Below are 57,671 nucleotides of genomic sequence, written 5' to 3'. Positions count from 1 at the left end.
GTAGCACACCCCCGACCACCGCCGTAGCGACCGCCGGGGCAATCTGACTGAAACCGAGCAGGAGCAGTGACGGTAGTACGCCCCATAACAGAATCAGCAGACCGTTGTTTCTCCCCACGCGCAAGGTGACCAGAGCCACGGTGGCGGGGGTCAGCAGGGGCACCCAATTACCAATCAGGGCCACCGCTGTGGCTTGCAAGCGACCGCGCAAAATAAATTCAGCCAGCGCTCGCAATGCTGCACTCCTTCAACCGGTTGACGGCCTCGACTTACTCGTGGCTGTCGGTGTACGGAATCAGGGCCAGGTAGCGGGCGCGCTTGATCGCTGAGGACAGCTGGCGCTGATACTTGGCTTTGGTTCCGGTGATACGGCTGGGTACAATCTTACCGGTTTCGGTGATGTACGCCTTCAGCGTTTCCAGATCCTTGTAATCAATACGCTTCACGCCTTCGGCGGTGAAACGGCAAAACTTACGACGACGGAAAAAACGTGCCATCTCTTATTCCCCCTGCTTTTCGGTTTCGGCTTCTGACTCTTCGTCCGAGCTGTTGTCGTCGGAGTTGTCATTGCCCTCTTCACGGCGCGGCGGGCGGCTGCCCTGCTTTGCAGTGCGCTCGCGGGCATCTTTATCAGCCTTGAGGATCGGAGACTCTTCGGTGATGGCTTCGTCTTCGCGAATCACGAGGTTACGCAGGACGGCATCGTTGTAGCGGAAGTTGGTGGTCAACTCTTCCAGGGCTTCCTCGGTGCACTCAACGTTCATGAGTACATAGTGAGCCTTGTGGATTTTGTTGATGGAGTAAGCCATTTGACGGCGACCCCAGTCTTCCAGACGGTGAACCTGGCCACCGCTGTTTTTGACGCTGGCAGTATAGCGCTCGATCATGCCGGGCACTTGCTCGCTCTGGTCGGGATGGACCATAAAGACGATTTCGTAATGACGCATTGTAGCTCCTTACGGGTTAAAGCTTCCCCGGACCAAAAGGGCCTGAGTGAAGCAAGGAGTGACCCGGGCAAAAGGCCCGGGCCGGTTAGGGGCGGGTATTCTAGGGAGTTTACCGTGGGGTTGCAAGCCAAGTTGCATACTTTTTGCACAGCATGAGGCGTTAACGGCGGGTGCGCCTTCGGCTTACCCGCCCTACGGATGGCTCGGAGGTTGCGTAGGGCGGATAAGCGAAGCGCATCCGCCGTAAAGCAGCTCTCCCGCTTATCAATTACCGTAAACCGGGAACTTGCCGCATACGTCCAATACCTTGCCTTTCACCTCTTCGATCACGGCGTCGGCATTGCCGGCTTCCAGGCCGTCCAGAATATCGCACATCCAGCCCGCCAACTGCTTGCACTCTTCCTCGCGGAAGCCGCGGGTGGTGATCGCCGGCGTACCGACCCGGAGGCCTGAGGTGATGAACGGCGAGCGCGGGTCGTTCGGTACCGCATTCTTGTTCACGGTGATGTTGGCCCGACCCAGCGCTTCGTCCGCGTCCTTACCGGTGTACTCTTTACCGATCAGGTCCACCAGCATCAGGTGGTTTTCGGTGCCGCCGGAGACAATCTTGATACCGCGCTCAAGAAAGGTCGCCGCCATGGCCTTGGCATTTTTGACCACTTGCTGCTGGTACTCTTTATAGGCGGGGCTCATCGCCTCCTTGAAGCTGATGGCCTTGGCGGCGATCACGTGCATCAGCGGGCCGCCCTGACCACCGGGGAATACGGCGGAGTTGAGCTTTTTCTCGATCTCTTCATTGGCCTTGGCCAGGATGATCCCACCACGGGGGCCGCGCAGGGTTTTGTGGGTGGTGGAGGTGGTCACGTCGGCGATCTGCACCGGGTTGGGATATACGCCCGCGGCTACCAGACCCGCCACGTGGGCCATATCAACCAGTAAGTAAGCGCCCACTTCGTCGGCGATATCCCGGAACTTCTGCCAATCCACGACCTGGGAGTAAGCCGAGAAACCCGCCACGATCATGCGCGGCTTGTGCTCGCGGGCCAGGCGAGCAATTTCTTCGTAGTCCAGCTCGCCAGTCTCCGGGTTCAGACCGTACTGCACCGCATTGTAGATCTTGCCGGAGAAGTTCGGCTTGGCACCGTGGGTCAGGTGGCCACCGGCGTCCAGGCTCATACCCAGAACGGTGTCGCCGGGCTTGCACAGGGCGGCATAAACGGCGGAGTTCGCCTGGGAGCCGGAGTGCGGTTGAACGTTGGCGTAATCGGCACCGAACAGCTCCTTGGCGCGCTCGATCGCCAGCTGTTCACTCTGGTCAACGTACTCGCAGCCACCGTAGTAGCGTTTGCCGGGATAGCCCTCAGCGTATTTGTTGGTCAGCTTGGTGCCCTGGGCTGCCATCACCAGCGGACTGGTGTAGTTTTCCGAGGCAATCAGCTCGATATGCTCCTCCTGGCGACGGCTTTCCTTCTGGATGGAATCCCAGATTTCGGGGTCAAAATCGGCAATCGTCTGAGTTTTGTCAAACATGAACACATCCTGAGCAGGGCGACAGGCCAGGCAACAGCCCGCCGGGGTTAAAATTGGACGCGAATTGTACACCAATCAACCAGCTCGCTTCCAAGAAAAATACTCAACCAGCGCCATAGTCTCGCTCATAAAGCGCATCCGTCTTCTGGCGGCAAAGCCCGCATGGCGTTTGACCGGCCAACGGGCCGGTGCAACAATGCCTGACAGGCCGTCGGCCTAGGCCATACCGGATATTCAGTTTCGGTTAAGCCGCCCGGCGGTATAACAGAGGCAATGCTCTATATACGAGCGAAACCTCTGGGAGGACACCCCATGAAGACATCCTGGACTACCCTGGCCACCGCCGCCCTGCTGCTTGTGCTCAGCCTGGGCGCCTGGGCCGACGACGACTACAGTCAGGCCGAACTGAATCAGATGCTGGCCCCCGTCGCCCTCTACCCGGACACCGTGCTGTCCCACATCCTCATCGCCAGCACTTATCCCCTTGAAGTGGTACAGGCGAACCGGTGGGCTCAGCGCCACCGCAATATGGAAGGCGCCGCCGCGGTGTCCGCCGCCGAGCGCGAAGGCTGGGATCCGAGTGTGACCGCCCTGGTGGCCTTTCCCGACATTCTCGAACGCATGGCGGATGATCTGGAATGGACCCAGGATCTCGGCGAGGCCTTTCTGTGGGACGAGGGCGAGGTCCTCGCCAGCGTGCAGGACCTGCGCCAACGGGCCTACGAGGCGGGCACACTGCGCACCACCGAACATCAGGAGGTGGTCATAGAGCAGAAAACCATCATTGTCGAACCCCGGGTATCCGAGGTCATCTACATTCCTTATTACGACACCCGGGTGGTGTACGGCCCCTGGCGCTGGCACCACCACCCGCCCCACCGCTGGCATCGCCCCAGTCGGGGCTACTGGAATGCGGGTATCTTCTGGAGCTTCGGCACCCGGATTGACCACCGCAGCTTCTATTTCAGCAGCTTTCACTGGCACAACCGGCACACCGTGGTGATTGACATTGACCTGCACAACCATCACCGCTTCCACTCCGGCCGCAGTGTGGTTCGCTATAAAGAAGCGCGCCGCTGGAAACACAACCCGAGCCATCGCCGCGGCGTCGAGTACCGTCGCAGCACGGTGCGTCAACGGTATGCCGCCCCGTCGCGCACCGCACGCCATTCCGGGACACGAGTGGAACGCGCCCAGCGTGTAGAGCGCATCGAACAGCGCCTGCAGAACCCCCGCAGCAGCGCCCGGAGTGAACCCCGTCGTTCGCGGGACGCTCAGGCTCGAAATGATCGGCAACAACCCCGGCTTGACCGCAGCGATACCTACCAGACCCGTCGGGAAACTCCGAACCGGATGGAACAGCGTTCTGGCGAGCGCCTGCGCGCCAATGAGCCAAACCGCGACCGTGCACAGGTGCAGCGTCAAGCCCGCGAAGAGCGTACCCGCACCACTCGCACCGAGCGCCCCTCCCGGGAGGAACGAGCCAACGCCCGCAACCTTCGGCAACCAGAACGGAGCCAGCAGAACTTTCAACGCAGCACCCGGGATCGGGTGGATGCGGCCCGCAACCGCTCATCTATCAGTGAGCGAGCTCGCCAGAGCCGAAATGAGAATGGACGCGCCGAGCGGCGGTGATCAAGTGATGGGTTAAAGTGGCTGCTACAGGGAAGCGCAGCCACTTGAAACAGAGCGGGTCACGGGAATTGGTCAATTCACAATCGTTCAGGCTGGCAGAAGTCCAGCGACGCACCCAGGAAACTGACCGCACCAGACTAAACATTAATAGCGAATAAAAGGCACTATAGCCTATTAGTATATTGACTCCCCAGGCTTCAGGTATCGCTTCAAATCCTCCTCATCGATTGGCCCTGTGATTCGCTCATTAAGGATTTCATCGTCTCGCCAGTATTCAGACAAAGTATCCATAATATTGGTCGCCCGTTTTTTTGCTTTTACCAAGCTGGATTGGAAGTCCTCTCGGTAGTGGTCAGAGACTCGGCCCCACCAGCCCCAACTAAAATTATCGAGATTCCTGAAAATACTGTGAACCTCACTAGCTACACCTTCCATGTAGCCGTTATCACCTTCGATCGCCTTTTGAATAGCTTCATCAATTCCCTTTTGCGTACCTACCAAGTTTCTTAGGACTCTATCCCGCCAAGTCTCTGGCCAATCTGAAGCGGGCCATTGATGCCAGTCACCTTGCTCAGACGATCTCTCGAAAAATGCGTCCAATGAATTCTCCAGAACTTCAATCGCTCTTCTATGCCATACAGACATTTCTTGCATGTACTCAATGCTAGAAAATTTTCTTCTCAGTAATGTCCTTTTTAAATTATCATCCATCGTAAACTACCGACCAATCCATCAAAGCGTGAATTGACATTTTCCAATCAACACCAGCCTACCAATATGGCATACCAGCCACACCAGGGAAAATAGCTAATAGGCGCTCTCTCCAGGCTTCAAGTATCGCTTTAGATCCTCCTCATCAATAGGGCCAGTGATTTCCGGAGTAAGAATTGAATCTTTGGTTTTCCATGCTCCCATCAGTTGCCGCATGATATTCGAAGCGCACTTTTTTGCCTTAACAAGATTTTTAGTGAACTCGTCTCTGTGGTGACTGGGTATGCGCTCCCACCACCCCCAACTAAAGTTGTCAAGATTCCGAAAAATCCCGTGCAAACTTCCAGAGACGCTTCTAATCGTGGAGACTTGACCTTTTCTGTAGTTCTCTATACCTCGATCAATACTCTCTTGCGTCCCCAACAAATTTTTGAGTACCCGATCTCGCCAAGTTTCTGGCCAATCCGACGGCGGCCACTGATGCCAGTCTCCATGTTCAGAAGAACGCTCGAAGAACGCACTCAACGCTTCCTTTAAACTGTCAATCGCTCGCTGATGCCACTCAGACATTTCAAGCATGTAATCAACACTTGAGAACTTTCTCGCCAGCAACTCACGTTTCATCTCTTTATCCATAGCTATGGCTCCGGCCAGTTGGTAAGGTTTGGCGATGACGCTTCGATACTGTTCGGGGAAACGAACAATTGTGTGCTACCACCTTGGAGATAGAACTCGTTTCCCGAAAATTCTTCGTAGGGCTGACCTGCAGCCGGCCCTTCCCAAGCTTTCAGTCCACCTTCTCCCACAAAATGCTCGACATAGTACCCATTATCATTCCAATCATCTTTTACAGCGTAGCCTCTGCGCCATTCAGTCTTATTGGCTGGAAGATCATAAGCCCAAAAGCCACCTGCATCGTTGTTCTTTTCATCGACTATACGATAAATCTTAGTACCTTCGGGTATATCGACTGGTTTCGCATCCACAAAGGTATCGTAGGTTTCGTAGCCATCATAGTTCAAGTTTGGCCAGCCCTGAGCGACCAAATCATCATGACCTGCAGGGGGAGCCTCAAGCCCGGTCAAGTGGTTCGGCATAGGGCCGGTTTCCGCACCCATCGGCTTCCCATCAGCCTGAAGAGTATAGGGATCGTCCGGGTTTCCGTCACGGTGATAGCGCTTATGTACTCGGTCACCAGTTTTGGGCGCCTTGACATCGGAATGCGGTTCGTAGGGCAGCTCGGCCCTGGCTGTCAGTTGAGGCGCTTGGGGCTGGTCGGTAGAAAGGCTGGTTTTCTGATCAACCGGCGCGTCGAATTCTTTCCGGAGCTTCTTTCGACGCAGCTGTCGGGCCAGATTGCGAAACAGGTGGCCCAGGCCGCGCAGCCGGCTGGCGTGGCGGAGCTGTGAGGCGGCCTGGGCGGCGTTGCCTGCGCCGGCGGTGAAGATGGCCAGCAGGGCCGCCAGGACGATTTCAAATACGCCGGCGCCGGCAAACTCGGCCCACTCAACGCTGGATTGATTGTCCGCCATCGCCTGGGCAAATTCCAGCAACATTTCCCTGGTGGGTGCATCGTCGGCGATAAAGGCGGCGATGTCGTAGGCCTCGGCGATCAGCCCCATCAATTCCCGCAGGCGCTCCTCGCAGATATCGTCCGGCTCCACGCCGAACAGGCGGGCGAGGTCTTTCTTTTGTTCGTCCTGCAGGTTCTGGTTGACGCTGTCATACCATTCCGACCAGGTCAGCTCGCCGTCCTGATAGCTTTGATAGCTGGCCCTTAGCGTATCGCCCAGGAGGTTGGCCGGACTGAGGTAATAGGAGAATTCCGCGACTTTGTAGGCCGTTTTTCCCACAAACTCAACGAACCCCACAGCGCCATTCCACGCACCACGCCCCACGGCCTGAATGTGTTCAAAAACGCGCTGCGGGCCGCCCATCTGTTCGAGTTCACGCTCGTAGGCTTCGGCTTCCAGGCGTTGATCTTCGATGATCTGGTCAAGGACTTCCTTGATCGACGCTCGGGTCGCTTCGATGCGCGCGTCCAGATCGGGTTCGGGTAATAACGTTACGCGTACATTGCCTGGCGGCAGTCCGGCCAGACACACCTGGCCCTGGTCGTTGAGTCGTCCCACCCAGACCATACCGTCGCTGTCGGTCGCCCGGAAATAGCCATACACGGCACGCCCGCTCTGAAAGCGGTACTCCAGTTCCAGCCAGTGGTTATCATCGAGGTCATCGATGTCGGGGTCCCGGCCGCCACCGACCGCAACACCTTCGCCGACTTGCGTCATGCAGCCACTCCTTCAGCCTGTAAGCAGATCGCTCCCCGATAGCTCTGGTCGGCGGAGCCATAGATGAGGTGGGTATCGTCTCCCGGCAGACTGAGCGCTGTCTGGCCCGCGAGAGCCACCAGTACGGCGCCTGTCGCGGCGCCGATATCACCGTAATACTCGGCGGGGTGATGCACCTTGGGATCGTCGAACAGGTGGTGGTTGCGGGTCAGTGCCACACCCAACTCTTTGCCCCAGTAACGTTCGCCGTTCGCACTGCTGTAGATGTTCTTGATGGTCCGCTGCGTTGGACGCCCCGCCAGGGCCTGCTTGAACGCCTGATCCAGGCCCTCGCCCCGGTAAGGTTTGTCACTGAACCAGTGCCCGGACTCGTAGCCAAAACCCGGCTCAGTCAGGGCGACGCGGCGGCCATTCTGAATCAGCGCCTTTTCCGGATCCGGCGTCAGGCAGAGATAACCGGCGGCTTCTCCCGGTGCAAAGGCGTCGCTTCCGGGGTGCGGGCGCAGGTGCTGAGCCGCCAAGCGCTTCTGCCCGTCGAGCATCGCCAGCAAGGGGCTGAACTGGTAGCTGTCGGCTCCACCGACCAGAACAGCGCTGTGGCCAATGTCGTAGGCATAGTGAAAGGCCAACTTGATCGCCTCAATGACTCCCGGACGGCCGACACTGACCGCGCGGGAGCGCCGGGCGTCAATGGCGCCGGGCGCCAATTGTTCGTACAGCGCGGGAAGAAAGCCGTCGCTCAGCCCGGTGGCGACACCGGGGTATACCTCGGGACCGGCATAAAGCAGGGGAATCGGCGAGCCCGCTGAGACGGGCTGGAGCGCCTGGGCGGCGGCCACCGTCGACATTGCCAACATCCGTTGCTCTCGCAGCGTCAGCTCCGGGTACTGCTCCAACAAGGTCGGCAAGAGCGGCAGGGCTTCGTCGGGCACCAATGCCTGAACGATCAACCGGCGCTTTCCGGTAAAATAGCTGCTGGTAGCGTAGCGACTGATCTGTGCGCCAGCGGCGGCCCACACCATTTCAGTAGAGCCGCCAATGGCGGTAATCATGCCGCTGCCGGCCAGATACAACACTCGGTTCTGGGTCATGGCGATTCCTGCCTTCGTTCCATGGAGTACCAGGACTGTTGCGGATCGAGCAACGCCAACTCCAACGCGGCCGCGGCGCGCTGGCGTTGGGGGCCCTCCGACAGAACCCGCTGTAGATTGGCCTCGGTGACCGGCTCACCCAGCAGGAGCCGTTCACCCGGCGGATAACGGTGCTTGATCGTCTCCCAGAATACGGTCAACTTTTCGGTGTTGGGCCAGGGCAAGTGCTCATCGTCATCCATCGGGGGTACCGGTGTGTCCGGGTGATCCTGTGCTTCAGCGTCATTGAGTTGGGGGAGCTGATGGTGCAGGTCATGAGCTTGCAGATCGACGCCCGTGATCTGGTAGAACGCCTCGCCCGCCACACGAGCCAGCGACAATTGCTTCATACAGCGAAGCAACCAGGGAACCGCTTCCGGGTCGCCCAGAGCCGCGGTGGCGATCACGGATAGTCGGGCCGCGTCCGGCGAGGTTTGGCCGAATAGTTGCGCGACCCACTGCTTGGCATCGGTACTCGGCAACACACGCATGGCCAAGATCAACGCGTCGCACTGCCGGGGGCCCGACTGCAAGGCAAACGGCATGAGCATTCTCGCTGCTGACCGATCGCCCAACAGAATGGCCGAGCGGCAGGCCTCAAACGTGACCCCCGGCTCGCCACCCTCGCGCCCTTCCGCCAGGAACGGTGAGAGGTCACGACGCTTGAAAACGCCGACGCAGTGCAACGCTTCACCGTGCAGCAAACTGTCAGCACGACAGTCGTTCCGGCGCAGGATCCGGGTCAGAAAGTCGCAGGGGTCCTCGCCACGGGCCCGGCAGGTTGCCAGTGCCAGACGCTTGTGAATGTGCTCCTTACTGATGAAAAATTTACGCACCCAGTCGTGGCAGTAACGGCCGGGCAGCCAGGTCAGCGCCGACACCAGCGCGGCGAATCCCGCCCCATCCTGTAACCCCGCTTCTACCGCTTGCTGAATACACCCCACTTCCAGTGTACGAAACGCCACGGCGGCCGCCGCAAACACCTCACCTGGCCCCGCATGAGCCAGGGCGCTCTGACAGGCGGCCCAGGCTCGCTCTGGGGCCTGCGCCAGGGCGAACAGCTGGGCGTCAATACGGCTTTCGAGTTCGGCCAGGTCGGAGGTTTGGTAGTGCGGTTGAATCAACGCCCGCGAGCGCAACAACCAGAGAAAGGCAACCTCTTCAACGCAGTCGTCAAACTGTGACTCAAACCCCGAAAGCGGATTGGGGAAAGCGGTAATAGCAGCGGTCATCCCTGATCTACCCCATGATGTTTTTCTTGTTATGGTAGAGGGGATCACCCATGCGGCAGACGTTTTTACCCTCAATTTTGACGTCAAAGGAGTACATCATGTACTCGCATTCGGCCTTGTGCTTACCACTGATAATTCCCTTTTTGACTCCGGCTTCATCGCCCGCGCTCTTGCTATAAATGGCGCCTTTGACCATCGGCATCTGACCGTCCAGCGTGACGGATTTGGGGCCCTTTGCGGTATCCGACGAGCGGCCGATATTCGGGTAGGGAATCGGTACGACGGAAGACCCCACTGGGGTTTTGCAGACATCGGGAAATACCGTGCTCATGCCGCCACTGCCCTTATGGGCAATACCGCGGCCATTGGCAAAGGTCGTTTGTGCCATCATTCAATTCCTTTGTTTACCGGGGTTGTCGGGTCATTGAGACCGTCACTGACTCCACGCTCAGCACGTCGCGCGGACAACTCAAACTGGCCCGCCAGGTTAAACTCACTGTGCGCTTGAACGGCTGAAAATAGAGTGTTTCCAATCGGGCCGACAGAGGCTCCTGACGCCCCCCGTGGTGAGCGCTGACCGAAAGAGGAACCTCAGGTAACTGTCCGGTCCATGCCCCATCGGGATGCATGCCGGTCAGTTCGAACGGCTCACCGCCGCGCATCCAGCCCGGGTACACCAGGCCGGGAGCGGCCACATTAAAAAAGCGCCGGGAAAAATCCTCCGGCGCAAAGGGCGCGCGGCGAAGACGCCACTGTTGATCGTAGGTACCAACGAACCGGGTGCGCGGTTGCCAGTGCGGCGCCACCGGGCCCAAACNGACNGGCTCGGGNCTATCGTCCCGGTTTCNAAGCAGCGCCTGCGGGTGCTCAATATTCGGNATCAGCTCCCCATCCACTGAGCGATCNGTGCACTGCGCACTGGCGAATCGTCCAACCGGATTTCGTTCGCTGTAAACCCGCCGNCGATCGCCTTCGGCGACCGAGCCGCCNTANGCCCGCTCCCATGTCAGNGGCATTCGCTCAAACGGGTCGGNCACGGANATCTGGCCTTGATCCCATCTCCGGTCACCGAACACCATGAGNGACTGGCTCACCCNCCCCACCGATACCGTCACTGGCAACTGCCTTACCGGACGCCCGCCGGGCGCCCANGCGTCACCTTCCACCAGGATATCCGTAGCGGTTTTCCCCAGGTGAATTTCACTGGGGTAACGCAAACTGGACTCATGCGGCTCNCCGTAATACTCGTCTGCTCGCCACACCGGAACGGGNTCATCGGCGAGCATCCAGCCCTCCGTAAAGCTCGCTTTGACAATGACGTACAAGGTCTCNACGCCGGTTTCATCGTTAAGGGCCGTCAGCTCCGCCTCAAAGGGTGTGCGGTTATTCAGCTGCAACATGATCGAAGCACTCAGTTCATCTGGATGGAGGCACCGAGAATGCGATTCACNCCCTCGGAACGACTCACCAGATGNCGGCCACGCAGGATGATTTTCCCCGCCTCCGTCAANGTGATGCTGGCAGAACCGCATCGCAACACCAGCTTCTCCTGCCCTTCCATTACCAGGTCGCGCGCCGGTGCNTCATCCACTTCCACAGACATCGCTTGCGCTTGCCGGGAACGGGGCTCCGATCTATCGCCCTGCCCGGCCTCCAGAGTCAGTTCNAACGGTGTGTGTACAAACCCCATCAGCAAAGGAGTAGTGACTTCACCAGTGGCGTTCTTGACCACGGCCTGACGACCAAGATCCGCGCGCGAGACCGGCAAGGCCGGCAAGGTNACAAGACTGCACCGCTGCCCGTCGACAACGACGCTTACCTCGGGCGCCCCCTGCTCCGTAAACCCCGCCAGAGTACCCACCAACCAGGCCCCCTCTGGGGCAGAAAACTGTGGCGCATCGGCCGGCGCGTCCTCGGTGCACCGCACCGGATCTGCCAACTGTTCGTATTCACTCGCCACACTGCGNCTCCAAAAAACAAAGGGTTAATTGCTGGTCACTTTGCTGCCCTTGAGCACGACGTTGCCGGAACCCTTGACATTGATATTGGCCCCACTGATCGTGATATCACCGTTGCTTTTCAGCTGGATCATGGCCGAACCGGTTTTCAAGGTAATTTCATCATCAGCCTGNAGACTGATGGACTTGGCGCTCAAACCATACTGTTTGGTCACCGACTCCCGGTATTCACCCTCAACGCTTTCNGTCAGGTTATTCTTGACCGAAATCACCATGTTGTTCCCGATGGTTTCGGTGTGGTCTTTCTTGACTTCCANCTGNTTACTGGCGCCAATGGTTTCCCGGTGATTCTCCCCGACGTCTATCGACTTATCCTTGCCGANGGTNTCGCTCTGATTATTGTTGACGGTTTTTGTCCGATCGTTCTCAATCAGACTCGTTTCATCATTACGGACCGTTTTCGTTCGGTCATTGTCGACAGTGAGTGTCTGATTGTTTTCGACCTCGACGTCGTAGTCTTTTTCGGCATGTAGCAGGATCTGCTCCGCCCCTTTCTTATCCTCNAAGCGAAGCTCGTTNTAATTGTCCGAGGTACCCTTTTGNGTAGAGCGGGTTTTAATCCCGCTTTGGGTCTTCGAGGTATATACCGGGCGATTCTTCGAGTTGTAGACTGAGCCGGTGACCAGNGGTCGNTCCGGGTCGCCATTGAGGAANTCNACCACCACCTCCTGACCAATACGCGGGATAAACGAGGNNCCCCACTGATTACCCGCCCAGGANTGGGCGACACGAAGGAAACAGGANCTCTTCTCGTGGCGNTCATCATCACGGTCCCAGTGAAATTTGACCTTGATGCGNCCCAGCTCATCAATNTAGATTTCCTCTCCCTCNGGCCCCACGACCCAGGCCGTTTCCGGCCCCTTCATTACCGGGCGTTGGTGTACGACCTTCGGACGAATAGCGGTGTCTGCCGGAACACAGATAAAATCATTGGTATAAGACTGNGCCTGGCCTTCCCCGGTGGTCTGNGTGTCCTCCACCACNTCGTGGTGCACCTCCAGGAGAATATAAGCACCTTTCTCCAGNCTCGACTCGTGTTTGGCCAAGGTGAACTTNCCGCCGGCAACCATCTGAGGGNAATCCGAAGANCCGGAGACGACACTGCGATCGAGNTCTTCTGCCTGCATCCGCATCCNCGGCACAGATTCCGCGTCACCGGTGTGGTAGAAGCCGGGGTATTCATAGTGCTCAAACTGACCATTGTGGGCAAAGCCGTTCTGCCCCTGGCTGTTGTTCAGCAGGGATTTTTCCGGTGTGCTGAAATCAAAGTCGTTCAATGTCCATTGGCCGGTNCGGTACTGATACCGGTGTTGCCAGCGATGAATTCGAGCGCCCGGATTGGAACCCGGGGAATACTCAAGTTGGCTCTCGNCCAAGGCAGGAAAGGCGCTGGCCTGATCTACCAGAATCAGTTTATGCTTNCCTCCGGCATGTTCGAAAAAATACGAAATGCCATCTTCTTCCAGCAGCCGGCATACGAAATGGAGGTCACTTTCGTTGCGCTGCACACAGTATTCACGGGTGCTTCCCGGCTGCGCACGAAAGTCAAAATCCTGCAACCCCTGCTCGGAGAANATCTGTGAAACGATATCTTTCGTTGTTTTGTTCTGAAAAATTCGATTGTTGACCGTGTGGCGAAGAAACGAAAACCATGGGCGAAGCACAATTTCATAGGTTCTGAGATTATTTCCCTGAACCTCTCCGGCCACAAAACGGGCAATATGTCCGGAAAACTCCCGCCCATTCTCGCTTTTAAGCGNTACGTGNCCCAACTTNCCCATGACATCATCAGCTCTGATGTCGAGCTTTTCCGACATCAAAGTGACATNAAACTCAAACAACCCGGACACACTCTCTTTTCCGGANAGTCGCTTGACGAGAAAGGTATCGGNCCCCAATGAAAAGTCGCTGATGGCGACCTGGCGGTTTTCCTGAGTAAGCTGCCCCATAGACTTAGCAACCTGTTAGCCGCGCACCAAACGGCACGGTATCGTTCCTTGTATCCCNCCCTTTGCANGCGGGACGATNTTCGCTGAGTGGGCCCTGCGNNCTGGCCGCAAGGCCCGACCTGACTTACAGCGGCTTCGCAGTGGTCAAGTCGTAACCCACGCGCTGTGGACTAGAGGACTTGTTCGTNTTATCGAAGTCGTTGTAGTTGACCATGATCTTCGAGAAGCTCAAAGAAATGGTTTCNACCGGGTCGCCATCNTCNGCGCCTGCAATCTGATAACCACTGACCAGGCAGTCTTCCAGNACGTAATCCATATACTCGACGACTTTNTCAGCGCCGGTCTGGACGAACTTGATGGTGACTTTCTTGCCTGCGGANCCGGTAACGGCTTCTTTGAAAAGNGCCGTGGCCGANTTGTCCGCCACCTTGGTCAAGGTGATTTCACTGACNGTAGGACGAGTGGCTTCGCGGTTGGACAGGTTGCCGGGCTCCATGGAGATGCCGCGACCAACACCGAAAGAAAGGGACTGAACAGCAATGTGGTCCTTATAACCCTCCGCTGTTACGTTTCCTTTGATGCCTTCATACTCAAGATAAATTGCCATTTTTAGTCTCCTTGCGTTTGCTGTTTATGGACATCAGGCCTGGAAGCCNTCAGACCCGAGCAACTTTCCCTGCCGCTTTACACGCGATAAAAAAAGTACTCGGAATAAACTTCGCATTCCTGGTACCCGGGACGAATGATAGCCAATTCACTGACCACCAACAACCTGTCTCGCAAAAACAGAATGTTTTTTTTCGATAGCGAGAATCGCATCACTTAAATCCTTTAAATACGGGATTTTTATGTGAACTGGTTCTCCACTTTTNCCGTACAAAAAATAGTCTTAAGACCATTACCACGCCAAAATAAAATCTGCNNACCGCAGTGTCGTAAAAATCAGCTTCATCACGACGGAAGAAATTCGATCGGATAGATGATGGTAATGGTCTGTGCGCTTCGTTCTTCGAAACGAAATTGTAAAACGCGGGCCCTGATTCTCTGCTCCAGACGATGATCGTCCAGCTCGCTGGAAACAATCGCCACTTCGGTCACCTCACCGGAAGGCTCAATGGTTATTTCCAGCACCAGACGCCCCTGCAANCCGGGCGTCTGCCGACGTGCACGGTTGTAGAGTGAGTACAGGAGGCCTTTATTGCGATCGAAAACCAGGCTGACCTCTTCGTNCGTTCGCCCNGTCNGCGCGAAACTGTCCCGGCGCTCCGGATTTTCCGCCNGGTCCTCGNCGAGCGGAGTCTCNAGGNTGGCAAGATCGCGTCGCGCCAATACACTGCCACCCTCTCCGGCCGATACNGCGGCAACATCANGTGCGCCCGTTCGCTCAGCGGCTGATGCCAGATCACCGTCGCCATAACCCGTGNCCGTCTGCCCGGCATCGGCGCCACCTTTGCCTTCGGTGTCNACCCAGTCATCCACCTCAGAGGTATCCATNAGGCTGTCCAATTGATTTCCGAGCGCCAACAGGCCACTGCGCTGCGCNTGCTNNCGGGCNTCNCGCTGCGCTTCGNTGGCAGGTTCCTGCACNNCGGGTCGCTCNCGNTCNCGCTCNACCAGGGGCTTNGGCTCNGCCACNGGNAANGGCTTGGGNNNCACCTCCTCCNGNNCNTNNACCGGNGGATNNCTGGGTTGNTCNANCATAAANCGNGCCACCCGNTCNGGAATATCCGNNCGGGTCATGCGTNGNTTTTCCGGAACNTCNACCAGNGANAACGTCANCGCNATTGCCAGCGCCAACCCGNCACAGCCGGTCAGCCACCAGCGATAGTGATTGGCCGAAGATCGACCGGGCTGCCACTGGATGACCAGGTCCTGATAACGGGGGGCGGTCTGCATCATGATGCTCACAACTGACTCGCCTCCTCCGCAGGGTCGGAGATCTGACTGGCGGCGAAGGCGACCTGGCGAAATTCCAGAACCCGACTGGTTTCCACCACCCGCCTGATGATTTCGTAGGGGACAGACTGATCGGCCAACACCGTCAGGGTGTCGTTTTCACCACCGGCAGACAGCGACAGTCNGTAGGCCAGCTCTTCCCGCAGAGGCTCAATGACACCNTCGCCCTCTTTGGTCANNTCCTCCAGTTTCGCCACCGACTGGCCATGCACCAGTATGGCTTCTNGCGAGATCAATACCCGTAAAGTTTCCTCGGGCGGTTGCCCGGCGGTGGAATCCGGCAGTTTCATCACTTTCTGACTGGGCAGCTCACTGTCACTNGATGCATTGACNAGCAGGAANAACACCAGAATGGTAAAGATATCCATCAGTGACACGAGATTCAGCCCCGGCGACTTGCGCAACTTCTGGTTGCGCTGAATACGGCGGGCCCGTCGACTCANAGATTTCATGCCGAACCCTCCCTGTCNGTCGGCGCATCACCCAGCGATATGTCCGGAAACAGCTCGACCCGNTNGAGCGTACCAAGCTGTACCTGCTGCGTGCTCCCGACCCGATCCATCACCTGTATCAGNGTGTTGTAGGAAACGCCCGGCGCNAGNCGCAAGGCAATCNCGGTTTCATCGGGGAANCGCTGCTTGATTTCAATCAGNGCCTCCCGAAGCTGGCGCCACTGGTCCTCATCATCCGTNCGTTCCAGACGCGTAATCACGCCGATGTTGGCATCCCNCAATACCAGGTCATCNTCCGACACCACCAACTGGAGCTGAAGATCCAGCGGCTGTTCCGAGGATTCCTGCTCCGTCTGCGGCCCCGGAAGATTCAACTCCAGAACGGTCATCCGGGAGAAAACCGCCGTAATCAACAAGAACGGGACCAGTATGACCATCAGATTCATGAACGCTGTGATGTTCAGCTCAGCGGCCTCCTGAACCTGACGCTTGCGACGAAAGCGCATGCCTTTACTCCCTGATCATCAAGTTCAGACATTTGACNGCGGCGGTTTCAATACTGTCGACCACTCGCGCCGCTTTGGTGGAAAGATAGGAATGCAACAGCAACAGCGGAATGGCGGCGCAGAGCCCAAAGGCCGTGGTATTCATNGCCACCGAAATACTGGCCGACAGCATCTCCGCCTTNTCCGCCGGNTTNGCCTCGGCNACNGCGGTAAATGCCTGAATCAGGCCNATGATGGTGCCCAGCAGCCCAAGCAGCGTGGCCACATTGGCCAGCGTTGCCAGGTAATGGGTNCGCTGTTCAACCTCCGGCAGCACTTCCATTACGCCNTCNTCCATCGCGGATTCGACCGTCTCGCGCCTGGGGTTCCCTTTGAAACGGGAAAAGCCGTAACTCAGAATCCGTCCCAGNGGGTCTTTCAGGTCNGTCAGNGACTGTGAGGCCCGCTCGTAATCCTGGGCNTTGAGCATCGGCGCCAACTTGAGCCAGACCCGNTTGACCGACTTCTGGGTTTTNGACAGGTAAAAGAAGCGATCNAGGGTAATCGCCAGCCCCGCCGCCATGATGAACAGGATCGCCCACATGAACGGGCCACCCACTTGNAAAAAACGGACAAATTCCATAACAAGCCTCTGTGGTTAATGATGTTTCCGTTGAGTTACAAGATCGTNGGTCGCGCTTTCTGGTGNNGTCCGACCGTTGACATTTGAATCGATGGCCAGCAANAGGTGGCGGCGCTTCAGCCGATACTCCGCCAACGACACCGATCGCTGGTTGTAGTCGTCTACCAACTGGTGCAGCTGCTGTATCAGAGTCGTTACATCCACGGTCATATCGCTCGAGTCTCTTAGCGGTTTTTAAGCTGTCTGACCAAGCGCAGACCGGTATAGGTGTCCGGGTGGCCATCGTGTGATTTCTGCCAGCTCACCTGGCATTCATCCATCGGCGTATCGTAGTGCCCCCCGGCAACCGATAACGCTCCCCCGCTGAGCACCCATTCCTGAGCGTTGCCCAGATGATTCACCAGGCCCCAGCGGTTCTGCCCACCCACGCTGGCTTTGACCATGGAGCCGCCACGTTGAATACCCCGGGAGGAGAACAGACAGTTGCGGTTCGGGTCCGGCTCTGCGCCGTCCGCTCGGGCAGCATGGCGCCACTCCTCGTAGGTTGGCAGCCGATAACGGTAACCGGTCTGTTCACTGAGCCAGCGGGCGTAGGCCTTCGCCTGCTCAATACTGATGTCAGTGACGGGTCTGTCCCGGGATTGCTCTTGCTGTACCTCACACGTTGATGCGCGACAGAAGCGATTGAAGTCCCCAACGGTCACCTCCTCACGACCAATGGCGTAAGCAGGCCGGCCCGCAAACCCGGGGACCACCACCATGTCCGGACCGAGCCCCGCGCCCGGCAAGGTATCCCGACACCCCGCGCGCGGGCCTCGGCCTCCCATTCCGGCCAGAGAGGCGTCACAGGGGTCTTTGGGTTCGATGGCAATGCCGGCAATGGCGGCACTGCGCGGAAAAATCTGCATGGCATGCTGCTTGAATGTCTGGGCCCGGTCGGGAAAGCGAGCGCCAATGGTTTCGATGCAGGATGCCAGCGCGCCGATCATCCGGCTTTGCTCGCGCTGATATCGACCCGGGTCCAACTCCTGCAACTTGTTGACGGCAATGGCCAGGTCATCCATATTCAGCTGTTGTCGGCAGGCAAGCTGTCGATCAACGTTGGCCAGTGCGTTATCGAACTCGCGATTGACTTTTTCCTGAACCGCCTGCTTGCGTGCCTGTTCCTGCGCCAGAGCCTGCGCCGCTCGGCGCGCCTCGGCCTGCTGCTTCGCTTCGAGCCGGGCCCGCTCAAGTGCGCTGTCTATCTGTGCGGACAGCCGGTCGAGCGCGGCTTCATCATCGCTGTAGCGCCGGGCATTGGTCAGCCGGGCACGGGCCTGCTCCAGAGCGCCTGCTTCAATTTCCTCATCAATTTTTTCCAGATACGCCTTGTAAATGGACGCACGCTGACCCTCCAGCCACTGATCACTCTCCCCCAAAAGATCCCGCAAGTCGGTATAGCTCTGCCAGAGCTGACGCTCCCATTGGGAAGAAAATGTCAGTGTGGTCAACAGTTCGGTCAGCTCGTTCTGCTTCATTTCCAGCCTGAGTCGCTGCTCGATCTCCATCCGCACATCCTGCTCGGAAAACTGTGGAATCCACTGATCCCGATACTGATAGGCGGCGGTCGCCATTGACGTCACCACAATCAGCGCGCCGATCGCGTATTTGGCAATCGCCACCTTCCGATGCACGAAGGCATTCCAGAACGCCTGAACCGACGCCACCCGATCCTCGCGACGAAACGCCAGACAGTGTTCAATGGCTCGCCACTGGCTTTTGGGAATACCCACCAGGCGTTTCGGTTTCAGCTTCTGACGGGCCGCCTCGTCGGCATGCACCCGGTTGAACGGGTGCTCGCCGGCAAAAAGCTCATAGGCAATGCACCCGAGCGCGTAGAGGTCATCACGCGCATCGGGCGGAGCGCCCTCAAGCATCTCCAGGCTCGCGTAAGCGGGGGTCAGAGCGCCAAGGTTTCCCGCATCAAAAACCGTTTTATCGTCTTCCGAATCGTCGGACCGCTCGGCTTTGGCCACCGCGCGGGCAATACCAAAGTCAAACACCTTGGGAATGCCTCGGTGGGTGACAAAGATGTTGCCCGGCTTCAGATCCGAGTGAATGATGTTTTCCGCATGGGCATAGATCAATGCCGAACACACGCCTTCAAGAATCTTCAGACAATCTTCGTGGGGCAATCCGGTGGAACGATACTGGGATAACAACTTGTCCAGCGGCTTGCCATCGAGAAACTCCATGGTCATGAAAACCGTGTCGCCATCCCGGTCGAAATCGTGCACGTTAACGATATTCGGGTGCGCGATACGTTGGGTTTTGCGCGACTCTCTCTGCAGGGCGATGAACGCTTCCGGGTGGGCCTTGAACTCGTCGCTCAACACCTTGATCGCGACATAGGGGTCACGATCCTGGGCCTCGATTTTCAGCCGNTCCTTGGCTTTGTAGACCACCCCCATNCCACCGGCCCCCAGAATGTCCTCCAGCAAAAACCGGCGCTTCAGTAAACCATGATGACCCGAGGGGCGCTTCGGGGAAGCGGCCGCTTTGGGTTTGGTCGGTCTGGCGACGACGGTGGGCGGATTCGGATCCACCAGCGTGGCATCCGATCCACNACGACGCGGCGGCGCCTGATAGCGGGTTCTGTCACTCGCCGCAGGCGTTTCCTCCGATCGGCTCCTCGGGGTATACACGGTGGCATCGGGTGGGGTTTTTGCGCGCGGCGCAATCCGCGTTTTAGTGTCCCTGGTTTCAGTCATATCCCTTCATCTTCCTGACTCAACGTTCTCATTGAGCGCATTGCCGTCCATTGGAACTGTCTACTTTTCCGGGCTCGCCTTTGATCACCACCACCGAGACGTTATCCGGCGCCCCCGCGCGCAAGGCGACATCAATCAGTGCCTGAGCGCAGAGGTCAGGATCCCGGTCGGCCATGATTCGTGCGATGGTCTCGGTTTCAATCACGCCATGAAGTCCATCGCTGCACAAGAGAAACAGGTCACCGAGCCGCACATCAAACAGGCGCATATCCAGTTGCAGATGCTCTTCCACTCCGACCGCACGCGTAATCACGTTGCTACACTGATGCACTCGGGCCTGCTCGCGATTGATCAGGCCCATGGCCACCATGTCTTCTACCTGGCTATGATCCCGGCTCAATTGCGTGAGGGTTCCGTTGCGAAAACGGTACAACCGGGAGTCCCCCGCCCAGAGCACCACCCCGATACGACCGCGGATCATCAGGTGCACCAGTGTGCTCCCGATCGTGGCGCCGTCGAGCTCCATTCGGGCATAGTTCTGCAACCCCTGATTTACCCCCTGCAGACANTCTTCAACCCGATCCACCGATTCAGCCAACGCTTCGGGCAAGTGCAATTGGGCGAGACCCTGAACGATTTCCCGGCTGGCCAGGTCGCCCACCTCGTGACCGCCCATGCCATCGGCCACCGCCCAGTGGTTATGATCAGCGCACGCAAACACCGCNTCTTCATTCAACTTGCGCACCGCGCCGGCATGGGTCGCATGCTGGCAGCGCCAGTGAATGGGGCGCCGATACGTGGTATCAACCGGTTGCGGCCGGGTCTGGGTATCAAGCATCCCTGAGCTCCCTGGGGCACGGTGCGAACGGCTGCTCCCACTGNCAGTCCCGCCACTGCCCCGTATACATGGCGGCCACCCCTGAAACCGCCGGCAAACCCCGCGCCGTAACGACACAGGGTTCGACCCGATCAGATCCCGCGGTGGACCAGATGCTGTAGCTCGGCATGGTCGCCGACAGGGCCGCATCCAACAGGTAGGGATAGACCTGCTCGGGCCGGGCCTGCTCTTCATGAAGTGTGACGATACGATCACCGCCCGAGNCGGACGCTAGTCGGGTGTACTCCGCATTGACCCGCAGGGGACTGGACTGAATACGGGCCGCCAGTGAATCGATCTGAATCTGNCCGTCGAGCGCNGCCAGGGCAGCAGACTCCAGCGATTCGTACCAGNCATCGGCGGCGGTCAACGCCACCGTGGCCGGGGTATTGGCCGGCGCCGAGCCCAGGATGGTGAACGGAAAATAACGACCGACCCGNTCCACGCTGGGCAGNGAAATTCCGGCCCAAAGCTGGCCGTCTATCACGCCNGGAGAGAGCGCAAATCGCCAGATGGGACTGGTGAGATACACATCCAGCCAGTGCTCGCCCAACTGCTCCTGNGTCGCAGCGATNACAGACTGTAACCAGTCATCCCAGATATTCACGCACTGCGATGGTAGCCCCCGGTGAATGAAATCACCGTGGGCGGGCAGCTTACCGAAAAAACCAACGACGCCATTGGCACTCATCACAGCACCTCCGGACACTGNTATCGGCGCAGGGGATTATTGGTCAACAGATTGTCGACGCTTTGGGTGCGCACTTCATACACCATCGTGTTCCGATCCGCACGGGTNTCCGCGGCGGCGCTGGAGAACGTCAGGTGNAAGACNTCCGAGCGAGACGTTTTCTGCACCTGAGCATCATCCAGCGCTCGGAACCAGGCCCAGGGCCCCTGNTACACCCGATCACTGGCGCCCCCGTTGACCTTCTCGAACACCAGACGCAGCCGGCGTTCCGCCTGATCACCCGACCAGTCAACCCGACGCCAGAACTTGGGCCCGTGACTGTACGACAGGGTCTGGTCGCCCATATCNAGNATAAAGCGGGCATTGTCTTTGGCCAGGTCTTGCGGNTTGAACTCCAGACTCAGTCGCGGGGAGGACTCCCCCGAGCGGAACATCAGTTCGGTGATCGCCTGCCCGTGGCGGATCTGAGCNAAGGCACTGGCCGAAAGCCCCAGGCCGTAACCATCCACCTGCCGGTTGTGCCACNGCCCCCGGGTCTGAACAAACGGCTCGATATACTGCTGTACAAAACGCTCGTGCAGCCCGCCCGGCNTGAAGAATTCACNGAAGTCGTACAGTGACATTTCNGCATCCACNCCGCCCACCAGNGGGTAACGGCCCGCCGCCATNCGCTGATACGGCTGATACNCCTGGGCCTGCCACTCGTTGACGACATGCCCTCGAGCTTCAATCAGAATACTCCGCCAGGTTTCCCGTGACAGGCCGTTGAGCCACTGCTCCAGGGGCTGGGGCAGGTTGCGCGCATAGCTTCGCAATTGACTGGCCGGATTACCCTCGCCATCGGCAAAGCGCGCGCGGGCGATTTCGAACGCNCGTCGTTGGGGGTCCGGCGACATCCGGATGTCCTGCACGAAATCACTCAGCTTGCGCACCTCCCCAAGCACCGCGTGAATGGGTGCCTGNCCGGCATCNCCCGCCATCAACCGATGCAGCTCACTGAAATGNCGATCCACTTCGGTGGAGTCCATTTGCGAGGCAATCAAACCGGCCGCAATACTGGTTCGTTGNCTACGACCCGCTCCGGCCACCTTTTCCTTGAGCTCGGGGTTGGTCAACTGCGTCTGCGCGGCGCTGACCTCCAGNACCCGCAAGAGGGGCGAGTACAGTGGGTCNGCCGCACGCGCCAACCGCTCGCTGCCCTGATTGAGGCTGGCGAANGAATCAATGGAAAGTGCCTGCTGNACTCCCACCCAGGTGCGAATNTAGTCGCGNANATACAGTTCGNTCACCCGCTCNCTCAGNTCNCCGAGNTCGTCCTCNGTCATGGTCTGGGCNCTCTGNTCCAGGCTCTCAAATATCCAGCGGTCATTGACCAGCTCACGCAGTACCGGCGATCGTGGTGAGAGGTCGATGGACTTGTAGCCNTCGCGGGTGAACATCCAGGGCACCTGAATCGCATCCCGGGCGTTCGCCGGCAATTCAAATACCGCGGTCAACTGATTGCCGTATTGAGCCCGCAGNTCAACCGGACGTTGANATTCCGGCTCGCTCTGAATCCGGTTATAGACTCGCTGNGCGACCGGAACCTGCAGTAGGCGTTGGGCCACCGTTCGGGCCAGAGGCTGGTTAAGCGCCTGATCCGTCAACTCCAGGGCCAGCAACCCCTCCAGGTGGTGCCGCAACGAGGTCTGAGNCTCGCGCTCCACCGTAGCGGCCCACCGACGGGTAAACCACTCGACCACCTGCGGGGCTTCCATGCGCGAAGTATCCCCGAACATCTGGTACACCCGGAACTGGTTGTACAACTGCAGATCATCTTCGGTATNCAGCAGCGCCTGCTCCAGCTCCCGCAACAATGCCTGAGTGAANGGGCCGCGCAGATAACGCTGATACGCCTGATCGGCGCGTTCATCGATGCGTCCGTCGTAGAGGCCGACGCCGGTCAATACCGGGTGTGCGTCCCGGTCGTANACAGANCTGGCCTGAGCCAGGGCGGTCAGCGCNGGCAGGTGCGCTCGGGGGGCNGCCGGACCGTAACCATCCCCTTGTCGCNGCTCGAAGCGGGACAGGTGCGAGCGNACNTCTTCCATATCAGAGGCGTGGCGACTGACACTGCCTGTCCACACCATCANCAGACCCACGACACTGGCCGCCANNGCCGCGTAAGCCGAGCGCCGCCCCCACTGCCGCCAGCGTTCATAGCGTGGATTGGTGCCCACCAGCTCAGACTCCGGAAAAATCACATCCTGAAAGAGCCGTCCCAGGAAAAAGCCTTTACCCCGATTCACCCCCGGTGCGGCCGGTTCGCGCCCAAACCCGAANTGTGCCGACACGGTACTGACCAGGCGATCAATCGGCGTGCCATCCTGGGTGCCGCTCGANTAATAGACGCCGCGCAACAACGGCTGGTAACGATANCGATTCGGGGCAAAGGTCTGCTCGACAAACCCNTTGACCAGGCGGTTGAGTTGTTCAAATTGAGTCGGAAAATGCTCGATCGCCGCCCGACGCTGGGGATCGCGTTCCTGATGAAGTCGCCAGATCAGACGCTCGTACAGTCGGGCTTCGAGTTGACGAAGCTCGGCGTCAATAAACTCAAAGTCCGGGGCCGACTCCACCGAACCGGCGCGGGGCAGGCTGAGGCCCCACACCTGCTCACGCTCGTCTTTCCCCAGGTCTTCGAAAAACTCATTGAAGCCCGCGATCAGGTCCGACTTGGTGAACATGAGATAGACGGGAAAGCGCACCTCCAGCTTACTCATCAAATCATCAATGCGGGTGCGAATGGTGCGGGCATGACGGGCGCGCTCTTCTTCGGTCTGGGTGAGCAGATCCTGCACGCTGATCGAGACAATCACGCCGTTGATCGGCCGGCGACGGCGGTGCTTTTTCAGAAGCCCCAGAAACCCCTCCCAGGCCGAACTGTCCACCACCCGGTGACTGTCCTGAGTCGTGTAACGTCCCGCGGTGTCCACCAGCACGGCATCATTGGTGAACCACCAATCGCAGTGTCGGGTTCCGCCAACGCCCTGCAGCGCTCCGGCGCCAAACTTTTCGGCCAGGGGAAACTCCAGCCCGGAGTTCACCAGCGCGGTGGTTTTGCCCGCACCCGGCGGGCCCACCATGATGTACCAGGGCAGCTCATACAGGGCCCGACTCTTGTTGGCACGGCCCCGAAAACGACGCTGCCGAAGCACGGCCAGCGCTTCGAAAAAGCGCTGCTGAATCTGCTGGACATCCTCGGCCGCCTGACTACTGACATAGTCCGTTGCGTTGGTCTGGCTCTGCTGAATGTCGTCCACCATCGCCTGATTCTGCTGGCGATCCCGCCATTGCAGGCGCAGGTTATTCAGCCCCCACAGCACCAGCAACACCAGAATGACCAACAGTCGGGTGATGCTGCTGGCCAGGGGCGCCGCGTTTTCATCGCCAAACTTGATCAGGGGTCCGCCAAACCAGACCAGCAGCGCCAGAATTAAGACACCCACCAGCGATAAGGTGACCGGGTGGAGCAAGGTATTTTTAATCCGCTTCATCATTACCATCGGTTCCCTGTTGGTCTACTCAAACGAATCCCTGGAAAAGGTTTCAATCTGCTCATTGACAGTATCGAGCTGCTCCACAACGGGGTTGGAATTGGTGTAAAGCCAGTACCGGAAACCGGAAAAGATCAACACCAGAAGCAACGCCACGGCAGCGCTCCAGATCCACAACGGAATGGATTCTCCCAGGGTTGAGGAGGTCCGGCCGAGTCCCTGCCAACGTGGCGACAGCGCGCGTTCGTGCTCGCCGCGATACCGGCGGATGGTCCGGTAGAGCTCGTCTTTGATCTGCTCCAGGGCATCGCGTCCGCGGTTGGCCAGACGGTAGCGCCCTTCGAACCCCAGGCTCAGGCACAAATACATCAACTCCAACATGTCCAGGTTCTGGGATGGGGACTGGTTCATGCGCTGCAGGATCTGAAAAAATTTCTCACCCCCTGAGGTTTCATTGTGAAACGCACTGAGCAGAGTCCGCTGCGCCCAGGGACTGTCGCTACCCCAGGGGGTATTGAGTACCGCCTCATCCAGAACCGAACAGAGAACATAACGGGCCGCCAGCACAATCTCCGGCGGATAGCCCCGGTCCCGGGCCTCCACTTCGAACTCCCGGATCGACTGGGTCAACTGACGGTACAGACCGCGCACATCAGTGTGGCGTGCCGACTGGCGGACTTTGCCAAATACCAGCAGTAGCGTATTCGCGCAGCTGACCAATGGATTGAGCCCCCGACCGGCAACCAGAGGCTCAGGAGGCAGGTCCATCGCTGATGGTGGCGCGGGTGAATCAACCGGTGAAGGCNCACGCGGCTCTGGTGTTCCGGCCGCAGCGCGCGGGGTGTTCACGTCTGGTTTCATTCGGGTGCGATCGCCACCGGGGCGAGGCTGGCGAAAGACCGTTTTGTCCGGAGAATCCATGGGTGCTCCTCAATATCGAGAGGCGATCGCTATTGGCGAATCGCCCAGAACTCCATTTCCAGGCCGGGGAAGTCTCCGCCCACGTGCAACGCAAAGCCACCCGAGCTGGCCATTTCCCGCCAGAAGGCGCTGTGCTGATCCAACTCAAAGTAGGCGTATCCCGACCGGTAGGGAATCTGCCGCGGCGCCACGGGCAAAGGTTTGATGGCAATACCCGGCATGGCGGCGTTGACCAACTGCCGGATACGCTCCACCGGNCCCACNTTNATNTGCGCCGGCAGGCGCGAGCGCAGGGTTTCCTCGGCGATATCGGCGCGCACNGCCAACACAAACGNCGCCGAAGAAAGCAGCGAGCGATCGGGAATGGTACCCACGCGGATACCNTATTTCTTTTCCTCAAGNGGCAGNCCGATGGCGGTCTGCTCNTACACCATCGACAGGTAGCTGCGCAGGGTGGTCATCAGGGGCAAAAACGTGGCCTGCAATTGATCGTGCCGNTACGGCGCNAACTCCGGTGGCCGCTTCTCCCTGGCGACAAAGGTGGACAACTCTCCGGCCATCAGCAGCAGTTGCTGAAACAGCGCNAGAGGNTGCAGATTGCGCACCGTGGCCAGATGGGCGATCAGGGGTTCATAGCGGTTGATCATCTGCANCATCATGTAGTCGGCGATTTCCGCGGTTCCGCCCCGGCGGGCATCCGCCAGACGGCCCGCAATNGCNTCGCCCCGATGATGCAGCATCCCCGANAACTCGGGCAGAAAGCCCGCGAGTCTGGGGGCGGCCGTACAATCGAGACAGGTGGCCAANTACTGCTCATCGAGCAGCACGTTGTGGTCATCGCGCACCTCCGCNATGCGCAGCACGCCAATNCAGGCATACCCGCTGAGATCCTCGGACTCGAGCATCAGGCGTAACCGGAGCTTACCCACATCCACGGGACGGGTATCTCCGCCATCCGAGGTGACATCCCGCGCACTGACTTCCGACACGTAATAGCGGGCCAGGGCCTGTGCATCATCTTCCCGGGAGACGTCCACCGCGCCCGGCCGACGAACCGGTACCGCAAGATACACCAGCGTATTGTGGGCGCCTTCGGGAACCTCGAGCACCCCGGGCGCATCATCCACTTCGGGGAAATTGAAGGGAGTACCATCGGGGAACACGCCCCGCCCCCGGGACACGGACAGCTTGCCCAGTTTGAGCAACTCCTGATCCAGCTCCAATGCCTGTAATCCCCAGGCATAGGCGCCCAGGGCACTGCACTTGGCATCGATGTAGCGTTCGACGTAGCGGTCGTACTGCTGAAAGTGCTGAGGGTTCAGAAACATCCCCTCGGACCAGATGACTTTGCTGCTCAACGACATGNTCTATCTTCCCTATTGTTGCCGGTTCATTGTGGGTTCCAATCAGTTCAGCACTGACAACTGNTTACCCGAGATCTGCAGTTTGATGACATCCCTGAACACGTTGCGCGCGGTAACGGGAATGACGACTTTGTAGGCGGCGCGCTGGTACTGATAGAACTCGGCCATGATGCCGACATAGCGCGTGTTCGCNTCGAGTACCAGCTCATGGTCCCGAATCTCGCCGGGGACCACACCNGGTAGCTGGCGTCGACGTACCAACGTATCACCGAGCACGGCCGAGTCACGTTCATACAGNCGCACAAAGTCAGCGTCAGCAAACGCCTGTTCGGCGGTCAGCTCGTAAAACCTCAGCACCACNGGCGCGGGCTCGTTGCTGTGATCGGGATTGATGTCCGCGCGCGCGTCAATGGACAGCCTGACATCGGTCTGTAACTTGAGCATNCCCCCGACGCGGCTTTCCTGATTCGCGCAGGCGGTCAACCAACACACCAGCAGAACCGGNAAAAGCCTACGAAGTAAATCAAACCGTTCCATAATTCNTNTCTCCTATCGTTACCGGTCGATNATCGCGACGCCGCTCANGGACGCAGGGCAGACAGGCGACGCAACTGATCCTGATACGCCTGGACAAACTCGTCACCGAAAATCTGCTGAAAAGAGCGCTCCATATTGTCACTCAGNCCCCGGTAGTGCGCTCGGTAGTTGTCCCAATAGCGCGCCTTGCGTANGGGCGNTATGACGCTGGGTTTNTGTTGGCTGTTCGCATTGGCCTCGAAACGATCCGGGTCGAACTCNTTGAGCATATGCTCAAACGCTCGACGCATACCGGAGATCATTGCCAACTGGTGTTCCGCAATTTCCTGGAATCCCTCGCGAATGGCCTGCAAAGGCTCCTTGTACGCCTGGCTTCGACGCACAAAAATATTCTCTAGCGCTTCATCGACNTCGGCAGAGAACTTGAGTGGATTGTTCTCCACGGGCTGAATGGTGGTGACATTCATCCGAAACTCGTTTTTTATGCTGGCCCGAGAGCGCAACACCTGCATCAACCCNTCAATCACCTCCCGCATCATGGTGCCGATCAGCGGCTCCAGCTCCACTCGCGCCTCCGGGCTCAGCCGGTCCAGATCCACTCCCATGGCGGAAAATAGCGTTTCCGATGTCCGGGGTGGCATGGAGTCTGCGGACGGCTGGGTGGACGTAACCTCTACAGGTTCAGCGCGGCTGACCGGAGTCGGGCGATCCAGGCTCGGGCGCTTGCCAGGCTGAGGCGTGACGACAGGCCCTGGTATTTCCTGTGCCGCGTTATCGTCATGCCCAGCGGGTTCATCCCGGAGTTGTGCATCCGTTGGCTGGGGGGCGGCCGCCCACTCGGGCTCGCGGTCGAGCTGCGGGGAGGCGGAGTCGGGCTCGCGCTCCAAAGGCTCCAGCCAGTCGGTGGGAATCAGTTGTTCCTGATGGGCCTCTGGCCAGTGGATCGCGTCGACGGACGGATCCTGCCACTTCGATTCGGAATCGGAGAAGGCCCCTTCGCCAGGGCCGGGATACAGTGCTGTGGACTCATTGTGCCAGGGTTCGCGCTCGGCACCGGATGCGCCATCCAGCATCTGCAGAGGATCCAGGGAATCTCGNGACGGGTCGGCGACCGGACCGGCATCAAAGGGATCACAGGCAAAGGGATCATCGACGGAAAAAGGCGTGGCGGGATGTTCCTCTGGCGCGGGCTCTGTCGCAAAAGGCGACGCATCGAGCGAGCCGGCCTCGACATTCAACAGGTCGATCGCGAACGTGTAGTCGCCTATCTCAACCTGATCACCGTGATTGATCGTCGTCACCACGCCTTTGCCCAAAGGCTCTGACGAACCGTTGATAAAAGTGCCGTTGGTGCTGTGGTCGATCAACTGGAAGCGTCCCTGCTCGACCGTAAACTCGCAGTGCCGAGCCGACAGGATCCGGTCGGGATCCGGCAGAACCCAGTGATTATCGGGACCGCGCCCGATCGTTCCGCCGTGCTGATCGAATGAAAATTGCTGTTGGGGAAGAGAGGCNCCTTCTGGCGTTTTGATCATCCTTAGCTGTAAGTTCATTCCGTTATCATCCCGAAAGTGTCCGTTTTCTTTACGCTCNATTNGCTGNGCCGTCTGGGCGTCGAGCCAGGAGACTGTATGCGGCGTTCGCCCTTCGTTGCCCGAAGGACATTCCCTGGCGCAGATCACAAAATNTTTTGAGCCACGCCATTGCGATGCGCCGGCCATTCTGTGATGGAAACGGATTGTACACCATATTTTTTTTGAAACAGAATCAAAAATATTGCACTCGGTCACATTTTTCGACGCNGAACAAAAAAATATTTGGCATTCGATTCGTAAACAGTTAATTTTTTANTCGCGCTGTGGTAGCTTTCTCCANCTCCAGCNAATAGCCAACAACGGATTGTTATGTTTATTTATGTGACGGACTACCTTCATTCCTTNGCGGAATGTCTGCATCAGACCNGAAAAAAAGCCGTTAAAGTCGATGTGACTCAAGGCCGGCAGTGACAGGAATCAGCAGAACACCATAGGGAAAGACAGGCAATGGCTTCACCCCATATCATTGANCTCGACGATTTACTCGCCCCTATCGCTGAGGANACACCCTCGGGTGCAGACCCTCGCGCCAGTGCGTCTCCGAACTCAACCTACCAGACACTCAANCGCGAACGATCCAGCGCCCGAGCGGCGGANCGCAAGTCCGTACACGACGGTGACAGCCAGGAGGCCGACCACCATTGGCGTGAAGTGCTGAACCTGGCCCCCAAANTTCTCANGGAAGAAGCCAAGGATCTCGAAGTCGCCAGTTGGTACACCGAAGCCCTGGTACGCAAACAGGGCTTTCAGGGCTTGCGCGATGCGTTCGCACTGATTCGCGGGTTGGTCGAACAATACTGGGAGAACCTCTACCCGACACCGGACGAAGACGGCCTGGAAACTCGCGTGGCCCCTCTCTCCGGACTNAACGGTGAGGGGGCAGAGGGCGTATTGATCGCACCGATTCGCCGTGTCCCCATCACGGAAGGACAACCCCCCGCCCCNTTCAGCTACTGGCACTACCAGCAGGCACTCGACATTCAGAAGCTGGCCGATGAAGACGCCCGTCAGGCAAAAGAAGCCAAACTCGGTTATGGGCTGGGGGATATCGAGAAAGCCGTCCGGGAATCAGACGACACATTCTTTCAGAACCAGCGGGAAGATCTGGATCAGGCCATTGAGCATTTTCGTGCCTGCCAGAGCCTACTGGATCAACACTGNGGTATTGAGCTGGCNCCCCCNTCCCGCAATATTCTNGAAGTTCTGGAAGAGTGTCGNGGNGCCGTCAATCATCTGGGGCGCGACAAGCTATCGCCCGCGAACGAATCCGAAGNCAGTNCNNCCGAGGCGGTTGAANCNACCGGAACGGAAGACGCTCCCGCGAANACGCCCGCTNCCCGAAAAGCGCTGGATCGCGACGAGGCCTTCCGTCAACTTCGGGAGATTGCCGAATTTTTCCGCACCACCGAACCCCACTCCCCGGTGTCCTACCTGCTTCAGAAAGCCGTCAAGTGGGGCAATATGCGTCTGGACGAACTGATTCAGGAGCTGATACCAGACGAGAGTTCTCGCACGCATTACAGCGAGCTGACGGGCGTAGAAATCACCGAGGATTAACCCCGTANANGGCAGTAGTGACGACCAACCAAACCAATGACAGAGGATTAGGGATTATGTCCGACAGTATCCACGACAANCTCAAGCGCGTGCGCAANCCTCGCGTTCATATCACCTACGATGTTGAAACCAACGGCACGATCGCCGAGAAGGAANTGCCCTTTGTCATGGGCGTGATGGGGGACTACTCGGGTGATAACANCGAGGCCAAGAAGTCCCTGAAAGACCGGAAGTTCTCCCAGATTGANCGGGANAACTTCAACGACATCATGGGCAAGGTCAACCCCAANCTGGGATTCCAGGTGGCCAACAANCTGGAAGANGANGACAGCGAAATGAANGTCGAGCTCGACTTCAACCGCATGGAAGACTTTGAACCNCATCGGATCGTGCANCAGGTCGAACCGCTGCGCAAGCTGATGGACACCCGCAANAAACTGCGTGATCTGTTGACCAAAGCAGACCGNTCCGAGGATCTNGAAAACCTGCTGGAAAGTGTACTGAGTGATACCGAAGCGCTGGCCGCCCTGTCCGGNGAGCTGGGTGTGGGTGCAGAGCAAAAGGAGGAAGNGAAAGATGGCGAATAACGAAGAACAGGTAATGGAGCAGGCNGAAGCCGANGTACAGGAAGTCAGCTTTCTCGAGCAGGCCATTACNGCGACCCGACAGACTCCGGCGGACGAGACTCAGGATCTGCTCAAGACCCTGACNCAGGAAGCCATGAACGGNACGGTCAAATGGGACAAAAACCTGACCGTCACCATCAATCGCGCCATTGCGGCNGTCGANCAGTTGATGTCCCAGCANCTGTCGGAAATCATGCACCATGAAAAATTCCAGAAGCTTGAAGGCTCNTGGCGTGGACTGAACCACNTGGTGATGAANTCCGAGACCGGCTCCCAGCTCAAGATCCGCATGCTCAACCTGAGCAAGAAAGANCTGACCAAGGATCTCGAGAAAGCGGTGGAGTTTGACCAGAGNCAGATTTTCAAGAAAATTTACGAAAGCGAATTCGGCACCGCTGGCGGTCAACCCTACTCCGCNCTGATTGGNGACTATGAGTTNTCCTCTCACCCNGACGATATCTCGCTGCTCAGNCAGATGTCCAACGTGGCCGCCGCCGGCTTCTGCCCCTTTCTGACCGCTGCGGCGCCGCAGATGTTCGGCTTTGAGGATTATACCGAGCTGTCCAAACCGCGCGATCTGGAAAAGATTTTTGATTCNGCNGAGTACATTCANTGGCGCAGCTTCCGCGANAGTGANGATGCCCGCTTTGTGACCCTGACCATGCCNCGNGTACTGGCNCGCCTGCCGTACGGCCAGTCGACNAAACCCATNGAGGCGTTCAACTACGAAGAAGTACCGGTGGGTGAGGACGGCAAACATCGNGCCACCGAGCACGATGATTATTGCTGGATGAACGCNGCNTACGCNCTGGGNACCACCCTGACCAAAGCCTTCGCCGAGTACGGCTGGTGCACCAGCATTCGCGGTGCCGAAGGGGGCGGTCGTGTCGATGGGCTGCCCAGCCATACCTTTGTCAGTGACGATGGTGACGTGGATCAGAAATGCCCGACNGAAATCGGCATTACCGACCGCCGTGAAGCAGANCTNAGCAAGCTGGGCTTTCTGCCGCTGTGCCACTACAAAAATACCGACTACGCGGTATTTTTCGGGGCCCAGACCGCACAGAAGCCGCCCAAGTTTGATGATCCCGAGGCGAGCGCCAACGCGGCGATTTCCGCCCGTCTGCCGTACATCATGGCAACCTCCCGCATCGCCCACTTCCTGAAAGTGATGGCGCGCGACAAGGTCGGCTCGTTCATGGAAGCGGGGGAAGCCGAAGAGTGGCTCAACCGNTGGATCGGCAACTACGTGAATGGCAGCCCCGGCGCCAGCGCCGAAATGAAAGCCCGCTTCCCATTGGCCGANGCTCACGTCGAGGTCAAGGAAGTCCCGGGCCAACCCGGCGTATTCAATGCGGTCGCCTGGATGCGCCCCTGGTTGCAGATGGAAGAGCTGACCGCCTCNCTNCGCCTGGTAGCCAACATCCCCAAGGCGGGCTAAAGCCAGCGCCCAAATAGGGCGGCGGAGGGATCCGCGCCCTATTGTTTTTTTCTTCTTAACGGATTCTCTGGCACGCAATGTCAAATCACCTTGCCACCCCATCGGTGTCCTCAACCCCGGATGTCCCGGCCGCNGCTCGGCTGGATGCCGTGTGTGAACGGCCCCCGAAGCTGACCGGACTGGATGACTTTCTGACCGAAAAGAATCCACAGCGGGCGCTGGCCTACTTTCTGTCAGAGCTGGCGCCAGACGGCCCTCTGCGTAGCGTACTGGACATTGAAATCGCNGTGCATCGGACCGTTGCCCGCATCGATCGACTGATCAGCCANCAGATCAACGCCATCATNCACCATCCGCGTTTTCAGNCGTTGGAAGCGGCATGGCGCGGTGTCTGGTATCTGACNTTGCAGGCCGAGGGCGCACGCAACATCAAGATCAAGCTGCTTGATATTGCCTGGNCAGAGGTGGCCCGGGATATNGATCGTGCCCTGGACTTTGACCAGAGCCAACTGTTCCAGAAAATTTACAGNAACGAATACGGTCACCCGGGAGGCGAGCCTTTTGGCGTGTTGATCGGCGANTATCAGGTNGCGCACCGCCCGTCGTCGCGCCACCCACAGGATGACATCGCCACCTTGGANGGCCTGGCTCAAATCGCNGCGGCGGCGTTCGCCCCCTTCATTGCCAGCGCCTCACCCGAGCTGTTTGGCCTGGACGATTTTGCCAANCTTGGCGAACCNATCAATCTNGANGCCATTTTTTCCCAACAGGAGTANGTCCGTTGGCGGGCGCTGCGCGAAAAATCCGACGCCCGCTTCATTGGNCTGACACTCCCGAGAACCCTGATGCGCCGTCCCTATCGGACCACCGCGGGCAGTTACAAAGGGGTGCCGTTTCGAGAAGAAAAAGGCGGCCGCCAGGGAGATGGATACCTGTGGGGCAGTGCGAGCTTCGCCTTTGCCGGTGTGTTGATTCGCGAGTTTGCCAATGTCGGCTGGTTTGGCCACATACGTGGCGTTCCGCGCAATCAGATCGGGGGCGGACTGGTGACCACCCTGCCGGTGGATCACTTCGACGCGGACCCTGCGGCTCTGGCCCCCAAGCCGCTAACCGAAGTGATCATCACNGANCGGCGTGAACGGGANCTGGCCGAGTTGGGATTGATCCCGCTGTGCCAGAGTTACCAGACGCCGTTTGCCGCTTTCTACAGCAATGCCTCGATTCAGAGGCCNGNTCGGGACACAGACCAGGGNGTNAACGCCCGGCTNTCCGCCATGCTGCANCACGTCTTGTGTGGCTCACGGGTAGCCCATTACATCAAGGTNATGATCCGGGACAANATCGGGGCGTTTATCAGCGCCGATGAATGCGAGCNGTTTCTGCGNCAGTGGTTGTTCCGCTATACCACCGGACGGGAAGATCTGGAGTGGGAGGAGCAGGCCCGTTACCCCTTGCGCGAAGCCGCCGTGAACGTCGAAGAACACCCGGAGCGGCCCGGACAATACCTGTGCAAAATTCATCTGGTGCCTCACTACCAGATCGACCAGATGGTCTCGGAANTGGAACTGGTCACCGAACTGGTACAGACCGGCTGACGGCCCTGAAGGAGAGAGGGAATCATGAGTCATATCGCAAAAACCCGCGAGCTGCGCCCATCCATCCTGGATCGCCTGCTTGATCACGACCCACAGGCTGTGCGCGAGCCCGCGCCGGCACGCCACCAGTACCTGAGCGAACTACGCCAGAGCGTGCGGCGAGATCTGGAGAATCTGCTCAACAGCCGTTTCTGCATGATCGAGCCCCCGCAGGAGTGTCCGGAAGCTACCCACTCCCTGCTCAANTACGGCCTACCGGACCTGGCAACCGTGAACATTTCCGACGCCGAAAAAAAGCAGCGCTTTGTGCAACAGCTCGAACGCATACTGCGGGAGTATGAACCCCGGTTCAAAAGCGTGCGGGTGACTCACCTCGAGAACCGGGAGCGCACCGACCGAACGCTGCGCTTTCGTATTGATGCGGTGCTATGGGCCGACCCAGCGCCGCAAAGCGTGGTGTTCGACTCGATTCTCGAGCCGGTCTCACGCAGCGTGAACGTCAAGGAGTCGCTCCATGGCTGATGAACTGCTGCCTTACTATGAGCGCGAGCTGGCTTACATTCGGCAAATGGGCGCCGAGTTCGCCAAAGAGAACCCGAAAATCGCCAGTCGCCTGGGTATCTCCACCGAAACTATCGAGGACCCCCATGTGTCCCGGTTGGTGGAAAGCTTTGCCTATCTCAATGCGCGCATTCAGCATCGCCTTGACGATGACTTCCCCGAATTCAGCGACGCATTGCTCGGCACCCTGTTTCCCCACTATCAGCGGCCAATTCCGGCCATGAGCATTGTGCGCTTCGAGCCCGACCCGGAACAGCTTGAACGGCCCTTTGTGGTTCCCAAGGGCACCGAGCTCGACACCCGTTCCTTCAAGGGCGAAAAGTGTCGCTTCAGCACCTGCTATGACACCACCCTGACACCGGTCGAAGTGGCCGAGGCACAACTGATGGGTCGCCCCTTCAACACTCCCGGGGCGGATCGAATGCGCGGCGCGGCCAGCGTGCTCAAGATTCGCCTGACGCCGCTCCTGGAGGGCGCCAAACTGGCCGAGAGTCTGCCCCGGTCGCTGCGGTTTTATCTAAAGGGCCAACCCCAATACATCCACCCGCTGTACGAGTTGTTGATCAATCGGTGTGAGAACCTGGTGTTGAGCGATGGCACCAACCGTCCCGTCTTTCTCGGTGGTGACCAGGTGCAACCGGTCGGCTTCGGCAAAAACGAAGGACTCCTGCCCTACCCCGACAATGCGTTCCTCGGGTACCGACTGCTGACCGAGTATTTTGCTTTTCCCGAAAAGTTTCTCTTCGTGGACATACAGGGACTGGACCTGTCCCGCCTGTCACCGACCCTCGACTCCCTGGAATTGTACCTTTACCTCGCTGATGCGGATGTGGAGCTGGAGCATCACATCAACGCGGCGCACTTTGTCACCGGTTGCACACCNGTGGTCAATCTGTTCGAACATCAGGCCGACCCGATTGATCTGGATCACCGTCAGTACGAGTACCAGATTCAGCCCGACATCCGTCGGCCCTCGGGCTACGAAGTGTTTTCGGTAGACCGCGTGATCGCCGCAGACGCCTACGGTAAAAGCGCCGAGTACCGACCGTTTTACGGGCTCAATCACGACCGGCACTACCATCAGGATCAGACCTTCTGGCACGCCCAGAGGCGTCACGCGAAACTCAAACCGGATAACCGGGATGAGGGCACCGATGTGTTTCTCAGTCTGGTGGATCTGGAGTTTTCCCCCAGTTCCGCCCGGGAAAAGACACTACTGATCGACACCACCTGCAGCAACCGGGACCAACCGGCACGACTTCCGTTCAATAACCGGGAGCCTCAACTGCAATGCGTTGACGGCAGTCCTCCCACCCGACAGATCCGGTGCCTGACTCAACCCACGGAAACTATTCGTCCGGCATTGGGTAACGCCGCTCGCTGGCAGTTGCTCTCTCACCTGCAACTGAACCAGCGTTCACTGACGGCTGGCGAAAGCGGTGAAGCCTTGCGGGAAATTCTGCGCCTGTACGATTACCGGCAGACCTCGGCGCATCGCTCCCTGATCGAGGCAATCACCGACCTGAAGGTCCGGCCGGTAAACGCACCGATTCAGGTCGCCGGTCGACCCACGCTGTGCCGGGGAATGGAAGTGACCCTGACGCTTGACGATCGCTTGTTGTCCGGCGTCAGTCTGTGTCTGTTCACTCGGGTGTTAGAGCATTTCTTTGCGCTCTACTGCTCCATCAACTCATTCAGTCAGCTTCGGGTCAAGCGCAAAGGCTACGACGGTTTTTACCGGNTCGGGCCNATTCGANCCGGGGGTAAAGTATGTCTGTGATCGCNCAGCTTCAGGCCGAACCGGAAGCCTTCAGCGCCCTGCAGATACTGCGTCTGCTCGAGTTTCACGGCTCCGAGCCATCCCTTTCGGAGCAGTCCCCGCACCGCCGGCCACTGCGCTTTGCCCCCGGCGTCGATGTGCGCCCTCTTTCTCAGGAAGCCATCCGGTTCNGCGGCCAGCACCGCCTGACGTTTCCCGCCGCGGAGATTGAACAGGTTGAGCCACGCGGTGAGCAGTGGTCGGTTCAGTCCAANCTNCTCAGTCTGGATGGCGCGCTGGGCCCNCTGCCCNACCACTATACCGAGCTCCTGCTTGAGCGGCAGAAGGCCAAAGACCCGGCCCTGACCCGCTTTCTCGATCTGTTCAATCATCGCAGCATGAACCTGTTGTGGCAGGCGGCGAGTAAATATCGCCTGCCCCTGGAATACGAGCGCGCTCGACGCCACCGTGGCTCGGCCACCACCATAGACCGACACACCGAGATGCTCCTGTCACTGTTGGGGCTGTCGCCGCGTCTGCTTCCGGACAANCCGGATCTTCCCGCCGAGGCACTGATNTATTACGGCGGACTGCTTTCACAGCCGGTGAAAACCGTCGACAATTTCGAGCAGATTCTCCAGGGCTATTTCCAGGTTCCCATCAGCCTTTCGACCTTCTCCGGCGCCTGGTGCGAGGTGCTGCCGGACATGCGCTGCCAGCTTCCGTCTCTGACCCAGCCCCGCGGACAGAATAACTGTCTCGGTCGTTCGACATTGCTCGGGCAAAAATCCTGGCTGGCCCAGAACCAGGTGGACGTGACCATTGGCCCGCTCGACCGGGCCCAGACCGAACGGTTTGCACCGGGCAGTCCGGCACTGAAAGCCATGGACCAGCTCAGTGCGCTGTACCTCGGTTGCGAGCATCAGTTCAACCTGCAACTGAAGGTTCGCTCCGAGGCTCTGCCCAAACAACTGCCGATCGGCACTGGCACGCCGGGGCAGCTCGGCTGGAATTCCCGGCTGCCCCGGTCAGCCTCTCGCCCGGACAGCGCCAACGCCACCCAGAATATTCCCGTGTCCACCCGGACGCCGGAGTCTCAAACATCTCATACAATCCGTCCCAAAGGACCCGGCCGTGCCGCCGCCTGAACGGTGACGCAGCGGTCATACTACAAGGAGTCGACATGATTACTCTGGATCTGAAATCTCTCGTCAACAAGCTGAACAACACCACGCGCAATGCGCTCGAAGGGGCGGCGGGCATCTGCCTGTCCCGCGGTCACTACAACGTGGAAGTCGAACACTGGTGGGTCAAACTGCTCGAGGTCGACGACACCGACGCGCAGGCCATTCTGGAGAAATTCGAGCTGTCGCCGGACACCCTGAGTCGCGCTTTCAATCGCGAACTGGATCAACTCAAAAATGGCAGCACTCGTCCACCCGCACTATCGCCCAACGTGGTAGAGCTGGCCAAGCAGGCCTGGGTACTGGCNTCNGTGGANTACGCTCACAGCCAGGTCACCAGTGCTCACCTGCTGGCCGCTCTGCTCCTGGATGACAGCTTGCGTCGATCGGCCGTGGCCAGTTGCCCCGCGCTGGAGTCACTCGCTCCGGAATCCGTCCGGGAGCTGGTCAAGGCACTGGTGGGCACTACGGCCGAGTCGCNGGAGCTACCGCCCGAACACGGGGTGGACGAAGTTCCTTCCAATACCGCCCAGGCCAGCAACACACCCTGTCTGGACAAGTACACGGTCAACCTCACCCAGGCGGCCAAAGATGGGAAAATTGATCCAGTCTGGGGTCGGGACCAGGAGGTCCGTCAGATTGTCGATATCCTGATCCGTCGCCGACAGAACAACCCCATCCTGACCGGCGAAGCCGGTGTCGGGAAAACCGCCGTGGTAGAGGGGTTTGCGCTGCGGATCGCCAAGGGTGATGTCCCCGAGCCGCTGAAGAATGTAGTGCTGCGCAGCCTGGACTTGGGACTGCTGCAGGCCGGAGCCAGCGTAAAAGGCGAGTTTGAAAATCGTCTGAAGTCTGTCATCGCCGAAGTCAAAGCCTCGCCCCAGCCGATCATCCTCTTTATCGACGAGGCGCACACCATGATCGGTGCCGGCGGTAAAGAGGGACAGGGCGATGCCGCCAACCTGCTCAAGCCCGCTCTGGCCCGGGGCGAACTGCGCACCATTGCCGCCACCACCTGGGCCGAGTACAAAAAGTACTTCGAACGCGATCCGGCTTTGACCCGGCGCTTTCAGGTAGTGAAAGTGGAGGAACCGAATGAAACCAAGGCCATTGATATGATGCGGGCCATCGCTGGCATGCTCCAGGCACACCACAAGGTGCGGATCATGGACGAGGCGATTGTCGAATCGGTGCGCCTGTCCAGCCGCTACATGCCCGGTCGCCAGTTGCCAGACAAATCCGTCAGCCTGCTCGACACCGCCTGTGCCCGGGTGGCCCTGAGCCAGAGCGCCACCCCCGCCCCCATCGAAGACACCGAGCGGGAGCTGGACCAGATCGCCGCAAACCTGGCCACTCTCGCCCGGGAAAATGCAGCACTGGATAACTGCCAGGACCGCATCGATGAACTCACGCAACGACAGGCTGAGCTGGAACAACGCCTGGAACAACAACGGCAACAATGGCACATAGAACGGGAGTTGGTGACCGCCGTCAATCAACACCAGGACACAATTGAAGCCGACCACGAGGCGGAGGGTGATTCCGGAGAGGCTGCCAATGCACGAGCGGAGCTGAAAACTCTGCTCGAAGAGTTGACCCGCCTGCAGGGCGATACGCCCATGATCAAGGTTCATGTCGACGGCCAGGCCATTGCCGAAGTGGTATCCAACTGGACCGGCATTCCGCTGGGCAAAATGCTGTCCGATGAGATTCAATCCGTGCTCAACCTGGGCGACACGCTGAACCAACGCGTCATCGGCCAACGCCACGCCCTGGACGCCATTGCCCAGAGCATTCGCACCGCCCGTGCCGGCTTGACCGATCCGCGCAAACCCATCGGGGTTTTCTTTATGGTCGGCCCCAGCGGTGTGGGGAAAACCGAAACCGCTCTGGCCCTGGCCGACACCCTCTACGGTGGTGAGCACAACCTGACCGTCATCAACATGTCCGAGTTCAAGGAAGAACACAAAGTCTCCATGCTGCTCGGCTCCCCGCCCGGCTACGTCGGTTATGGCGAGGGCGGTGTGCTCACCGAGGCGGTACGACGCAAACCCTACAGTGTGATTCTGTTGGATGAAATGGAAAAAGCCCACCCCGGCGTACAGGATGTGTTTTACAACCTGTTCGACAAAGGCACGATCAAGGATGGCGAAGGGCGCGATATCGACTTCCGTAACACCGTGATCATCATGACCTCCAACGCCGGCGAGGAACACATTCGCGCCCTGTGTCAGTCCCAGGAGGACACCATTGCGCCCGATGTGCTATTGGATAACTTCCGCCCGCAGTTGCTTCGACACTTCAAGCCCGCGTTCCTCGGGCGCACCACCATCGTGCCCTACTACCCGCTGGGCGATGAAGACCTGATGAAAATCGGCGCTATCAACATGGAAAANATCCGTCGCCGNGTGGCGGAGCATTANGGGGCCGAGTTCNGTTTTGAGGAAGATGTCTTNCTGCACATTATNGCCCGCAGCCAGGAAGTGGACACCGGNGCNCGGAATATCGAAAACATCCTGACCCGCACNCTGCTTCCGATGATCGCCTCGGAGTGCCTCGGCCGAATGGTGTCCGGCGAGCCGATTCAGCGGGTGCGTATCGGCGTGGATGAACAGGATCAGTTCANGTGCCAGTTGGATGCGTGACGGGTCTGACAGCATGATGCCAACAGCGACAAGGAAACGGCTCTTCATTATGCTGGGTCTGTTGTGTCTGCCGGCCGTGGCCTTGAGCCAATCGTTCGATCAGGGCATTGAGCGACAGTTCAGCGACCTGCGTGATGCCGTCCGGCAGGCACAGTGGCACAGGGTGGAAGAACAACTGCCGTCGCTTCAACACCACTATTCCTTGAGCCCGCCTCAAAGAAGCTATCTGCACCTGGCGGAGGCGCTGCTGTGGCAATCTCGGGGCGAGCACCGTCGGGCCATTCCGTTATACGAACGCATCGAACCGGACAGTGATGTCTACCTCGAGGCCCGCACCAACCTGGCCATCGCATTTTTGAAACAGGGGTGGTGGTCGGATGCCCATCGGGAGTTGGAACAACTGCTGGCACGCGCCGAACCGGAGGCCGAGCTGAAAAACCGCTGGCGCATGATGCTGGGGATGTCCCAGTTGCAACAGGGGTTCTACCGCGATGCCCGAACCACCTTCGGCACCATCGATCAGAACAGTCGTCACCGCGCTCACGCCTGGCGGGGCATCGGCCTGACGGCGCTGCACCTGGGAGACCACGGCGGCGCGCTCAATGCCTTCCGACGGCTCAAGGAGAAGCATGCGGAAGAGATTCCCGAGGGCGCTTTTCTGGTGGCTTTTACTTATGACCGGATGAACCGGCTCAAGCTGGCCGAAGCCAATTACCGGGAAGCCCTGCTGCACTATCAACACCAGTTACAGCAGACACAAAAAGCGCTGGCGCAGCGTTCGCCCGACGCAGCGGACACCCAGTCGCTGGAAGCTCAACAGAACCGGCTGAACACGCTGATCAGTCAAAGCCAATACGGACTGGCCACCATCTATGATCGCCGTTAACTCGTCTTTTCGCCCGCGCACACTGTGGCACGCCATCGCACCGGCTACCCTGGTACTGGCCGGTTGCGCTTCCCAACCGCCTGAGCGGGCCACGCTCGCGCAGCTCGACCGCTCCCCCTCAACTTACCACAGTGCCCCGGTCATCGGGCAGATCTCGGACGCCGACGCCAAGAGCGCTTACTATGAATTCCTGAACAACGCACCGGAGCACGATCACAGCCGTAACCAGGCCCTGGCCCGCCTGGCCGAGCTGGAACTGAAGGAGAGCGAGCGCTGGACCCAACAGGACGACTATCAGGAAGACCAGCGCTATCGCGCCACCCTGGAACGCACCGTCGAGCTGCTGACTCTGGCGCTGGCCGATTTCCCGGAGGCGCCCGGCAACGACCGCAAGCTCTATCAACTCGCTAAAAGTCACGACCTGTTGGGCAATCACGATGCGTCCTTGCAGGCCCTGGAGGCCCTGGCGCGACGCCACCCCGAATCTGAGTTGTATCCTGAAACGCAGTTCCGGCTTGCCGAGGCGGCGTTCAGCGCCGGTGACTACCTGGCGGCGGAAATTGCCTACACCGCGGCACTGCACAGCAGCCAGGACACCGGATTTCACGAGCGGGCGCTGTTCAAGCGCGGCTGGTCGCGCTACAAACAGTCCCTGTATGAACCCGCTCTGGAAGATTACATCGCGGTCATACACGCGCAGGATTTTCCGGACCTGGCCGAGCAATTCGAGAACCCACTGAACGCCGACCAGCAGGTCATCTATAACGAATATTACCGCTCCCTGGCGTTGGCCATGCAGCGCTACCCCCAATCGACACCGGTCGTTGATCTGTTCCGGAAACACGGTTTGACGGACCTCTACGCCCCCTACCACGCCAGCGCCACTCAGCTTGAAGACCAGGAGCGTATCAGCGATGCCGTGGCCGAGTGGCAGGCACTGATCGCCGCCGGGCCGGAGCCTCTGCTGAGCCTGCGGGCCCGGGCGCACATCGTCTCTCTCTGGCAGGAGCACGGGTTCACTGAGGCGGCTCTGCAAGCCAGTGAAACCGCTTACCGGGACTACCAACGCTATCGAACGCTCACCGCCGGAAACAAGAGCAATCCGGCGCTGGAAAAGAACACCACGGAAGCCCTTCGCCATCAGTGGACGCAAGTGGCCCGCCATTATCACAGTCGCTACCAACAGCAACCCGAAGACGCGCATTTGAGGCAGGCGCAGCAATGGTACCAACGGTATCTCGAGCACTTTGCCAGCTATGCCCAGCAGGACGGGATTACGCTGCTCTACGGCGATCTGTTGGCAGAAGCCGGACAAATCGAACCGGCCTTTCTGCAGTACGAGCGGGCGGCGTTCGATGGCTCGGTCATTCTCAACCAGGACGCGGCCTATGCGGCCTTGGCGCTGCTTGATGAATTGACCGGTCAACAACCGGAGCGCTGGCTCGCCCGCAACCTGCGCTACGCACAGGCCTTCGCCCGGCTCTACCCCAGCGACCCGCGCACGCCTTCCGTTGCCTGGCAGGCCGCCCGCCACGCGTTCAGGGCCAATGCCTACGATGAGGCGATTGAACTGGCGCGCTTTGCCCAGAATCACCCGCCCCTTCAACAGGAGGCTTACTCGCTCATTTTGCAGAGTCATCTCGATCAGCAGCGTTACGCCGAGGCGGAACAGGTCGCCCGGCAGTTACTCAGTCTCCCGGCACTGTCGGACGAAACCCGCTCGCTGACCGAAGCGCGCTGGTCGTTGAGCGTGTACCGGCAGGCGGAACAAGCGGAGCGTCGACAGGAATGGGACGCCGCCATTGATCATTTCCGACGCATTCACGAAGCTTACCCCGACAGCGACAACGCCGCGCGCGGACTGTACAACGCCCTGTCACTGGCGGGCGAATACGAAAACTGGGGCCTGGCCATCGCCCTGATTCAGCGCTTTCAGACCGTATACCCGGAACACGAATTGCGGGTCGATGCAGGACGTCAGTTGAGTACCGCCTATCTGGCCAGCGGTCAGACCGACCGGGCCGCTCGTCAGTATGAACGCCTGGCGGGCACCGAACAGGACGGTCGCGCTCAACGGGCCGCGCAGTGGAAGGCCGCTCAACTCTATCTTGAACAGGGCGATCGGGACGCCGCGATCAATGCCTTCCGCCGTTACGCCCATCGCTACCCGAACCCCTATCCGGAGAACGCCGAGGCCATGAACCACCTGGTGACGCTGTACACTGAATCCGGCGAACCGGAGAAGCGGGCGTACTGGCAACAACAAATCCTGACCCGGGACCGACAGCAACCGGATCANGCCANNACCGACCGGACGCGACGCCTGGCCGCCACCGCCGCACTCGGCCTGGGGCGCGATCACCACGAACACTTCAAGGCGACCCGTTTGAGCCTGCCGCTGGACCGAAGCCTCTCGGAGAAAACCGGACACATGCAGAACGCCATCCAGCACTATGCCCGCGCAGCTTCNTACGGCCTGACGGACATTGCATCGGAATCCACCCATCAGATTGGCCGCATCTACGAAACCCTGGCGCGGGACTTACTGGAGTCAGACCGGCCCACGGAACTGAGCGACGAGGCACTGATGCAATACAACATTCTTCTGGAGGATCGCGCCTTCCCGTTTGAAGACAAGGCGATTGAATTCTACGAGCGCAACTTGCGGCGTGTCGCGTCGGTTTCCTTCAATGACTGGTTGGCAAAAAGTNGGGAGCGCCTGGCCGTCCTGTTTCCGGTTCGCTATGACCGACCGGCCAAGATGAGCATTCGATTTCCAAAGATGGCGGAGTCAGAAAAACCAAACCACACCTCAGAACCAATCACCAACGCACGCCTGGAGGCGGACCAGCCGTGAGTACAAAGACACGATGGCCAGTGTGTGTATTGCTCTTCACCAGTGCACTGCTCGGTGCCTGTACCCAGACCACGAGTGGACCAGAACCCGGACCCGTGCGCGACCATGCACGCCAATCTCTGAGCGAGGAGCAACAGCGCCAGGCCGACNGGGCCGCAACACGGGCGGCCACTGGAGGCTACGATGCGGCGGCGAACATNCTGGANCAACTGATCGAACAGCGNCCTCACCANCCGGAGCTCTGGGCCAACCTGNCCACGCTGTATCACCGTTTAGAGAAATCGGAATTACGGGATCAGGCGCTGGCACGGGCCCGNGAACTGAACCCNGACAGCATTCCAGCGTTGAATCTGTCCGGCATTCTGGCGCTGAATGCCGATCAACCACAATCGGCTGAGCGGCTGTTCAAAAGGATAGTGGCTCTGGAGNCCGACTATCCCGACGCGCACTACAACCTGGCGCTTATNTACGANACTTACTACCAGGACCTTGAGCGAGCCATTNATCACTANCAGAACTATCTCGCGTTGATCGAGGAGCCGGACGACGCCACNACCGCCTGGCTCGAACAGTTGAAAAATGCGCTCAAACGTCAACAACATCGGGAGCACGCCGGATGAAGTACCGCCTGTTCACTCTCCTGANCGGCTTNCTGCCACTCCTGGTGGTCAGCTCGCCGGTTCCGGCCCAGGACAGCCCACGCATCGAAATCGAAATGGAGGCGACGCGCATCCGTTCCAATCGGGAGCTACCCAAGCTNCTGTACATTATTCCCTGGCNCGATACCGAGCTGAGCGACAGATCCGNCGANCGAAAAATCCTGATTCCCGATTTGTTNGCGGATTANTACGANCCGCTTTNACCCCGTGAGACGAAANAACAATCGNACGACAGTGAAGATCGCGACGCCCAACACAACGATTAATATTCTTGCGNCATAANTGNTTNAAAAGGCGTTCGCTTNTTTCGNAAAATTTAAATCATCACAACAAATATTTGAACGACAACGGATTGCAATTCCTAATAACAGTCTCGTTCATTAAGCGCTAAGGATAATAAAAAAAAGTAATACGTCATAAACCGNNCAGACAGTCATTTGTNNCTTTTNATTTTGNGNTACCATCTCCTGCNCCTTATGGTCATNNNGACNAAAGGCAATCAAGGCGACAGGTGNGTGNGCGATATAACAATAACGNGCACNCNNCCTGCTTTCCGTTCAGCAACACCAGGAGAAAACTACAAATGATAAGCACAACACAAAAGCGTAATGGCATTTACGCCGCCATGCTGGGCCTTGGCCTNGCGATGGCGGGACANNGTGCCATGGCTCAATCGGCAAATTGCGAATACGTTGTCAGCAACGAGTGGGGCAGCGGTGCCACNGCCACCGTTGAGATCACCAATAACGGCACCACCGCCGTCAATGGCTGGGACGTCAGTTGGACCTACGACAACAACCGGGTCACCAACAGCTGGAACGCGCAGGTATCGGGCAGCAACCCCTATACNGCGACCGACCTGGGTTGGAATGGCACGATTCAACCGGGTCAGACCGTNGAGTTCGGCATGCAGATTGATGCCAACGGCGGCGCCATTGAGCGTCCGGAACTGTCGGGTGACGTCTGCACCGGTGNGGGNTCTTCCAGCTCGTCCAGTTCCTCCAGCAGTGAGAGCTCCAGCAGTGANAGNTCCAGNTCTTCATCCAGTGNCGACGGCGCCACGGGTCAACAGTGTGATTGGTATGGCACGCTCTACCCGCTCTGTGACAGTCAGGACAACGGCTGGGGCTGGGANGACAACCAGAGCTGTATCGGCCTGANCACCTGTAGCGACCAGCCCGATCCCTACGGCCCGGTCGANGGCGGAAGCAGCAGCTCCTCTTCCAGTTCCAGCAGTGAGAGTTCGTCCAGTAGTGAGAGCTCATCCAGCAGCGAAAGCTCCTCCTCATCCAGCTCGTCCAGCAGCACGCCGGATGCGGGCGGTGTGTTCCGTGTTGACGAAACCGGTCAGATCACCCAGAACGGTGACGCCTTCCCGGTGCAGTGTTCTGCNTGGTTTGGTCTTGAAGGCCAACACGAGCCTGCCGATGCCGAAAACAACGCCGACGGTGCTCCCATGGAGCTGTATGTCGGCAACATGTGGTGGGTCGATTCCGGCCGGACCATCCAGCAGACCATGGACGAGATTACCGCNCAAGGGATCAATACCATNCGTCTGCCCATTGCGCCGCAGACCCTGGATCCGAACGATCCCCAGGGTATCGGTGACATTCGCGANGGNGGCGTNNTGAAAAACCACGAGTCGGTCCGTCAGGAAAATGCCCGTCAGGCGCTGGAAGATTTCATTGTCCAGGCCGACGANAACGGCATCAACGTAATCATCGACATTCACTCCTGCTCCAATTACGTGGGCTGGCGCGCGGGCCGGCTGGATGCCACACCNCCTTACGCCGANGCGGAACGCGAGAACTATGAGTTCAAGCGCGAAGGTTATTCCTGCGGCCCGGTAGACGACCCGAACGTACAGGTCGATCTTTACAACGAAGAGCTGTGGCTTGAAGATCTCCGGGAAATCGCCGGTCTGTCCGAGCAGTTGGGTGTCGATAACATCATGGCCATCGACATTTTCAATGAGCCNTGGGATTACACCTGGGCCGAGTGGAAGCGTCTGTCAGAAAATGCCTACCAGGCCATTGCCGAGGTNAACGACGATGTTCTGATCATGGTTGAAGGCATCGCNACCTCAACCAGTGCCGGTGACGAAGTGCCTCACGGCGATGAAGACTCCAACCCCAATTGGGGTGAAAACTTCTTCCCCTTCGCGGACGCACCGCTGGATATTCCCAAGGAGCGCCTGATTCTNTCTCCGCACACCTACGGTCCGTCGGTATTTGTCCAGCGTCAGTTCATGGATCCGGCGCAACCCGAGTGTGAAGGCCTTGAAGATATCGAAGCGGCCGAAGCCGGTTGTAACATTGTTATTGACCCNCAGCGNCTGGAGGCCGGTTGGGATGAACACTTCGGGTATCTGCGTGACCAGGGTTACGCGATGATCATCGGTGAGTTCGGCGGTCATAGAAACTGGCCCGCCGATGCGCCACCGCGCCATCGTGAAGCCTGGAGTCACGTCGAGCCCGGTATCGACATGCAGTGGCAGAATACCCTGGTCGACTACATGATCGAGAAGGACATTCAGGGCTGCTACTGGTCCACCAACCCCGAATCGGAAGATACCGGTGGTCTGTACGAGCACGCGTACGACCCGGTCTCCAATGAAAGTGGTTGGGGTCAGTGGGAAGGCTTCGAACAGGAGAAGTGGGACATGTTGCGCCGCCTGTGGGGCATCTGATTCCGGTTTTTCTGAAGCCTTGAAAAAATCCCCGGGCGGCTCACCACCCGGGGATTTTTTTGCGCTTAAGGAGCCAAAGATCCGATGGGTATTCGGGTGATTTCGATATCTTCCTTGTTGGTCGCGTAGGCGACATAAACAAACTCTTCGTCTACGTAGCTTTTCGGATAGCTGTAACCCGCCCGTTTATACTTTCCCTCGTACCGCCANGGCTGCAGGTCCGCTCCGCCGGCGCGCACCAGCCAGGCCCGATCAAAACGCTGCCCTTCTTTGCTCACCGCTATTGTCAGCGGAATCCGGGTTTTGTTTCCGCTGGGATTATTGACAATAAACGCCGAACCGTCCGGTAAGTTACCAGCGCTCTGCTTGGCCCTTGAATCGGGAAAGTTGGTGATCACCGGTTGCGTCCAGCTCGCCCCCCGGTCACGACTTTCTGCTGCCAGAATTCGGAAGCTGCTCTGTTGATCGCGGAAAGTCATCACAATGCGGCCATCGCCACGGCGATACCAGCTGGGCTCGAGCTCCCGGGTGATATCCGGCTCGTGCGCCAGATTGGGCAACTCACCCCGCTGCCAGCCCGACACGCCACTGGGATCATCGGTGAACCAGGGCGTGGCAATCAGCCCGGGCTGTTCGTGTACNGTGGTGAGGATACGCCCCCCAGGGAGTGCTCGAAGGTCCTGCTCCAGGATGCCGTTCAATGGTTTGCCCGCGCGGGTCATCACTCGCCGGGGTTCACTCCAGTGNTCACCGTCAGCGCTGGAAACGTACTCCACAAAGCCACCGCGTGGCTCAGCATCATGAGGCCATACGTTGATGTAGGCCACCAATTGATCGCCACTCACCCACCAGCCACCGTTGGTGATGGTGGCGTCTTTTCGGGGCAATGCCAGCGTCTTTGGGCGACTCCAGCTCGCGCCCTGATCCGGACTGATCGCATAGCGGATCTCGGTTTCCGGTGCNTCTTCATCCCGTCGAGAGCTTTGCCACTGAGCNTANAGCNTNCCCTGNAAGCTCATGACCACCGCGCCGTGGTTGTAACGGTAGTCCTCCGGGCCAGGACGATACACCGTAAAGGTTTGTCGGCCGGAGGCGAACGACAGTCCCAGGGTATCGGGTTGTTCAGCATCAAAAACACCCGGTGCCAATACCAGCGGCGCGCTCCGCCTGTCTTCCGACGGTACCGATTCCGGCCCGGCACAACCCGTTATTGCCAACAGCCACACCACGCCAGCCACAAGCGTCTTGATCCTATATTGTTGCATTACCGGTCGCTCTCCCTACGCCATCCTGATCCGAACTCGCGGGCGACGACGCCAGACCAGAAGCGACAACATCACCAGCCCGGTCAAAGAAACGCTACCACCGCCGCCACTGGTTGTATCGTTACTCATATCGACACCGTCATCACCGCCGTCGGGGGCCGGTTGTTCATCGCTTTGTCCATCCGCCGGTCCCGCCGGCGTATGANCGTCATCATACTCGGGACTGCGCTCACACTCGCCGGCGGGATCGGTGTCCACAAACACATGGACGGTTCGAGTCATGGNGTGACCGTCGGCGTCCTCCACGCTCAACGCAATCTCCGCCAGACCGCACGCCTCGGTGGTAAAAAAGGCCGTGCCATTTTCAAGCGCCACCGAGCCATTGCTGACTGAGATGATCGAATAGGCCGGCTCGTCGGTATAGCCACGGAACAGATCGGNAAGATTTAACTCGGCGGTTTCNCCCTCGCGGATCATTGTGTGAGGTTGAGCCATCCAGTCCAGGTACTCATCCAACATGGTGTACCCATCCCGNTCGGGATCCGCATTGGCATCGGCAAAGTCGTCGCCNCCGGAGAGCGGGTTCAGGCCATGAAGTTTTTCCCACCAGTCGGGCAGGCCGTCATCGTCGCTATCCCAATNGGGATCACGCTGCAGGTAGGGATAATCTTCATAGCCGCCCACGTCGTCTTCGTGATCGGGCANNCCCGGCTCNCCGGTGTAACTGCCNTCGTAGNTGGNCGTNCCGGNNAGCGTTTCCTGAATGACCCGAAGATCCTGATCGTCCTGCATCAAGCCCCCGGCCCCCACATCGGACAANACCCGTTTGTAGGCTTCGNCGGCACTGTGCACTTCGGCACGGGAGGGGAANAACGGNTCATNCACCCAGGTNTCATAACCGTTGGNGCTGCCNCTTTTCACCCGGCAGANGGCGGTCTGGTTGCTCTCGTCCGCNCGGCCGGGAATCACNTTACCGGAGCAGTAGTAACGCTGGGTTCCGGGGAAATTATCGTACTCCACATTGAGCGCGTACATTTCTTCGGTGGCCGGGCCCGGCTTGTAATAATTGTTGACGAAGTTCACNTCNTGAGCGCCACCATCGGTGGTCCGGCTGCGCCAGTTGTAAACCACGTTATTGAAAATATCCAACCGNCCGGCGTAGTNCCCGTTGCCATCCAGCCCGCCGGCCAACGACCAGTTNCGGCCTTCATTNTGGGCCAGCAGGTTATGGTGGAAGCTGCCAATATCGCCACTGATACTGGCNGCGTAACCGTGCCGCGTGCCCGAGGGGTAATTGTCATGCNCCGCCACATTCAATGCTTCGGCAATCAGAGTGCGCTGCAACGTGATGTTGCGCGCGCTGCGGGAAGAGAAGGCTTCATCGATGGTCCAACTGATCGAGCTGTGATCGACAATNGCGTGATCNGCACCCTGCAGACCGATGCCATCGTANGTGGTGCCGGCCCCCAGNCGNACCCGGATATGACGCATCACCACGTCACTGGCACCACTGACCCCNAAGGGTGCGCCCCGTACCACAATGCCTTTGCCGGGCGCGGTCTGTCCCGCCACAGTCACATATGAATCACTGATGGTCAGNCGCGATTCCAGATGAATNATGCCAGACACGTCGAACACAATNGTGCGCGGNCCNATATCGTTTTCCACCGCCGCGCGCAAACTGCCCGGGCCGCTGTCGTTCAGGTTGGTGACTTTCACTACCTGACCGCCACGACCACCCAGTGCAAAGCGACCATAGCCNTCGGCGTCGGGAAAGGCGAGCTGACGNGGCTGAAANGACCAGACATTNCCGCGNGTGATCCGGTCCTNCTGGTCNACCTGATCCACCCGCCAGAAATACTCTTCGCGACTGTACAGCCCCTGCAGTGCAAACTCACTGNTCGTNTGNCGCCCNCNATAAACCGAGCTGTCGCCGTCACTCACCAGAGCCTCATCGGTCCCGAANTACACCTCATGGGCNACCGCGTCCGGACCCGGNGTCCAGNTCANTGTCAGGTGGCCGTCGGTTGTTTCGACATGTCGATCACCGTCGGNCGGGAGGGGTTGTCGGGCNTGNTGGGCCACATTGGGCGTNTTCAANTCAAAGCCATTGATCACCACGGNTTCAATGTCCGCGCCNGCGNCAGTNTCGGCCTCGAACCGAACTTCAACATCGTCACCCNTGCTGTCGAACGTCAGGTACGCCGTCTGCGCCGCGGTGTTNTCCTCGACGCGNTTGGTCATGGCCAGGTCGTTCTCGACCTGAACACCATCCACATAAATATCCAGNGGCGCCACTGTGGTGTCGGCCCAGCCNTCAACCGANTTCAGATANACCAGCAGGCTGTGCTCACCGGCGGGCAAANCCGACAGCGTCATGGTGATGGCNCCNTNTTTCTGTGGTTCNCCGTCACCGAAATCCACCAGAAGGCCNTCGCTCACCAATCGGGCGANATAGGGNGNTNGAATATGGGTTTTGAACCAGTTCGAGCGCAGGCCGACACCACCGCTTTGGGTAAACNTCACGCTCACACCGTCGAAGGTTTCGCTNGCGGTGCTGACACTACCGATGGACCAGGGCGTATAACCCGGTTCATTGACTTCCGANGTCTGNCGNCCGGCAAAGTCCAGGTCCACTTTCACAACGGGATCTTGAGCCAGCACCTCGGAGGCGAGACTGGCNCACAGGAGCACACCCAGCCACCGGCCGGGANGAGGGTTGATTGTCATANTATCCACCAGATGTTTTTTATAGGGGTGGTTTGCCCTGCTATGGTGCAGGATCTCTCACAGTTCTCTCGGGCAGTATATTATGAGNNTTNTCGNCTTGTCACGGACTTGCCGCGCGGGGACCAGAAGGCACGTCCCCCTCCGCTTGCCAGGTTTGCACCCGATTTCTACCACCGGCTTTGGCTTGGTATAGGGCCAGATCGGCCTTCTGTAACAGGGATGAGACCGCTTCGCCGTGTTCATACACCGCGATGCCCATACTGACGGTCAGGCTGAACTCAGTGCTGCCAAAAGTAACTGGTGTGCTCGCAATGTCCTGGCAGAGTCTCTGCGCAAGCGCTACCGCTTCTTGAGCATCGTTGTTGAGACAGACTATGGCGAACTCCTCTCCCCCCATGCGCGCGGCCATATCACCGGTGCGTACCGACTCTGCCAGCAAAGCGCTCACCTGCCGCAGCGCCTCATCGCCGGCGGCGTGGCCGTACTGGTCGTTGACTCGCTTAAAGTAATCGACATCAATCATGATCAAAGACAGGGGCAGATCATGACGTTGCGATTGAGCGGAATAACGAACCAGACACTCGAGCAGATGCCGACGGTTCGGCAGGTTGGTGAGGTAATCGGTTCGCGCTTCCTGCTCCGCCTGCTGTTTGGCATCGCTGAGCTGGCGCGTGCGTACGGCCACCTCCGCATGGAGCCGCCGCGCGTGCAGCAGCAGCGCAAGGCCGACCATCGACACCAACGCCACCAGCCAATACCACCGGTGGGCCCAGAACAGCTCATCAAACAGGGAGTCCGGTTCCGCACTGTAGAGGAAGGCATTCAGATCCACTTCCCCGGTCAGCAATCCCTGGTCGCGAAACACCGACTCTATATGTCGCCACCGCTCTTCGTTCATGTAGCCGACGGGAACCACATTGGGCAGTATCAGTGATTTCGAAGCTTCCGCCTCGAACATCAAGTGCTCCCGACTTTTACCAAGAGTGTTGTAATCCCGCAGGATCAGGTCCACCACTTTGTCCGGATGGGTCAGGGCGTAATCCCAGCCCCGTCGAGTCGCCTCTAGAAAATTCCTAGTCACATCGGGGGCGGTATTCAGCATCGTTTCCGTGGTGAGAAGAATATCGCCGTAGAAGTCGATACCGTAATCGCTCGGACGAAATACCCGGTAGGGAATGGAACGGCGGGTAAACTCGAAGGGCTCATTCGTGCTGTACCCGTTATAACCTGCCACCTCCCCGGAGATCAGCGGTTCCAGCGAGGTTTCACTCGGCACCACCTGAACATCATCCACCGCCATTCCGGCGTTGGCCAGCATCGCGAGCAACTCCGCATTCATGTAGCCGCCGCTGAGCATCACGGGCTGATTTTTCAGGTCGTAAAGTGAGTCTATCGGCCCATCCGCGCGGGTCACCAACACTGAAGGCGAGGACTGAAAAATCGCCGCCAGCGCCACCAGCGGTACACCCGAGGCGCGGTAAATCAATGCCCCGGTATCCGCCACGGCGAATTCCACTCGACCACTCATCAGTTGGTCAATGGGCGATCGGCTTTCACTGCGCTCATACAGCGTCACGTTCAGGCCTGCATCCCGATAGTAACCTTGCTCGATCGCGGCATAATACCCAGCGAACTGAAACTGGTGGCGCCACTTCAATTGAATAGCCACCTCAACCAACGCCGACTCATCCTTCGCAGCGGCAATACCCGACACTCCCAGCAGCAGAGAAACCAGGACTAAAAGTGTCGTCCATGCCCGGAAATCGCCTCCTGAAAACACTCCCATTGACTCCATTATCGCCCCTGTGGCAATACGTCTGTTATTCGACCCCATTAAACAACTATAGCCTTACCGGCGCGTAAAGCAACTTATGAGGCATCGCCCGCCGCCGCCCTTTGTGAATCCGGTTACAGAACATTTTATCTGATTTTCATATAGCGGCTCTGCGACGGTGGCAGGCGCAGCACTGTCAGGGTGCGTATCGGTTACAGTGAAACACAGCTTATTTTCAGGCCCTTGACCGGCAAAGGGAAACCTCGGATATTTGATCGGTTACAGCGAAAGGGCAGTCGAATACCCGTCGTTTTTAAGTACCCCTAAAGCAAAAAAATGGCCGCCAGCCGGCCAAACAATCTCCAATAAAAAATAGTGAGAGAGTCAATTATGATCATCAAACCCCTCACCTTTGCGGTGATAATGAGCGGCCTTCTGGTCGCTTGCGGCGGATCAGATTCCGCACCGGACAATGCCTCTTCCAGTTCAAGCAGCAGTAGCTCGACGGCATCCAGCGCGTCCGAATCCTCTCAATCCTCCAGTGAGACCACACAGGGCGACGAAAACAGCCTGACCATTCAGGAGTACGATACCGGCTTCTGCCGACTCGACGGCACGGTCGACAGCGACAACGAAGGGTTCACCGGCCCGGGCTTTTCCAATACCGACAATGTTCCCGATAGCGCCATCACCTACCGGGTCAATGTGCCCGAGGCGGGTCACTACGCGCTGGAGGTGAGATACACCTCACTCAATACACGCCCCGGCGACATTCAGGTGAATGACGCCGACGCCGGTGAGTTTGAGTTTGCCACCACCGGTAGCTGGACCAGCTGGACCACTGAATCCCAGACGGTGGAACTCGACGCCGGTGACAACGACATTGGCCTGGTCGCGACCGGCGTGGACGGCCTACCGAATGTGGACGCCCTGACGGTCATCGGCGTCACCCCCACCGCGGTGGATTGTGGAGTGAACAGCGATGGCGATGGCCTGCTGCTCCCGCAGGACGGCAACCCGGTGCACAGCCGGTTCCGCAGCGCCCGTTTTGCCTGGAGTCAGGACAAGGCCGACATCGTTCTCTCGTACCAGTACGACCACGGCGGCTGGCCGAAAAACCAGGACTACGAGTTCGAGGGTAGCGGCGGCAATGACCTGGGCACCATCGACAACGGCGCCACCGTCACCGAAATGATTTACCTGGCTCAAGTCTATAAAGACACCGGTGAAACCCGCTACCGGGATGGCGTGCGCAAGGCCATGAACTACCTCCTCGATGCCCAGTACGACACCGGCGGCTGGCCCCAGTACTATCCGCTGCGAGGTGGTTATTCGGATCACGTCACCTTCAACGACAACGCCATGACCCGGGTGCTCACGGCGCTCTATCACGCCAACCTGGAAAGCGCGCCCTTCGATACCGACCTGTTCACCGACTCCGACCGGGCGGCCATGGCACACGCGATTGAACGGGGCGTGGATTATATTCTTCAGTCCCAGTGGGAGCAGAACGGCGAGCTGACCGTCTGGTGCGCCCAGCACGGTAAGGACGACTACCTACCCAAGGCCGCGCGTGCCTATGAACTTGAATCCCTTAGCGGCAGCGAGTCGGTCGAAATTATCGCGTTTTTGATGACCCAACCGCAGACGCCCGAAGTGGAAGCCGCCGTAAAGGCCGCTATTGGTTGGTTCCGCAGCGAGGGCACCTATCTGGACGACCACCGGTACGACAGCTCGGTGGAAGAGAAGATTGTCTACAGCGAAGGCGACCGTATGTGGTACCGCTTCTACGACCTGAATACCAACGAAGGCTTCTTCAGTGATCGGGATGGCGGCAAGTATTACGACATCATGGAGATCTCTGCAGAGCGGCGTAACGGCTACAGTTGGGGCGGGAGCTACGGAGAGAAAATCATTTCTTATGCGGATCGGGTTGGGTATTGATTGGTAGCGCATACCGAGGAGCGGCGGATGCGGCCTTCGGCCTTATCCGCCCTACGGGGCACCGGGTGGTGCTGATCGTCACTGGACGTGTGATCTCAGACTCGTAGGTCGGATTAGCGCCCAGCGCGTAATCCGACACAGCCCTGACATCACATCCACACAAACTATTGGCGCTTCAACTTCAACGCCCAATCCCGCTCCGCCAGAGCCGAACCGGCGGGGAAGGCGGCAATCTCAATTTCACCCGATTCATTCGCCATCACAGACATCCGATTGAGCCAATCACCGCTGATCGGATCAAACCACTGCATGGCATAAGACGCACCGGGCGTGAATCCGCTGAGCCTGGGCGCCACCGACGCATTCTCAAAATACAGCATCGCCAGATCCGCCTCGGCGGTGCGCATCATATAAGACCATCCGTCCAGACCATCCTCCGGTGCATTGGGTGCTTTACGCGGCGCGATGTCGGCGGTGACGGGAACCAGATCCTGATAGCGCTTACCCTCGGAGAGCATAAAGCTCTCCAGGTGCTGCATATAATTCGCTGACTGATAGCGCAGCGCATCCCAGATATGCGGCCGCGCCCCATCGGGCTCGCCCGTGGTGGTGATATCGTAGGCGGCGGTGCCGTGTACGTGCCCTGCCAAGCCACCGGACAACACTGAGCCGAACATCTGCGCCCGGGCAAAATAATTGTCCCGTTGCGAGTTGGGCGGAGGCTCTTCCCCACCGGGTTTATTGATCTCATGCAGCCAACCGGTGTAATAGGGCTCGAAGTTGATGGTCGGTTTGGGCGGATTTTCCAGGAAGAACTGCGCCTCCAGGTTTTCCCCGACCCGATGATCCCGGGGCTTGTTACCCACGCTGTGCATATCCAGCCAGGGCACCTCATCACCGGAGCCCAGGGTGGTATGAGTGGCCCGATCGATCAACACGGTATGAATCTGACCAAAGGGCGGGCGACCATAGGTCTCCTGGTGGTAAGTGAGCGCCTCGTTAAACTGATCGGCGGTCAGGCTGAAGTCTTCCGGCACCCAGTCCAGGTGAATGCCGCTGAACACAAAGTTGTAGGCCCCATAGCGGGCAATCAGATACTGCGCGAAGCGGGCAAAGCTCTCTTTGAAATCAAAATAGGCATCCCAGGACGGGCCGACATCCCGACGCACGGTTTCCAGCAGCGGCACAAAACCGACCTCGGACAGGTGCGCCATTTTTTTATCCAGGCTCTGGAAGTAAGCCGGCGTCAGACGATTGAAGTCCGACACCCCCGGGTGCTGGTCGGAGGGCGCAAACGGCAGATGACCGTACTCATCGCGCATATTCTTGGCGGTGAAGGTGCCCCAGTAACTTACGCCACCCGACGCATCGGTGCCCTGCTCATCGGACACATCGTAGCCGAACTTCTCCCAGGCGTTGCGCAGGTAAATACCGTTCTCATCGGCATAGGTGCTCGGGTTCAGGTCCGCCTCCCAGTTGGGGAACGCCGAGATCATACTGACGGAATTGAACCCCTGGTTCTTGCGGTAATTGACCGCATCCTCGAACCCTATGCCGGGACCGGGTTCGTACTCATCGGACGTGGCGGCGTTGCGGAACGGCAGCCGCCAGGTGGACCCCGCCAGCCAGGTGTCGCCCACCATAAAAAACGGCGTGCCATCGGCGTATTCCAGCGCGTGGCCATTGTCGCTGACGCGCACAAACCCGCGCCGGTTGGGGTTCTCCCGCTTTTCCGCTTCGCTCCAGCCGGTGGCGGTAAAGCGCCCGCTGCGATCGTTCAACCCGGCATCGTCCGGCTGGTTTGAACCGACTTCCCAGGACCAGTCCCCCGGTGCCGTGGCCACCAGGCGCACCACAAAGCGGTTGCCGCCGTCCCAGAAGCCGTACACCCGCTTGTCGAAATCGGGCCCCTTGAGCTGCACCCAGACGTCCACTTCGATGTAGGGGTTGTCGTAGGGGTTCTCGGCGTGGAAAACCAGTTGCTGCATCTCCCAGGTGCGGACGCTGGCCTCATTGGGCTGATCGGAGGACGTGGCGCAGGCCACCAGAGTGAACAACAGGAGTGCCGACAGGCACAGGCGGGAAAGACGGTTCATAACGACCCCTTATCGATTTACTTATGATGCAGGGATACTAGCAGAACCGCCCTTAAGGAAACTCTGATTAATCGCAGCGCAATTTGATGTGTACTCGAAAAATCGGAATTTCCGGCTATTTTCGGGCGGTATAAGGCCCGATCTGTTGTT

41 protein-coding genes (1 of these 41 running past the window's edge) are annotated in these 57,671 nt (G+C 58.8%); 13 read left to right on the top strand and 28 right to left on the bottom strand.

What is annotated here, in order from left to right; all coding sequences use genetic code 11:
* The 4 genes from CMG77_RS09180 to glyA all read right to left on the bottom strand — a co-directional run.
* On the bottom strand, positions 1-235 hold the 5' portion of the coding sequence (locus CMG77_RS09180; protein ID WP_123639107.1) for a YybS family protein. 614 nt of this gene lie to the left of the window's left edge; 235 of the gene's 849 nt are visible here — the first part of the coding sequence; the start codon lies at positions 233-235; its stop codon lies beyond the left edge, outside the window.
* A gap of 34 nt (positions 236-269) precedes the next feature.
* Positions 270-497 (bottom strand): 30S ribosomal protein S18, encoded by a 228-nt coding sequence (rpsR, locus tag CMG77_RS09175; protein WP_024462248.1) that lies wholly within the window; start codon positions 495-497, stop codon positions 270-272.
* 3 nt (positions 498-500) lie between these two features.
* On the bottom strand, positions 501-947 hold the full coding sequence (gene rpsF, locus CMG77_RS09170) for a 30S ribosomal protein S6 (RefSeq protein WP_024462247.1): 447 nt from the start codon (positions 945-947) through the stop codon (positions 501-503).
* A gap of 264 nt (positions 948-1,211) precedes the next feature.
* Complete coding sequence (glyA, locus tag CMG77_RS09165) at positions 1,212-2,477, bottom strand: serine hydroxymethyltransferase (RefSeq protein ID WP_286806288.1); 1,266 nt, start codon at positions 2,475-2,477, stop codon at positions 1,212-1,214.
* 312 nt (positions 2,478-2,789) lie between these two features.
* Here glyA and CMG77_RS09160 point away from each other — a divergent pair, with 312 nt between their 5' ends.
* A complete protein-coding gene (locus tag CMG77_RS09160) occupies positions 2,790-4,112 on the top strand; it encodes a DUF3300 domain-containing protein (protein WP_286806287.1) in 1,323 nt (440 codons plus the stop codon).
* 174 nt (positions 4,113-4,286) lie between these two features.
* Here CMG77_RS09160 and CMG77_RS09155 read toward each other — a convergent pair whose 3' ends face one another.
* From CMG77_RS09155 to tagH, 21 genes are all read right to left on the bottom strand, one after another.
* Positions 4,287-4,823: a hypothetical protein gene (locus tag CMG77_RS09155; RefSeq protein ID WP_286806285.1), complete on the bottom strand. Its 537-nt coding sequence runs from the start codon at positions 4,821-4,823 to the stop codon at positions 4,287-4,289.
* A 96-nt stretch (positions 4,824-4,919) separates the two neighbouring features.
* On the bottom strand, positions 4,920-5,459 hold the full coding sequence (locus CMG77_RS09150) for a hypothetical protein (protein ID WP_286806283.1): 540 nt from the start codon (positions 5,457-5,459) through the stop codon (positions 4,920-4,922).
* A 2-nt stretch (positions 5,460-5,461) separates the two neighbouring features.
* Positions 5,462-7,114: a hypothetical protein gene (locus tag CMG77_RS09145; protein WP_286806282.1), complete on the bottom strand. Its 1,653-nt coding sequence runs from the start codon at positions 7,112-7,114 to the stop codon at positions 5,462-5,464.
* Complete coding sequence (locus CMG77_RS09140; protein ID WP_123639113.1) at positions 7,111-8,205, bottom strand: hypothetical protein; 1,095 nt, start codon at positions 8,203-8,205, stop codon at positions 7,111-7,113. The genes CMG77_RS09145 and CMG77_RS09140 overlap by 4 nt, the downstream gene beginning before the upstream one ends.
* Complete coding sequence (locus CMG77_RS09135) at positions 8,202-9,476, bottom strand: TIGR02270 family protein (protein WP_286806281.1); 1,275 nt, start codon at positions 9,474-9,476, stop codon at positions 8,202-8,204. Before CMG77_RS09135 ends, CMG77_RS09140 begins: the two co-directional genes overlap by 4 nt.
* Positions 9,477-9,483: 7 nt before the next feature.
* The gene (locus CMG77_RS09130; RefSeq protein WP_123639272.1) at positions 9,484-9,864 is read right to left on the bottom strand and encodes a DUF4150 domain-containing protein; all 381 of its coding nucleotides are present in this window, start codon (positions 9,862-9,864) and stop codon (positions 9,484-9,486) included.
* Between the two features lie 16 nt (positions 9,865-9,880).
* On the bottom strand, positions 9,881-10,876 hold the full coding sequence (locus CMG77_RS15875) for a DUF2169 family type VI secretion system accessory protein (protein WP_353743472.1): 996 nt from the start codon (positions 10,874-10,876) through the stop codon (positions 9,881-9,883).
* A 584-nt stretch (positions 10,877-11,460) separates the two neighbouring features.
* Positions 11,461-13,443 (bottom strand): type VI secretion system Vgr family protein, encoded by a 1,983-nt coding sequence (locus tag CMG77_RS09120; protein WP_502691813.1) that lies wholly within the window; start codon positions 13,441-13,443, stop codon positions 11,461-11,463.
* Positions 13,444-13,567: 124 nt separating this feature from the next.
* A complete protein-coding gene (locus CMG77_RS09115; protein ID WP_286904223.1) occupies positions 13,568-14,050 on the bottom strand; it encodes an Hcp family type VI secretion system effector in 483 nt (160 codons plus the stop codon).
* 344 nt (positions 14,051-14,394) lie between these two features.
* Positions 14,395-14,937: an AgmX/PglI C-terminal domain-containing protein gene (locus CMG77_RS09110; protein ID WP_286904222.1), complete on the bottom strand. Its 543-nt coding sequence runs from the start codon at positions 14,935-14,937 to the stop codon at positions 14,395-14,397.
* Between the two features lie 410 nt (positions 14,938-15,347).
* Positions 15,348-15,851 carry an ExbD/TolR family protein gene (locus CMG77_RS09105; protein ID WP_286904221.1) on the bottom strand — a complete coding sequence of 168 codons (504 nt, stop codon included), beginning with the start codon at positions 15,849-15,851 and terminating at the stop codon, positions 15,348-15,350.
* Complete coding sequence (locus tag CMG77_RS09100; RefSeq protein ID WP_502691822.1) at positions 15,848-16,288, bottom strand: biopolymer transporter ExbD; 441 nt, start codon at positions 16,286-16,288, stop codon at positions 15,848-15,850. Before CMG77_RS09100 ends, CMG77_RS09105 begins: the two co-directional genes overlap by 4 nt.
* 73 nt (positions 16,289-16,361) lie before the next feature.
* Entirely contained in the window at positions 16,362-16,826 is a 465-nt protein-coding gene (locus CMG77_RS09095; RefSeq protein WP_502691821.1) for a MotA/TolQ/ExbB proton channel family protein, read from the bottom strand.
* Between the two features lie 377 nt (positions 16,827-17,203).
* On the bottom strand, positions 17,204-19,732 hold the full coding sequence (locus CMG77_RS09090) for a bifunctional serine/threonine-protein kinase/formylglycine-generating enzyme family protein (RefSeq protein WP_286904216.1): 2,529 nt from the start codon (positions 19,730-19,732) through the stop codon (positions 17,204-17,206).
* Between the two features lie 28 nt (positions 19,733-19,760).
* A complete protein-coding gene (locus CMG77_RS09085; RefSeq protein ID WP_286904214.1) occupies positions 19,761-20,570 on the bottom strand; it encodes a PP2C family protein-serine/threonine phosphatase in 810 nt (269 codons plus the stop codon).
* A complete protein-coding gene (gene tagF, locus CMG77_RS09080) occupies positions 20,563-21,300 on the bottom strand; it encodes a type VI secretion system-associated protein TagF (protein ID WP_286904212.1) in 738 nt (245 codons plus the stop codon). Before tagF ends, CMG77_RS09085 begins: the two co-directional genes overlap by 8 nt.
* Positions 21,300-24,836 (bottom strand): type VI secretion system membrane subunit TssM, encoded by a 3,537-nt coding sequence (tssM, locus tag CMG77_RS09075; RefSeq protein WP_502691820.1) that lies wholly within the window; start codon positions 24,834-24,836, stop codon positions 21,300-21,302. Before tssM ends, tagF begins: the two co-directional genes overlap by 1 nt.
* Positions 24,837-24,860: 24 nt before the next feature.
* Complete coding sequence (gene icmH / locus CMG77_RS09070) at positions 24,861-25,604, bottom strand: type IVB secretion system protein IcmH/DotU (RefSeq protein WP_286904209.1); 744 nt, start codon at positions 25,602-25,604, stop codon at positions 24,861-24,863.
* A 182-nt stretch (positions 25,605-25,786) separates the two neighbouring features.
* Positions 25,787-27,121: a type VI secretion system baseplate subunit TssK gene (gene tssK / locus CMG77_RS09065; protein WP_286904207.1), complete on the bottom strand. Its 1,335-nt coding sequence runs from the start codon at positions 27,119-27,121 to the stop codon at positions 25,787-25,789.
* 42 nt (positions 27,122-27,163) lie between these two features.
* Complete coding sequence (gene tssJ / locus CMG77_RS09060; RefSeq protein ID WP_286904205.1) at positions 27,164-27,658, bottom strand: type VI secretion system lipoprotein TssJ; 495 nt, start codon at positions 27,656-27,658, stop codon at positions 27,164-27,166.
* 44 nt (positions 27,659-27,702) lie between these two features.
* Positions 27,703-29,193, bottom strand: a complete 1,491-nt coding sequence (gene tagH / locus CMG77_RS09055) for a type VI secretion system-associated FHA domain protein TagH (RefSeq protein WP_502691819.1) — start codon at positions 29,191-29,193, stop codon at positions 27,703-27,705.
* Positions 29,194-29,700: 507 nt separating this feature from the next.
* Here tagH and tssA point away from each other — a divergent pair.
* The 11 genes from tssA (at position 29,701) to CMG77_RS09000 (ending at position 47,712) form a co-directional block, all read left to right on the top strand.
* Complete coding sequence (tssA, locus tag CMG77_RS09050) at positions 29,701-30,810, top strand: type VI secretion system protein TssA (protein WP_286904201.1); 1,110 nt, start codon at positions 29,701-29,703, stop codon at positions 30,808-30,810.
* 56 nt (positions 30,811-30,866) lie between these two features.
* Positions 30,867-31,397, top strand: a complete 531-nt coding sequence (tssB, locus tag CMG77_RS09045) for a type VI secretion system contractile sheath small subunit (RefSeq protein ID WP_286904200.1) — start codon at positions 30,867-30,869, stop codon at positions 31,395-31,397.
* Complete coding sequence (gene tssC / locus CMG77_RS09040) at positions 31,387-32,877, top strand: type VI secretion system contractile sheath large subunit (RefSeq protein ID WP_286904199.1); 1,491 nt, start codon at positions 31,387-31,389, stop codon at positions 32,875-32,877. Before tssB ends, tssC (CMG77_RS09040) begins: the two co-directional genes overlap by 11 nt.
* Positions 32,878-32,954: 77 nt before the next feature.
* Entirely contained in the window at positions 32,955-34,472 is a 1,518-nt protein-coding gene (gene tssC / locus CMG77_RS09035) for a type VI secretion system contractile sheath large subunit (protein ID WP_286904198.1), read from the top strand.
* Positions 34,473-34,496: 24 nt separating this feature from the next.
* Positions 34,497-34,994, top strand: coding sequence for a type VI secretion system baseplate subunit TssE (gene tssE, locus CMG77_RS09030; RefSeq protein ID WP_286904197.1), 498 nt, complete (start codon positions 34,497-34,499; stop codon positions 34,992-34,994).
* The gene (gene tssF / locus CMG77_RS09025; protein ID WP_286904195.1) at positions 34,987-36,813 is read left to right on the top strand and encodes a type VI secretion system baseplate subunit TssF; all 1,827 of its coding nucleotides are present in this window, start codon (positions 34,987-34,989) and stop codon (positions 36,811-36,813) included. Before tssE ends, tssF begins: the two co-directional genes overlap by 8 nt.
* On the top strand, positions 36,804-37,940 hold the full coding sequence (tssG, locus tag CMG77_RS09020; RefSeq protein ID WP_286904193.1) for a type VI secretion system baseplate subunit TssG: 1,137 nt from the start codon (positions 36,804-36,806) through the stop codon (positions 37,938-37,940). The genes tssF and tssG overlap by 10 nt, the downstream gene beginning before the upstream one ends.
* Before the next feature lie 35 nt (positions 37,941-37,975).
* The gene (gene tssH / locus CMG77_RS09015; RefSeq protein ID WP_286904191.1) at positions 37,976-40,621 is read left to right on the top strand and encodes a type VI secretion system ATPase TssH; all 2,646 of its coding nucleotides are present in this window, start codon (positions 37,976-37,978) and stop codon (positions 40,619-40,621) included.
* Positions 40,622-40,670: 49 nt separating this feature from the next.
* Positions 40,671-41,507 carry a tetratricopeptide repeat protein gene (locus CMG77_RS09010; protein ID WP_286806247.1) on the top strand — a complete coding sequence of 279 codons (837 nt, stop codon included), beginning with the start codon at positions 40,671-40,673 and terminating at the stop codon, positions 41,505-41,507.
* Positions 41,494-44,364, top strand: a complete 2,871-nt coding sequence (locus CMG77_RS09005; RefSeq protein WP_286904190.1) for a tetratricopeptide repeat protein — start codon at positions 41,494-41,496, stop codon at positions 44,362-44,364. Before CMG77_RS09010 ends, CMG77_RS09005 begins: the two co-directional genes overlap by 14 nt.
* 1,242 nt (positions 44,365-45,606) lie before the next feature.
* Complete coding sequence (locus tag CMG77_RS09000) at positions 45,607-47,712, top strand: cellulase family glycosylhydrolase (RefSeq protein ID WP_502691811.1); 2,106 nt, start codon at positions 45,607-45,609, stop codon at positions 47,710-47,712.
* Between the two features lie 65 nt (positions 47,713-47,777).
* On the opposite strand, the gene CMG77_RS08995 is transcribed toward CMG77_RS09000, so the two are convergent.
* Positions 47,778-48,731 carry a sialidase family protein gene (locus CMG77_RS08995; protein WP_502691817.1) on the bottom strand — a complete coding sequence of 318 codons (954 nt, stop codon included), beginning with the start codon at positions 48,729-48,731 and terminating at the stop codon, positions 47,778-47,780.
* Positions 48,732-51,807: 3,076 nt separating this feature from the next.
* Positions 51,808-53,364, bottom strand: coding sequence for a GGDEF domain-containing protein (locus tag CMG77_RS08990; protein ID WP_286806239.1), 1,557 nt, complete (start codon positions 53,362-53,364; stop codon positions 51,808-51,810).
* A gap of 507 nt (positions 53,365-53,871) precedes the next feature.
* Here CMG77_RS08990 and pelA point away from each other — a divergent pair.
* Complete coding sequence (pelA, locus tag CMG77_RS08985; protein ID WP_286806237.1) at positions 53,872-55,425, top strand: pectate lyase; 1,554 nt, start codon at positions 53,872-53,874, stop codon at positions 55,423-55,425.
* Positions 55,426-55,589: 164 nt separating this feature from the next.
* On the opposite strand, the gene CMG77_RS08980 is transcribed toward pelA, so the two are convergent.
* Positions 55,590-57,521, bottom strand: coding sequence for a DUF5060 domain-containing protein (locus CMG77_RS08980; RefSeq protein WP_286806235.1), 1,932 nt, complete (start codon positions 57,519-57,521; stop codon positions 55,590-55,592).
* Positions 57,522-57,671 lie beyond the last annotated feature (150 nt).

The organism is Marinimicrobium sp. (assembly GCF_002695945.1).
In the GTDB taxonomy this organism is placed as follows: Bacteria; Pseudomonadota; Gammaproteobacteria; order Pseudomonadales; family Cellvibrionaceae; genus Marinimicrobium; species Marinimicrobium koreense.
The sequence above is the reverse complement of the archived record's forward strand: the minus strand, read 5'-3'. Positions and strand labels throughout refer to the sequence as shown.

What these genes read in the sequence shown, in the direction of transcription:
- rpsF (WP_024462247.1), bottom strand. Translation starts at nt 947, where the DNA reads ATGCGTCATTACGAAATCGTCTTTATGGTCCATCCCGACCAGAGCGAG.
- glyA (WP_286806288.1), bottom strand. Translation starts at nt 2,477, where the DNA reads ATGTTTGACAAAACTCAGACGATTGCCGATTTTGACCCCGAAATCTGG.
- CMG77_RS09145 (WP_286806282.1), bottom strand. Translation starts at nt 7,114, where the DNA reads ATGACGCAAGTCGGCGAAGGTGTTGCGGTCGGTGGCGGCCGGGACCCC.
- CMG77_RS09130 (WP_123639272.1), bottom strand. Translation starts at nt 9,864, where the DNA reads ATGGCACAAACGACCTTTGCCAATGGCCGCGGTATTGCCCATAAGGGC.
- CMG77_RS09140 (WP_123639113.1), bottom strand. Translation starts at nt 8,205, where the DNA reads ATGACCCAGAACCGAGTGTTGTATCTGGCCGGCAGCGGCATGATTACC.
- icmH (WP_286904209.1), bottom strand. Translation starts at nt 25,604, where the DNA reads ATGGACCTGCCTCCTGAGCCTCTGGTTGCCGGTCGGGGGCTCAATCCA.
- CMG77_RS09150 (WP_286806283.1), bottom strand. Translation starts at nt 5,459, where the DNA reads ATGGATAAAGAGATGAAACGTGAGTTGCTGGCGAGAAAGTTCTCAAGT.
- rpsR (WP_024462248.1), bottom strand. Translation starts at nt 497, where the DNA reads ATGGCACGTTTTTTCCGTCGTCGTAAGTTTTGCCGTTTCACCGCCGAA.
- CMG77_RS09160 (WP_286806287.1), top strand. Translation starts at nt 2,790, where the DNA reads ATGAAGACATCCTGGACTACCCTGGCCACCGCCGCCCTGCTGCTTGTG.
- CMG77_RS09010 (WP_286806247.1), top strand. Translation starts at nt 40,671, where the DNA reads ATGCTGGGTCTGTTGTGTCTGCCGGCCGTGGCCTTGAGCCAATCGTTC.
- CMG77_RS09135 (WP_286806281.1), bottom strand. Translation starts at nt 9,476, where the DNA reads ATGACCGCTGCTATTACCGCTTTCCCCAATCCGCTTTCGGGGTTTGAG.
- CMG77_RS08980 (WP_286806235.1), bottom strand. Translation starts at nt 57,521, where the DNA reads ATGAACCGTCTTTCCCGCCTGTGCCTGTCGGCACTCCTGTTGTTCACT.
- pelA (WP_286806237.1), top strand. Translation starts at nt 53,872, where the DNA reads ATGATCATCAAACCCCTCACCTTTGCGGTGATAATGAGCGGCCTTCTG.
- CMG77_RS09155 (WP_286806285.1), bottom strand. Translation starts at nt 4,823, where the DNA reads ATGGATGATAATTTAAAAAGGACATTACTGAGAAGAAAATTTTCTAGC.